Source organism: Methylophaga sp. SB9B, assembly GCF_004832235.1.
GTDB classification, from domain to species: domain Bacteria; phylum Pseudomonadota; class Gammaproteobacteria; order Nitrosococcales; family Methylophagaceae; genus Methylophaga; species Methylophaga muralis.
In genome coordinates, this window is sequence record NZ_SSXS01000004.1 from 150,172 (window position 1) to 203,654 (window position 53,483).

A 53,483-nucleotide genomic window follows, 5' to 3' on the forward strand; every position below is an offset into this window, starting at 1 on the left:
GAAATTTTTTGCATGTTCACCTCTTAATTTTTTATCGCAGGGCCTTGTGTAATGACTATTTTGTTGTTTTAGGGGTCATTTCTTATTAAATCAAGGTTGTTTAACCTGCTGTAATTCTCTTTTTATGCTGATCTTGCAAGCGATATGGGCAATATCAAAAACCTGCAAATAATACCATTGTTTGCAGTGATATATTGCTTTGCTGGCAATCTAGTGGAGTTTAACGGACTTGTTGAATTTCACTTTCAATCGCGTCATGTTGTTGAATCAACTCGTCTATAGACTGCGTAAAGTCAGCGTCTATTGAACCTTTTAGTACAACAATTTCCACACGACGGTTGGTCGCTCGATTAGCAGCGGAATCATTCGGGGCTAGAGGTTTAGTATCCGCATAACCTTCCAATACAAATCGCTCTGGCGGTATCGTATTGTAATTCAGTAGCTCATGAACCACTGAAGTAGCCCTTGAGGTGGATAACTCCCAATTAGAACGATAACGGGCCGTACTAATTGGAATATTATCGGTATGACCAGCCACGGCAATTAAACCATCGGTCTGACTTAACACTTCGTTGATTTTTTTCAGGATTGGAATAAAGTCCTGATTCAATGTGGCATCACCCGATGGAAAAGAACCGCGTTCGCGAATTCGAATGACGATACGGTTGAGCTGATTTTCAACAACGATCAAGCCCCTTTCGATTTCCGACTCCAAAGCCTGTTTAAATTCTTCTACTTCTTCTGCCACTTGCTTTGCCTGCGCTTCTGCAACCGCTTCCGCATCCATGGTTATTTTCAAGACATCTCGCGTATCGTCGGTGGTTTCTTGGCGAACAATGTTTAATGGTGTGGGCTTAGGTTCACCGGGGCTGAACTCCTGCGCGATAATGCTGGTGCCTTTAGGTATCGCTTCATCAATGACTTCACGTTGTACACCAAATGCTTTTTCCAAGGACATGACCACCATTTTATATTTGATGGCGTCAATCTCTGCAAAAGACAGCAATAACACGAAAAAACACATTAGTAGCGACATTAAATCAGCAAATGTCGCCATATAGGCGGGTAAACCTTTCTTTTGTTGCTTTTTGAAACTCTGCGTTTCAGACTCACTCATCTTTAAGTCGACTTCAGCAGATTAAGCTTCGGCTGGAGCCGGAGCTTCAGCATCCCGCTTGGAAGCCGGGAGATAATTTTTCAGTAACTCTTCCAATACTTTCGGGTTCTGCCCTTCCTGAATCCCCATAACGCTCTCAATTATAATGCTCTTATTCATCAACTCTTCGTTGCTACGAAGGGCAAGTTTATCGGCTACCGGTAGGGCAAACATATTGGCAATCATGGCACCGTAAAGTGTCGTCAATAATGCAATCGCCATAGCTGGCCCAATTGACTTTGGATCAGACATATTTGATAGCATTTGCACCAATCCCACTAACGTACCAATCATGCCCATTGCCGGTGCAGCATCACCAATTTGCTGGAAAATCTGTTGTCCGATGCTGTGACGATTAACGGTTTCATTCATTTCGGTATTCAGCGCTTTTCTTACAACAGCAGGCTCATGGCCATCAACCAGCATACGGATACCTAAAGCAAGTGCCGGATTTTTAACTTCTTGTCGTTCAAGCGCCAATAAACCCTCTTTGCGGGCGATACCGGCTAGTTGCACAACACTGGCGATAATTTCCGAAGGATCTTCTGATTTATGAAGAAAGGCTTTAGTCGCCGTTTTCATCGAACCGATAAACTGTTTGAGCGTAAAGCGCATCATCACCACAGCGAAAGTGCCGCCGACAACGATCATAAATGAGGGGGTATTGATAAAGGTACTCGCCGCTGCACCAAGTGCGATAGTGGCGATAATCAGACTCCAGGCGATTAAAAAACCCAGTAAAGTAGCCAAATCCACGTGCTGTTCTCCCTGATTAAGTCTTGCCTGAAGTCATAGAGCATTTTTTGCGTTTTAATTGTACCGGATGCTTTCCAAAATCAACAGTATCAAGAACTCACAGCCTGTTGATATTTTTTCCGTCGGTAAATAATGATTGCTGGCAACAGTGCCAGGACAATCAAAAATAATAACAAGACAAATGGCCAAATGGTTGGTTGATTCCATTTTGCTCTTAACTGGTCTCGTAATAGCGGATCAATACGGTGATACTTTAATGTATTGTTTGCCATCAAATTTGGTTTGATGTTTTTATTCCATGCATGAAATAAGGTTAATTGTTTGGGATGAAATCCCCATACCCAAGGGGCATCATGCCTGACAATCTCTACCATTTCATCGATAATTTGCTGGCGCTCATCCCCATCCGGCATAACGCGCATTTGTTCAAATAATCTATCAAATTCAGGATTCTGATAATTCGCACTATTTTCGCCATTATGAATAGCTTTAGCATTTGGGCCATATAGCAAAAATAGAAAATTTTCCGGATCGGGATAATCGGCACTCCAACCTATTCTGAAGATCTGCGTTTGACCTCGGCGCATTTTATCTTGAAAACGATTGTAATCAGTTGAGCGAACAACTAGCTGGATATTAAGTTTTTGAAATTGCTTGCGCATCCAGTCTAATTGGGCCTTAGCATCGGGGCCAACTGCTGCCACATCAAAATACAGAACTAAAGGCTGTCCTGTTTCGGCATCGCGTCCTTTTAGGTATCCCGCTTCGGCCAATAAGTTTCTCGCGTATTCGATAGGTTTAGTTCTTACTGCATCATCACGCCATTCATACACGTAAGGGTCCAGTCCCGCCCTACCTTCCCGATAGCCAAAAATTCCTGGTGGTATCGGCCCTTGGGCAGGAATACCGCGGCCGTTAAAAAAAATCGACACAAATTCTTCTTGATCAATCGCAATGGCAATGGCCTGACGCAATTTGCGAGCCCTTTCTTCGTTTCCGCCGACAACAGAATCCAACATATTGAATCCTATGTAATGGGTCGTCGTACCAACGGCAGACTGCAGGTCGATACCTTTTTTCATCATATCTTCACTTAAACCAAATGAACCGCCTGAAGATACCTGAATGGCCTGATCAAAACTGTCTGATGTCAAACCACTGACATCGTAATAACCCTGAATAAATTTCCCCCAATAGGAGGTACTTTCTTTTTCAAGGGTATAAATAATCTTATCGATAAATGGCATTGGCACACCGGCGTCATCCAATAATCCCGCTGCGGCATCACCGGGATTTCCTTCTGTGGGATAAGTTTCTCCGTGATAGTTGGGATTCTTCACCATCACCATGCGCCGATTCGGATCGTTTTCGATCATCTGATAAGCGCGGTTCCCACCGGATACCAATCCAAAGTGATATTTTTAGCTACAAGCACTGCTTGTTGATAAAACACATCGGCTTCCCAAGGAATCGGAGCAAAAAATGGCATTGCCAACCAGTATTTTAACTGTGGATACTGACCATAGACGGTAATTTGGTAACGATAATCGTCAATCACCTGAACGCCATCTATCTGCAATTTTCGCAAATCAATCGGTTCATTTTGCTGACGCATTTTGCCAAGTGTGGCAGCGAAATCACCTAAGCCGACAATATGTTCACTCATTAAACCCAATATTGGTGAATGAACTTCAGGATGGGCCAAACGTTTAATTTGATAAACGTAATCCGCAGCTTTTAATTCCCGCGTCGCTTGCTTGGGGAAATCCATAATGGTTTGTATGTTGCGGGATGATTGGTTATCTAAATCGTGATATAGAAATTGCCCGGTTTTATCTTGAACAAATGCAGGATGTGGCTGATACGCAATGCCCGGTCTGATGGTGATGGTATAACGTGAAAAAGCAACATTTTCTGTTGTTTGTTGTGTTGGCGGTAATGGCTCACCATTTATATCCAACAATTCAACCTCTGGCATATTTGCAGCCGTTAGAGGTTCTAATGTGTAAGGTCTTTTAAGGTAATGATATTGAAATGGTGGCTCATAAATCTGCGCGGTAATCAGACTTTCATTGGCAGAATAAGAACGAGCAGGATCGAGATGTTTTGGACGCAGCATAAAGGAGCTGTAACTTACCGACTTTTCACTCTCAGCAGCAGGATATGGTGAATTGAGAGCCGAAAGGTCACACCCTGCCAGTAAGGCAAATAGCAGGACCTGTACTAAAACACTAAATCGGGTCATAACCATCCATAATCGAAGCCAATCAAATGACGAGTATATCGGGAATGTAACTGGCTCGCCTCTTCCCGTCCCAGTCAAAATCAGGTAAGTTTATCGGTTTTAAAATTTCTGGAGTACTTCATGGGTTTTCTACAAGGTAAACGGGTATTGATTGTTGGCGTGGCCAGCTCACGTTCTATCGCTGCCGGTATTGCGCATGCTATGGCTCGTGAAGGCGCTGAATTAGCTTTTACCTACCAAAACGACAAACTCAAATCCCGCGTTGAAAAGATCGCTGAAGAATGTGGCTCCAATCCGGCATTAATTTTCCCTTGCGACGTCAGCAGTGACGAACAGATTACTGCCGTTTTTGATGACTTAGCCAAACAATGGGACGGCTTGGACAGTATTATTCACTCAGTAGCATTTGCCCCGCGCGAACAGTTACAAGGCAGTTTTGTTGACAGCGTGACCCGTGAAGGTTTTGCTTCAGCACATGATATCAGTGCCTATAGTTTTGCTGCCTTAGCAAAAGCAGGTAAAGAAATGATGGCTGGGCGTAATGGTTCATTATTAACGTTGAGTTACCTGGGCGCCGAACGTGCTATTGATAACTACAATGTCATGGGCGTGGCCAAAGCGGCCTTGGAAGCTACTGTTCGTTACATGGCTTACTCTTTAGGTCCAGATGGTATTCGTGTCAATGCCGTTTCAGCAGGTCCAATAAAAACCCTTGCCGCAGCAGGCATTGGTGATTTTGGCAAGATGTTAGCGTATGGAGAGCGTAATTCTCCACTGCGTCGTAACGTCACTATTGAAGAAGTCGGTAATGTCGCCGCATTCTTATGCTCAGACCTGGCGTCCGGGGTAACTGGCGAAATCACCTATGTGGATGGTGGTTACAATATCGTTGGTATTGGCGATAAGTAAGCTAAACCGATGTTCATTCAGTTATCTAAAACAGGGCTTTAAGCCTGTTTTTGTTTTAGCCTTTGTAAATTAAGGACAGTTCATGCCTCACTCACATGCCGTCATTTTATTAATCCTAATCATCTTGAGTGCCATTAGTGGTGTTTTATTTGGCTGGTTTTTTGGAGAGTTATCGCTGCAAATCGGCTGGATGGGAGATTTATTTCTCAATGCACTGAAAATGATCATTATTCCACTTATTGTAGCCTCAGTTATCAGCGGCATTGGAGCACTTGGAGATGTTCGGAAGCTGGGGCGTTTAGGTGGGTCCACCATCCTTTATTATGGATTTACAACAGCTGTCGCCGTCTTTATCGGCTTGGTAGTCGTTAATATCATCCAACCGGGTGCAGGAATTGAGCTAGGCAATGCCACTGTTCCTGAGCGCATTCTTGAAAAACAGGGAACCGGCGTATCAGATATTTTCATGTCACTGATTTCACCGAATTTGTTTGCATCAGCAACTGAAATGCAGTTATTACCGATCATCGTATTTGCCATATTGTTTGCAATGGCACTCACGACTATTGGAGATCGCTCCAAGCCGGTGTTTGCAGTTTTTGATGGCATCAATGAAGCCATGATGAAATTAGTGATATGGGTGATGTACTTTGCGCCTTTAGGCATTTTTGCGCTGATAGCAGCCCGCATAGGGCTGGCTGGTGGTGGTGATGAACTGTTCAAAGAAATTCAGGCCGTCGGCTGGCATGTTGTCACGGTATTAACCGGCTTATTTATTCATTTTTGTTTTTTGTTGTTACTACTTCAACTGATTGCCGGTAAGGGCTTTAGTTATTTGCTGGGCATGAGCCGAGCCTTATTTACCGGTTTTGGTACAGCAAGCTCGACTGCCACCCTGCCTTTAACAATGGAAAATGCCCGGGAAAACAAGGTCAGTGATAAAGCCATCAAGTTTGTCTTACCGCTCGGCAGCACAGTCAACATGGATGGCACCGCACTCTATGAGGCAGCTGCCGTGTTATTCATTGCTCAGGCCTATGGCATTGATCTGACAATGACTCAGCAGGTTATCGTATTTATTACCGCTACCCTTGCCGCAATCGGTGCAGCAGGCATACCTGAAGCCGGACTGGTTACCATGGTGATTGTATTAAGTGCTGTAGGCTTGCCGCTGGACGGTATTGCACTGTTATTAGCTGTGGATTGGTTTCTGGATAGATTCCGCACTGTCGTCAATATCTGGGGTGATAGCGTGGGTGCTAAAGTAATCGATACGTTAGTCATAAAAAAGGCGCTTTAAGCGCCTTTTTCTTTTACTGCTCTCAATACTACTAATTACTCATCTTCAGTAGAAGTTACACGAGATTCGTAAATAGTAATTTTCGCTTCACTACGCAAAGCATTAATAAATGCGGCCATTTCGGCTCTGCCGTTGAGGCGAATCAAGTTTGATACTAAACCATCGCGTACTTCAGGTTCAATGTTGTCAGTATCACCTTGTTTAACTTCGCTGACAGCAACCACTACATAGTTTCCATTGTCAGCTGTAAAGCCCGCGTATTGTGCTGAACCTGTATTTGGCAAAGTGAAAGCCTGGTTCAAAATTTGTGCACTTATTTCCTGACTATCTCGTCCGTAAAATGCAGCAGCTTGCCAAGAATCAGGAAACACTTCTTCAGCAGGTGTTCCGGCTTTCAATTCCTGTAATCTTGATTCACCTTGAATGTAGGCTAAATCACTGGCCCGCTGGTAGCGAATTTGTTCAGAAATGGCTGGCGCAACTGAATCAAACGGCAACAAGGTTGCAGCGATATGACTGTTTTTACGAACCACGACAAGTCGTGTATCAGACAATTCGATAACTTGGCTGTTCAGATCCTGATTGAGCACATCATCCGAAAACGCCGCTTGAACTACAGCGTTGTTTTCTGCGATTCCACTACCGCCACTGCGAGTGAATGCGCCAGAGGTTTTGATTTCCAAGGCCAGGGTTTCGGCAGCAACATCTAGAGTTTCCGGATTTTCATAAGTGAGATTAGCTAACTCTTCTGCTTTATCGTAGAACTGACGTTCAGCTTGTTGGCGGCTGTACTGCAGAGCAACTTCGTCTTTCACATCAGCAAATTCAACATTGCTGGATTGATCAATATCCGTCAATTGAATGATGTGATAGCCAAACTCGGTTTTAACGGGTTCAGAAATATCACCAACATTTTCCAAAGCAAATACGGCGGCTTCAAATGTTGGTTCCATCACGTCGCGTTGAATTGGGCCTAAATCACCACCTGAAGCAGCTGATCCGACATCAATGGAATAGGTCTTAGCTAATTCTGCAAAACTTTCGCCTTCATCAAGCTTGGCTTGTATTTCAGCGAGAATTTGTTCAGCTTCGTCATTATCGTTAATTAAAATGTGACTTGCAGTCCGAAGCTCTGGTCCGACAAACTGGATTTTATTATCAATAAAATATTGTTGTAACTGCTCATCACTTACTTCCATCTGCGATGTAATGGTTTCTAATGATAATTCGAGGTAATCCAGTGAAACTTGTTCTGGAGTGGTATAGCTTGATTGATTGGCGTTATAGAAATCACGCACATCACTCTCTTCAACTTCGGTTTGATCTAAGAAATCTTGAAGTTTGAGTACACCGTAAGCGATTTCACGTTGTTGGTTTTCCAGTTTCAGCAGTCTTTCAACCTCAACCTGAGACACAATTGTACTGCCTTCAACATTTTGAATAAGTTGTTGTCCTAAGAGGTCATTACGTAAGGTCGCTTCGTAGTAAGCAGGCGTAAATCCAGCACGCGCCAATACCATTTGGTATTGCTCACTATCAAATCTACCATCGCGCTGGAATGCTGGAGTCTGTTGAATAAATTGGGCAATCTGGCGGTCACTGACTCGTTGACCAAGTGTGTCTGTTGCCGAGCGAATCAGTCGTTGCTCGATAAGGTCATCAATCACTGCATAACGTATTTCAGCGTTGTCAAAAAGCTCAGGGTTAAATTCTTCCCCCATCATTTCACGCATTTGTTCGCGATAACGTTGTACGGCTTGTAACAATTCAGAACGAGTTATCTCATCACCATTAACTTTCGCAACAACAGTATCACTTGGACCGGTAACGTAAGAGTTAACACCCCAAAGAGCGAAAGGAATACTTATCAAGGCAACAATAAACCAAGCAATCCAACCTTGGGCGCGATCACGTATGAAATGTAACATAGCAGTGAACCTTCTTTACGAAATGTGGGTTAATTTAAGCAAAAAAAAAGGCGCATAGAATGCGCCCTTCTTTTGTAATGGCGGAGCGGACGGGACTCGAACCCGCGACCTCCGGCGTGACAGGCCAGCATTCTAACCAGCTGAACTACCGCTCCTGATATTCCTGGTGGGTGCTGAGGGTTCGAACCCCGACCCTCGCCTTGTAAGGGCGATGCTCTCCCAGCTGAGCTAAGCACCCCAGAAAAAAGAAACTAGTTTACAGCATCCTTAAGAGCTTTACCAGCTTTAAATGCAGGAATTTTAGCAGCTGCAATTTTAATTTCTTCGCCGGTGCGTGGGTTACGGCCGGTACGAGCAGCGCGCTCACGAACAGAGAAAGTACCGAAACCTACCAGAGTAACTTGATCGCCTTTGCTTAAAGCTTTTGTGACAGCAGATGTTACACCATCAACAGCCAAAGCCGCTTTTGCTTTTGAAATGTCTGCGGCCGCAGCAACTGCATCGATTAATTCAGATTTATTCACAGCTTAATTCCTCGTGTCATTTATATTATGTGTTCAAGTCCCAAAGGACACACAACACCTCGGCGCGTCTCATTGGTTGTGTGTATCTAACTACAGCAAAAACAGTGTGTCAAGACAGGAAAACATTAGTGTCATTCGCCATTAACATTTTTTGTGAACAGCCTCTAAACTGTTAACAATTAAGTATTTAAGCATTTACTTATATATTTAAGGCTTATTTGAAGCATTAAGCGATTGAGCCAAAGATACATATTGCTCAACTGAGAGGGTTTCAGGTCGCTGTTTTGGATCGATGCCTTGTACCTCTAACTCAGACAGGGAAACACTATTTTTCAAAGTGTTAGCGATGGTTTTTCGGCGTTGGCTAAAGGCTTGCGTCACTAAATTACTCAAGGTTTTTATACAGACAGCACCACCGACAAACTGTGTTCTTGGCTGCAGATAAATTATCGCTGACTCAACCTTTGGGGGTGGATCAAATGCAGTGGGAGGAACAATAAACAATTGTTCGACTATACATTGATACTGAATCATTACACTTAGGCGACCATAGCTTTTATTGCCAGGTGCGGCACAAATGCGCTCTACAACTTCTTTTTGTAGCATAAAGCACATGTCTTCAATCAGTGGGGCCTGCTCAAGCAAATGAAATAATAAAGGGGTTGTAATGTTGTAAGGAAGATTACCAATCACCCTCAGTTTTTCGTCTTGTTGAGGTAATACACTGAAATCAAATTCCAGGGCATCAGCTTGATGAATATATAGATTTGTAGCTGAACTGAATTGCCTTTCAAGTATCGGTACCAAATCCCGATCCAATTCAATTACATCCAGACGTCCTGCATCTTCCAATAACCATCCAGTCAGAGCTCCTCGACCAGGGCCGATTTCGACAATATGTTGGTCTTTTTGTGGAGATATTGCAGCAATAATATCGGCGATTACTGCTTCGTCATGTAAAAAGTTTTGGCACACGTTTGCGAGCTTTTGGATAGGGGCGTGACTCATTCATAGCATACTTTTATTTGAAGACATGGTTGCTGCCATATTGATTGCGGCTTGTAAACTCGTTGAATTGGCTTTGCCCGTGCCGGCAAGATCCAATGCCGTTCCGTGATCTACCGAGGTGCGAATAAATGGCAGTCCAAGTGTGATATTAACAGCGTCACCAAAACCTTGATGTTTTAATACAGGTAAACCTTGATCATGATACATCGCCAGAACAGCGTCATAATCGGCAAGGCGAGACTTTACAAAAATCGTATCGGCGGGCCAAGGTCCGGTAAAGTCATATCCTTGCTGTTGCATAGATTTTATTGCGGGCTCAATAGTCGACTGTTCTTCAGTTCCCAAATGCCCTCCCTCACCTGCATGTGGATTTAATCCACAAACGGCTATACGAGGCAGCTTTAATCCAAAATCATGCTGCAGAGAGTCAGACAGGATTTGCATAATCTTTAGCAGACTTTCCTGGGTAATGGCATCCGCAACATCGCGCAGTGGTAAATGCGTAGTGGCTAATGCCACGCGAAGCTCTGGAGTTGCAAGCATCATCACAACCTTTTCGACACCGGCGCCATCGGCAAAAAACTCAGTATGCCCGCTGAAAGCAACCTTTGCGTCGTTAATCACACCTTTATGAACTGGCGCAGTTACGACAGCATCAAATGTATTAGTGAGACAACCATCTAGTGCCGTTTGTAAAGTTTTCAGAACATAAGGCGCGTTTGCGGTGTTGAGTTGCCCGGCCACAACTTTTTCAGCTAATTCACAGGGTAAATAGACAATTCTCCCCGCGACCCCAGGTTCAGCTGGCACATTGGGATCAAACTGCATTAATGCTATTGGTAAACCTAATTCATCGGCTCGCTGCTGCAGAAGGATGGGGTCAGAAATTACAACAATTTCATTGGGTTGAACACTTTGCGCTAACTGTATGCATAAATCTGGTCCGATTCCGGCTGGCTCTCCAGCGGTCAGCGCTATCCGGCGAACATTACTCAAAGTCCACGATACTCAATATATGCTTCGTCACGCATAGCTCTTAACCAGCTTTCAAGGTCTTCTTCAATTTTACGCTGCTTGAGTTGTTCACGAGCTTTGTTCCGATTGAACTCATCCGCCATATTTTGTTCACGACGCTCTTCCACTCTGACCAGATGCCAACCAAAACGGCTTTGGAATACTTCACTCATTTCACCTTCACCCAATGAGTTCATGACTTCTTCGAACTCGGGCACCATCACACCCGGGCTTGTCCAGCCTAGGCTACCACCATCAATGGCAGAACCGGTATCTTCAGAATGCGCTCTTGCGAGCTCAGCAAAGTCTTCTCCATTGGTGATTCGCTCACGTAGTTGGTTGAGTCTGTTCTGAGCGACTTCGTCAGTCACTAATTCATTGGTATTAATTAAAATATGACGTGCTTTAGTCTGTTTAACCAAATGCGTTTCTTCACTACGTTTTTCAGCCAGTTTAACTAAATGAAAACCACTACCACTTCGAATAACGTCACTGACTTCGCCAACGGCTAAAGCAGGAACTGCACTAGCGAATAAAGTAGGTAACTCAGCTTGCTTGCGCCAGCCTAAATCCCCACCTTCTAGCGCATTTTGACCATCAGAATAACCGGCTGCAACTTCAGAAAAATCACCACCTTGATCCAGCAAACCCTGAATTTCAGCTAGTTTTTCCTCTGCTGCCTGAACTTGTTCGGGTGCTGGCGCATCAGGTAATGCGACAAGGATATGTAGCAGTCGAAAAGCTTGCTCTGAATCACCCTGCAAGTTTTGTGTCGCTAAAAAGTTATCTACTTCACGTTCGGAAACGACAATTGAATCTTCAACTTCAGCTTTGCGTAAACGATTAATGACCATTTCTTCGCGGATAGTTTCGCGAAATTCAGCAAAATCATAACCATCGCTTTCTAAGGCATCACGGAATTGGCGTAACGTTAGATTATTACTTTCAGCGATTTGTCTAATCGCAGCATTCAACGCATCATCGGTGACTCGTATACCGGACATCTCAGCCCGCTGGATTTGCAGTCGTTGCATGATAATCCGCTCAAGTACCTGACGACGCAGTATTTCTGAAGATGGAATAGTGGCATTACGTTGACGAAGTTGTTGACGAACTGTCTGCTCCATTTCGACCAGTTCACTGTCTAAAACCACTTCGTTATTGACGACAGCGACGATACGATCAAGCGGTGCGGCCCATACGCTGTTAGCCAGCAATAAGCCGACAAGCAAATATTTAATCATGAACTATACAAACTCCGTAAATTGATGGCCGACATTATAGCGGTTCAAAACAATATGACCTAACAGCCAATCAAGCATTTATCAGAATCATTGACAAAGTTAGCCATTAGAAAGTTGAGTGTTGATGGTGACTTTATTCATATCCCATAATACTGTTTTCCAACAGACTTTCTGATTTCTTACCGAAGCGGCCTAAACCTTTCAGCTCAATTTCAAAATAGATGGCTTTAGTGCGATTTTCACCATCAATACCACTATTGACGCTATTAATAAAATCAGTGTCTTTAATGTAATCCCTGTAAACGATGCGGGTAGCCCAACAACAGCTATGATATTCAACACCGGCTAATGATTCGAGTGTCGTACTGTCTCTTAATGAACGATAATAACGTCCAATAACGCTCCATTGGTCATTGATTGGCACACTGCCAGATACATCAATCTGCTCGAGTGGAAACCGATTCTCACCATCATCGCGTCGGTAACGATGGGCAATATTGAATACACCACCGTCATCGCTACGGTAGCGTAACTGCAAAGACGACATACTCGATTGGGTAGTATCAGGATCCCATTGGATTTGTCCGGCCAGCGCCCATTCTTGTGTGATACTGGCGACAGCTTCAGCAATATAATCTGAATCGGAGGTTGTTTCTCTGGCATCAGGTCTCAAATTCACTTTCCGATCAGAAAAGTACTGGATTTGTCCCAACGTCATTCGTAACTTTTCACGTCCAGTTTCTTCATTTATAAATCGACTGGTTAACCCTACTGTCACTTGATTGGCATCACCAATTCTGTCCGGGCCTGTAAATCTGTCATGACTGAACATACTGCCCATACCAAAAGTTCGAAGATTGGTATCAAATAAAGGAATGTCATCCTGATTACGATATGGAATATAAAGATAGAAAGCTCTTGGTTCTAATGTCTGGATCATTTTGTTACCAGCAAAACTCATTGGCCTTTCAAAAATCAGACCACTATCCAGACTCACTACCGGCAGGGTCCGGTTAATTGAGCTTTCATCAAATTGAGATTGCGCACGTAAGTTATCCAGTGAATAGTAGCTTTGTTTTAAGGCGACTCTTGGCGTGACAAAAAAACCTGCTGTGCCCATTGGTAAACTGACGCCAGGCTCTAAATTCAGCCGTTGTCCCTTCACTAATTCATTATGATCAAAAGCCGTAAATTCGGAATTAAACTCGTAGCTCAATCCATAAGCCTGATCAGGTAGCACCCCACTTAAAGTAAGCTGCGGTAAACGTTGATATGGATCTTCTACTTCTTGCAGAAGGCTTTGATAGCCTTGTACTCGGGCGCCAAAAACCCATATATCGCCATAGTAGTTCACATCTAATAAACGATTTAAATGGGTCGTACTACTTAAACTTAAATTACCACTGAAATCTTCCAGATAGGCACGATCAGAAACATAATTATAATCTACGGTTGTATGCCAACGGTTGGCATATCTTCCAGTTTGTTGAAACGAAAAATGTTTCCGAGCTTCGTTATAGTGAGGATTAATTTCATCATTGTTACTACGCAAATTGTCATTGGCGAGAAAACCTGCATCAATCAATCCTTCGGACTGAGAGGTCAAATAACGGTACTCACCAATTAACATTAGCCCGCGATCAGACATATATCGTGGAGTCAGTGTCGCATCCATATCTGGTGCAATATTCCAGTAGTAAGGTGTACTAACATCAAAACCGGTTTCATTTGAATTGCCCATAGATGGAATCAGGAAACCAGATTTACGCTCATCACTTATCGGAAAACTAATATACGGCGTATAAAACACTGGAACATCCATCATGCGCAGTACTACGCCATAAGCCCTGCCGACACCTTCATCGTGGTCAAGGTCGACTTCATTAGCTTTTAACTTCCAGAAATCGTCGTCTTCCATACACGTTGTGTATATGGCATTTTTCAAATGCGTTGATTGAGTGCCTTGACGATTCACGTGGGTCGCTTCGCCACGCGCATTCATCTGCTTCATTTGGTATTTAGCATCAATCAACGTGCCACGATCTTCATTCAGATCCCATTCAGCCTGATCTCCGAAAATCGACATCTCGCTATCGCGTAAACGCACATCGCCCTGTGCTGTAACTTTTCCTGTTGATTGGTTGTAGGTAGCGCGATTGGCATTTAATTGCTGACCTCCGCGTCGAACATCCACCTTACCCGTGAATACAGAAGTTCCTAAATCGACTAATTGGGCAGTATCGGCTTTAACATCAACTTCACTTTCTTCAGTAAGCGCATCTTCGGGGAGGAAAAAATTGGCATCAGGACGAGGGCAATGACTTGGCACATGATAAGGCTCTGCAGAAACAAGAGGAGCAAAACAGGAAACAATACCTGCAGATAAAATCATCAGTTTGCGCATCAACATCCCCGGGCAGCCTTGATGACCGAAAAATCGGCCATTTCCATTCGATAAATAACTGCCAATTTATCGCACAGAAAGATGCTTTCATCAAATCTCCTATCTAATTAAGTACCCTCAAAATGATATATTTACCATTCATCAATAACTTAGCTTTATTCAGCTATCACAGGCATGGGTACATATCTTCATTTCCCCGTATAACCAACCCGACTATGTGTAATTATTTTTAAATATTCTGTTGACACAGAAAATCTCAATCCCTATAGTATGCGCTTCCTTTCGGGGGCTATAGCTCAGCTGGGAGAGCGCTTGCATGGCATGCAAGAGGTCGGCGGTTCGATCCCGCCTAGCTCCACCAAGATACGAAAGAAAACAGTTTTAGGTCCCCATCGTCTAGAGGCCTAGGACACTGCCCTTTCACGGCGGTAACAGGGGTTCGAATCCCCTTGGGGACGCCATATAAGGCAACCATTAACTGAGCGTTATTGGGTGTTATAAAAAGGCGGTGAGATTTCTCACCGCCTTTTTTGTTTTTGGCGTTACGCATTAGCTTTACTTCCCTATTACGCTCACAGATAATCAGCCAGCAGTTTTTCAATGGTGAGCAACATGACAGTCAATTTTTTCTCTGGAAATTCTTTTCTTCTTTCCCTTACATCAAGACAAGCTATCAACCAGTTGGTGGGCTTATTCATCTTTTGTTTGATGTTGTCTATTCCGGTGGCGCAAGCAAATGAGGAAAACACGGAATCCTTTGTCACTGAGTTTGCAGAGCTTAACGAAGCTAATCTCCCTACTTACGTAAGCAAGTTGAGCCATCGTTATTACGAACAGGTTGAGTTACTCGGAAAATATTTTCAGCTATACCAGCAAAAGCGTGACCCACGAGGCTTTAATGTCTGGCATCTGAGAGGCTTTACACCGTCGTTTGACGCGTTAAATGATGAGAGTCAGCAGGTTGCCAAGACTAACGAGAAATTCTTGGCAAATCGTCCGGAACAAGCGTTAAGCACTATTGTTGCTGAGCTACGCGATGTATCGGTGAATTTGATGCTCGCTTTTCGGGAAAACGATCCACAAGCTTTTAAAGCTGCAAACGCCATGGTCAAAGAACATGGTGACCAAATCGCTGCACTACTTAAAACACATAATCTGAATGAAGAAATTCGCGAGATATCGCTGAAATAGGGTCTATTTATCTTTAATAGACCCTAGCGCACCCTTCGCAACATAAATATGCCGATACCGGCAAAGATGATTGTTGGAAACGATGCGGCCAGCCAGGGCAAAACACCAAATACCAATCCCATATGCTGGAAGCTTTGATTGAACAAATGAAAGCCTATACCAACCAGAACACCCACCAGAATTCGTCCACCAACCGGTGCTGATCGTAACGGGCCAAAGATAAATGGCACGGCCAAAAACACCATCACTGCTGAGCTGAGCGGCATCATGATTTTGCTCCAAAATGCCAATTGATATTGACTGACCGCCTGATGATTGGATTTCAGATAGGAAACATATTCAATCAAGCTCCATACCGGTAAAAACTCTGGCGGAACTACAACCACATTCAACATGCCGGGATTGAGCTTGGATCGCCATTTGGCACGCTCAATCGATCTGACCTCTATACCATTTTCATCTATAGTGCTTTGCACCACATCAAGCATCAGCCACTCGTTATTTTCATAGCGTGCTTCTTTAGCTTGGGTAACGATGCGTAATTGATGCTTATCGTCGAATTCATACACTTTAATGCCTTCAAACCTGCCATCACGGTGAATGCGCTGGATATGATTGAAGTGGTTGCCATCTCGTGTCCAGAAGCCATACTGCGACTGACTGCCTTCAGTGCCAGTCTGTGCTGCCGTCTGAATTTGCATGGCTTTCTGTTCGGTTATTGGTCGGATAAATTCACCAATCACCACGGCGATAATCATTAAAATACCGGCGACAATCAATACGGCCTTGTTAATATCTTTAACCGATACGCCTGCAGCTCGCATCGCCACTAATTCGCTTTGAGATGCCAGCGTACCTAGTCCGATTACGCTACCCAACAATGCAGCAACTGGCAGTAATTCATAGACCCGTTTTGGCATCGACAAAGCGAGGTAAGCCAGAATATTACTGAGCTGATAGTCGCCTTTGCCGAGATCATCCAATTCAGCGATAAAGTCCATAAAGGTATACAGCGACATCAATACCACCAGCACTAAAGCGGTACTGCCTAATATGGTTTTACTGATATAGCGTTGCAGAATCATGCTGTTTTAGGTCGCTTACGTTGTTGCCAGAGTCGTTTAAGTTTTAGCCGGTTTTGTAATATCAGCATAATGCCGATCATCAACAAATGTACCCAAATTGCGCCAAACCAGGGGGCCAGATCGCCCTTCTCTACCCAGGCTCGGGTAACGCCTAATAAATTGCTGTAAATCACATAGACCAGTACTGCCGGAAAAAAGCCTGCATAACGCCCTTGCCTTGGACCGGTATGCGCTAACGTAATCGCAATCACACTTAAGATAACAGTCATTAACGCAGTGGATACCCGCCATTGAATTTCAGCCAGATCCTGTGGTTCGCCGCGTTCCCAAAGCTCGGCTGTGGGTAAAGACTTATGCCTTTCACGAACCTGCACTGATTCACCACGTTCAATCAACATACTGTGAGTGGCATATTCGGCAATGCGAAAATCCAGATCGCCTGCATTGCCTTCATAACGATAACCGTCTTCCAGGATCAGAAATTTGTCACCACTGTCGGTTTCGATATCAAAACGTCCGCGCTCAGCACGGAAAATCAGTGGTTTCTCATCACGATGAATCTCGATGAAGATATTCTCCATGTGAATTTTATCATCGCTGAGTTTTTGAGAATAAAAGGTCCAATCGCCGCTTTGGCTCTCTTTAAAACTACCGGCCACCAAACCGGTGGTATTGGCAGCTACCTTGGCTTTCTGTTCGATTTCATAGCGACCGGACAAAACATCGGGGACAATTAATAATGCCAAAACACCCGTGATAATCGCCATCGCGCCACTGAATATGACAACATTTCGTAATATGCGGTTACCATCAATGCCGCAGGCAGCTATAACAGTTAATTCGTTATCCGAGCTCATACGTGACAAACTCAGCAACACCGCCAGAAATGTGCCAATCGGCAACAATATAGACAACGCGCCAAGTGAATTGAGCCACAGTAAATTGAAGATGACTTCAGCAGGCAAATTACCAACAGCGGCCTGAGCCAAGTAGCGGGCAAAGCGGGTCGCCACGTATATCAGCCATAACACACCGATAACCGCTGTCAGAGAAAGTAAAAACTCTCTAAGCATATATCGGTCTATCAGGCTGAAACGCTCAACAAATAATCGTTTAAGGGCGGGCATTATTCAGTGGTCTTCGTTAGAATAGGCAGTCAGTTCACTGCAATAAAAAGCGCAGTCTAAACCATCTACATCAACAGGAGAAATCCATGCAGTATTTTGTGACCAAAGATGTTTTACCAACCCAGTCGATAGACTGTATTGCTGTCGCCGTATTTGAAGATAACAAACTCAGCCCCTCAGCGGCTACCTTAAACACAGCAAGTAATGGTTTGATTCAACGCGTAATTGATCGCGGCGATATCAATGGTAAGCCAGGTCAGACAATGCTGTTACAAGATATTGATGGCATTTCCAGTCCACGAGTTCTGCTGGTTGGTTGCGGTAAATATGACAAGACCACGGAAAATGACTTCAATACAGCTTGCATAACAATGGCTAAATGGCTAAACGAAAGTGCAGCAACTCAAGCCATTAGCTGCCTGGCCGAAACACCTGTCAAAGAGCGAACAACAGCGTGGAAAATTCGTCAAACGATCATAAATACCGAAACAGCTCTATATCGCTACAGCCAAACCAAAAGCCAATTTAAACCAGTGGATAAACCGCTGACCAGATTAGGCTTTATGGCCACCGAAGCTGATATCGACTCACTGGAACAAGCCTGCAAAACTGGCGCCGCAATTGGCAGGGGCATGAATCTGGCACGTGAACTCGGTAATCTTCCGGGCAATATCTGCACACCAACTTATCTGGCAGATCAAGCCATAAAACTGGGAAAAAATTTAGACAATCTGGTCGTTGATGTACTTGAAGAAAGCGATATCGCTGAATTAGGTATGGGGTCATTCCTGTCCGTTTCACGCGGCAGCCGTGAACCAGCAAAATTGATCACCTTAAATTACGGTGGTGGTGGCACTAGTAAACCTATCGTATTGGTCGGCAAAGGCCTGACCTTTGATGCCGGTGGTATTTCCCTGAAACCAGCCCCGGGCATGGATGAGATGAAATACGATATGTGCGGTTCGGCCAGTGTATTAGGGACCATCCAAGCGGTTGCCGAATTACAGCTACCAATCAATGTCATTGGGGTTATTCCAAGCTCTGAAAACCTGCCGGATGGTGATGCCAACAAGCCGGGCGATGTGGTTACCAGCATGTCTGGTCAAACTATTGAAATTCTCAACACTGATGCCGAAGGCCGCTTACTGTTGTGTGATGCCCTAACCTACAGTGAACGTTTTAATCCCGACACCGTTATAGATATTGCCACGTTAACCGGGGCAATTATTGTTGCTTTAGGCAGCAATGCAACGGGTTTGATGGCCAATAATCAAGACCTGGCAGATGATCTGCTTAAAGCTGGCAATGACAGTTTTGACCGCGCATGGCAATTACCGTTATGGGATGACTATCAAAAACAACTCGATAGTAACTTTGCCGATATCGCCAATGTTGGCGGCAAAGAAGCTGGCAGTGTTACTGCAGCGTGCTTTCTGTCCCGTTTCACTGAGAAGTTCAAATGGGCACATCTGGATATCGCCGGTACTGCATGGAATGGCGGCAAGGAAAAAGGTGCAACTGGCCGTCCAGTGCCTTTATTAATGCAATATATTCTGAACCGCTTGGAAGACTGATAGTTAGTTCATGACCAAAGTCAGTTTTTATATTTTAGCTACAACCGATCCGCTTGACCGGCAGCAATTTGCCTGCCGGCTGGCGGAAAAAGCTTATCTACAGGGTCATCAGGTATTTATTCATACTGAGGATCAGACTCAGAGTGAAGCTATGGATCAGGCGTTATGGGCTTTTCGGCCAGACAGTTTTGTGCCGCATCAGATTTTAGCAACTGACGACGAAATTAAAGCTCCGGTATTAATCAGCCATGAAAATACTGCGCCACCTAAATTAATGGATGTATTAATCAATCTAAACCCGGTTCAGCCATTATTTTTCAGTCAGTTTGAACGGCTGGCCGAAATTATTAATGGCGATGAAGAAATCAAAAAACAGGGACGCGTTCGTTATCAGTTTTATAAAGATCGTGGATATCATCTCGATACGCATCAGATAAACAATTAACGCAATCCGGCTCACTCATGACCGGGCGTACATTAAGCGGGTATAATGCCCGCTTTTCTTTTTCCGAACAGATAAACGCAGAGAAGCATGGACAAAACCTATAATCCCGATGCAATAGAACAACGCTGGTATCAACAGTGGGAACAAAACGGCGAATTCAAACCTTCTGGTGAAGGCACGCCCTACGCCATTATGTTGCCGCCGCCTAATGTCACCGGCAGCTTGCATATGGGTCATGGGTTTAATAACACCATCATGGATTTGCTGACCCGTTACCACCGCATGAAAGGCGATAACACGTTGTGGCAACCGGGTACCGATCATGCCGGTATCGCCACGCAGATGGTGGTGGAACGTCAGCTTAATGCCGAAGGCAAAACCCGCCATGATTTAGGGCGTGATGCGTTTATCGATCGCGTCTGGGACTGGAAAGCCGAATCCGGTGGCAATATCACCCGTCAGTTGCGCCGTCTTGGATCCTCTCTGGACTGGTCCCGGGATCGTTTCACCATGGATGACAATTTGTCCGAAGCGGTAAAACATGTATTTATCAAACTTCACGAAGAAGGTTTGATTTATCGCGGCAAACGTTTGGTGAACTGGGATCCTGTGCTGCATACCGCCGTATCGGATTTGGAAGTTTTATCGGAAGAAGAAGCCGGTCATCTATGGCATTTCCGTTATCCGTTAAGCGATGGCAGCGGTCATTTAGTAGTTGCAACCACCCGTCCGGAAACCATGCTTGGTGATACGGCCGTTGCAGTCCATCCGGAAGATGAGCGTTATAAACATCTGATCGGTAAAACAATAACTCTGCCGCTGGTTGGTCGTGAAATACCGATTATCGGTGATGACTATGTCGATCCGGAATTTGGTAGTGGCTGTGTCAAAATCACTCCTGCGCATGATTTCAATGATGCTGAAGTCGGTAACCGTCATAACCTTGAACAAATTAATATTCTGACCATTGATGCCGCCATTAATGACAATGCACCGGAAAAATATCGTGGGCTGGATCGCTATGCAGCGCGAAAACAAATCGTTGCCGATTTTGAAGCGTTAGGCTTACTGGAAACCATTCAGGACCACAAACTGATGGTGCCGCGTGGCGATCGTTCCAATGCGGTTATCGAACCGTTATTAACCGATCAATGGTATGTCAAAGCCGATGTACTCGCAGCACCCGCAGTTGAAGCGGTTCAGAGCGGTAAAATCAAATTTGTCCCGGCCAACTGGGATAAAACTTTTTATAACTGGATGGATGGCATTCAGGACTGGTGTATTTCACGGCAAATCTGGTGGGGCCATCGTATCCCTGCCTGGTACGACGAACAAGGCAATATCTATGTTGGTCACGATGAAGCCGATGTACGCCAAAAACATCAATTAACGGATTCTGTTGCCCTCAGACAAGATGAAGATGTGCTGGATACCTGGTTCTCATCAGCGTTATGGCCCTTCTCAACCTTGGGCTGGCCAGCGACGATGCGGCTTTGAAAACCTGGTACCCCAGCAGTGTATTGGTCACCGGTTTTGACATTATCTTCTTCTGGGTGGCTCGGATGATGATGATGGGTATTAAATTTATGGATGATGTGCCCTTTAAAGAAGTCTATATTCATGGGCTGGTGCGTGATTCACATGGACAGAAAATGTCGAAATCCAAAGGCAATGTTTTGGATCCAATCGATATTATTGATGGTATTGATCTGGAATCTTTGGTCGCCAAACGCACCAGTGGCATGATGCAACCGCAACTGGCTGCCAAAATTGAAAAAGCCACTCGCAAAGAATTTCCAGAGGGTATCGCACCGCACGGCACCGATGCGCTGCGTTTCACTTTTGCCTCATTAGCCACCACTGGTCGTGATATCAATTTTGATATGAACCGTATCGCCGGTTATCGCAACTTCTGTAACAAACTATGGAATGCGGCGCGTTACGTATTAATGAATACCGAAGCTCAGGATACCGGTATTGATAACGCTGAAGTGGAACTCAGTCTGGCTGATCGCTGGATCATTTCTTTACTGCAACAAACTGAACAGGATGTAACTCGTGCCATCGACAGCTATCGCTTTGATTTGGCGGCACAGGCGATTTACGAGTTTATCTGGAATAACTATTGTGATTGGTATCTGGAACTGTCCAAACCGGTATTAAACAATGAGGCTGCAAGTGATGCCGCTAAACGTGGTACCCGCCGTACTTTGGTTCGGGTTTTGGAAGCCACGCTGCGTTTAGCACATCCGTTTATGCCGTTTATTACCGAAGAAATCTGGCACACCATAGCCCCGTTAGCCGGTAAAACAGGCTCAACCATTATGCGTGAGGTCTATCCGGTAGCTGACAGCAGCAACATTGATAGCACTGCTGTTGCTGATATGGAATGGGTAATGCAATTTATTAACGGTATTCGTTCTATTCGATCACAAATGAATATTGCACCGAAAAAACAATTACCAGTGCTGCTCAAGGATGCCACTGACATTGATAAACAGCGTTTACAGGATAACCACGACTTTATCAGCCGATTAGCTAACCTGGAGTCTGTAGAGTTTCTGACAGGCGAAGCGCCTGCAGCTGCTACTGCACTGGTTGGCAAAATGGAAATCCTGATTCCACTGGAAGGTCTGATTGATAAGGATGCTGAAATTGCCCGTCTGGACAAGGAAATCAGCAAACTGGATAAAATCATCAAACAATCAGCGGGCAAACTGAGTAATGAAAACTATGTTGCCAAGGCGCCAGCAGATGTTGTTGCCAAAGAACGTGAAAAACTTGCCGAACTGGAACAATCGTTAAGTCAGTTACAGCAACAGCGTACCGCTTTAGGCTAAAACCCAATAGTTCTTTTCAGGAACTTTCCTCGTCAGTTAGTCAGTCAATATCATCACAATGAGCCGGTGTTTTCACCGGCTGCTATCTGTTGTAATAGGCCTATGACTACTGAAGAATTTAATCCAAACGACGCCACCACTACGCCAATGACACGGCTAAAGTTCGATAACCGCTTTGTAAGGGAACTCCCCGCCGATCCGGATACCGAAAATGTTCGCCGTCAGGTGCTGGGTGCCTGTTATACCTTTGTTAATCCTACCCCCGTTGCAAATCCCAAGCTGGTGGCTTATTCGATGGACTTAGCCACTGACCTCGGCATTAGACCAGTAGATTGTGAGAGCAGACAATTCACTAACGTGTTTGCTGGCAATGAAGTTTTAAAAGGTATGCAACCGCATGCAATGTGCTATGGCGGACATCAGTTTGGCAACTGGGCCGGACAATTAGGCGATGGCCGAGCCATTAATCTTGGTGAAGTTCAGGATATTCACGGCCAGCTGCAAATGCTGCAACTCAAAGGTGCTGGAGAAACCCCCTACTCCCGTTCAGCTGATGGCCTAGCCGTATTACGATCCTCGGTACGTGAATTTCTCTGCAGTGAAGCCATGTTTCATCTTGGCGTACCCACAACCCGTGCATTAAGTCTGGTGACCACCGGTGAAGGCGTAGTCCGCGATATGTTTTACGATGGCCGCCCGCAAACTGAACCGGGTGCGATTGTCTGTCGAGTCGCGCCATCGTTTTTGCGGATTGGTAATTACGAATTGTTTAACTCGCGGGGCGATATCGACAATCTTCGTTTACTGGTCGATTACACCATTCGCCATCATTTTACGCATCTGGGCGAACCCTCCAAAGAAACTTATCTGGCGTGGTTTAAAGAAGTGTGTGAACGCACCGCAGATTTAGTAGTGCATTGGATGCGTGTCGGTTTTGTACATGGCGTATTAAATACTGATAACACTTCGATACTTGGTCTGACTATAGATTATGGCCCGTATGGCTGGATTGATAATTACGATCCCGACTGGACGCCTAACACCACCGATGCAACGGGTAAACGCTACCGCTTTGGGCAGCAGCCGCAAATCGCGCAGTGGAATCTGCTACAGCTCGGTAATGCGATTTATCCATTAATTGATGAAGCTGAACCGTTACAACAAATCCTTACCGATTATGTCCAGCTCTACACCAACAAATGGCAGCAGATGCGAGCCGACAAACTGGGTCTGAACGAATATCTGGGTGATGCCGATCATGAATTGAATCAGCAATTACAGAAAATTCTGTTACTGGCTGAAACCGATATGACGATTTTCTATCGTAAATTAGCGGATGTGAGCTGTGAAGAGAATGATCTCAGCGATGAAGACTTGCTAGCTCCGTTGATGGAGGCTTTTTACGCACCAGATGCTTTATCAAAAGAAGATAAAAAAGACATCTGTGACTGGCTGCGACGTTACCAACTTCGTGTGCAACAGGATGGCACCAGCGATGTGGATAGAAAAGTCAGAATGAATCAGGTTAACCCGAAGTATGTATTACGCAATTATCTGTCCCAACAGGCGATTGATAAAGCCCATGAGGGTGATTACAGCCTGATTCATGAACTTTTAGAGGTCATGCACCGTCCTTATGATGAACAACCTCAGTATCAACAATATGCAGCCAAACGTCCCGACTGGGCCAGAGATAAACCTGGCTGCTCAATGTTGTCATGTAGTTCTTAAGTTAAGGAGTTAATCAGATGAAATTGATGAGCGTGCTGCTTGCAGCATCCATATGGACAGTTGCTATTCCATCTCATGCCAATACAGAAGACGACTCACTGCAAATTGACAAGGTTGCAGAAGGTCTTGGTATTCCCTGGGGAATGGCTATTTTGCCGGACGGCAAAATGCTGGTCACTCAGCGTGAGGGCAAATTAAGCCTGGTCGAACTTGATTCTGGAGATAAAACTGACATTAGCGGCGTACCGTCGGTTAAAGCAGAAGGCCAAGGTGGTTTCCTGGATGTCGCTTTATCACCTGACTATGCCGAGAGTGGCTGGATCTATTTCACCTATAGCAAAGATGTGGACGGCCAGGGAGCAACCACACTTGCCCGCGCCAAGTTGGATGGTAATGCTTTAAGTGATTGGAACGACTTGCTGGTCACCCAATCACGCACTAGCAAAGGTCAGCATTACGGCAGCCGTATTGTTTTCGATCAGCAAGGTCATCTGTTTTTCTCTATTGGGGATCGTGGAGAGCGTGATATGGCCCAGGATCTCAAAAATCACAACGGTACCGTTTTACGATTGAACCTTGATGGCAGCGTGCCGCAGGACAACCCCTTTGTTGGTGATAACAATGTGTTGCCGGAAATCTGGAGTTACGGACATCGTAATCCACAAGGCTTGTTTTATAACGTTGAAACTCAGGAACTCTGGGGAATTGAACATGGGCCACGTGGTGGAGATGAAATCAATCTGATCGAAGCTGGTAAAAATTATGGGTGGCCAGAAGCCACACATGGCAAAGAATATTACGCACCGGTATCAATTGGTCAGGGCAAAGAAGTTGAGGGTATGGAAAACGCGATAAAGATCTTTACCCCTTCAATCGCGCCCAGTGGTTTGGTGCAATATCAAGGGGATGCTTTTCCGGAATGGCAGGGAGATCTATTTTCCGGGGCGCTGGCCCTACAGCATCTGAATCAGGTCAAGCTTGAGAATAATGAAGCGGTAGATGAACAGCGTTATTTAAAATCGTTAAATAAACGTATTCGCAACGTTATTGAAAGTCCTGAAGGCTGGTTATACGTCTCAACCGATAATGGCGAGATTTATCGAATCCAGCCTGCTTCAAATTAATATTTGATATCCAGAATCAGATATCGATGACCGCCATCCTGAACCTGAATGGTGACTTCATCATCAATCTGTTTTTTTAACAAAGCCCGCGCCAAAGGTGAATCAACACTGATATTACCTTTGGCGTGGTCAATTTCATCCGGGCCAACAATCCGGTATTGAACCTCTTCTCTATCATCTTTTAATAAAGTCACATACGCCGCAAAGAACACCGCATCCTGATTATCCGGAATACGATCTATCACCAGCAAATCAGGAATGCGTTTTTGCAAATAACGGATTCGTCGATCTATTTCCCTGAGTTCTTTTTTACGGTAAATATATTCGGCGTTTTCAGAACGATCACCTTCCGCAGCCGCTGCCGCCAGCGCCTGAACCACATGTCGGCGACGCTGCCAGCGCTCGCTCAGTTCCTGATTCATCCGAAACATGCCATCTGCGGTGATATAAGGTGATGAAGCCATTAATTGATCGTTGCTGTTTTATGTAAGGCGTCGTTTAAAACAGCTTCATTAATCGTTGCGCCTAAGCGGCTGGCAATTATTCGCATATCTGTTTCAGCATTTTCCAGACAACTGGTGCCCCCTGGTGAGGGGGTCATGTTAAAAACAATACCTGTGCCAGGATTGATCTTGGCCTCTCCCATTAACAGCTTGGCATTTTTTTTATCAATCAGCTGCGGCCTGACACCACCAAAGCCTTTGGCAAATTCAATATCTTTCAATTGCAGGCCGGGAACGATCTTGCGGGCATCTTTCAGAAATAACCAGCGACGCAGTAATGGCACTTCAAACAGGAAGTTTTTGAAAATATAGTTGCGGATGTCTTTGATGCGGAATAAATCCCAGAACACTTTCATCACCCGGCTATCCAAGCGTAAAACCCGCAGAAACTCGAAAAACGTTTTGTTGTTATAACGCTCTAATAACGGCAGCAATAAAGCCGTTGGTCCAAAGCGGGTTTTACCTTCAATCAATACATCTGGATCGCCATGTACCGCAGCAAAAGGCAACGCATCGTTTTGTACGGTGTACACCTTGCCACGCAGCACTTGCGGGGTGAAATAGAAACTACCTGCGACTGGCAGGCAAGAGAATTCCAAGCCGTAACCCATCTTCTGCGCCAGTAACAAACTGTGTCCGCCAGCCGAAACCACCACACTGCGAGCCTTGATGACCTTATCGCCAGTGACCAAAGAAAACACACCGTCTTTTTCGACAATGTCATCGACTTCACTGTTGAACAATAATTGAATTTGTTTATCCGTTTTGGCTTTGGCTTTATCAACAAAAGCTTCTGATAAGCGCTGATAGTCTACCGCGCTGTAGTCATCCAGAACAGCAAGCGCAACACAGGGCTCAGGACGCATTTCCCCATTAATCATCACCACCGCAGGTTCATGGGAGGCAATATCGGATTTCTCCAGCAATTGCATATTGGGAAACACTTCGCGGAAGGTTTGGTAGCGCTGACGAAGCTGACGACATTCTTGATCGCCAACCCCTAAAACCATTTTGGGATATTTGAAAATAACCTGATCAACATTGGGTAACGCAGCAGCAAAATTCACCAGCATCTCGGCCGCCGCCTTCACTTTGGTGGCTTTCTCCAAAGTATAGTTGGTCTCAATATCACCACAATGAATGGTCTGGCTGTTGTTACGGCCGTGCGAGTTGACCCTGGCCACCCCGGCATATTTTTCCAGCAGCACAATGTCATTGATATCAGTGTATTCAGCCAGCATATACAGCAGCGCGGTGCCACAGACACCGCCACCGATAATGGCTACCTGATGAATTTGGTCGGTCATATATTTTCCCGTGCTAAAACGACGGAAATTTTAGCAAACCGTTAGTCAGACCGTTTAAAAATATCACTTTGTTATAAACAGTAAAGCTGGATAAATTAGCTCTGTTTATTTGTATTTCGTTTTTTTACTGCCAGAGAAAGACGGTATTGTTGAAAGAATCGCTTGTAACTCACTACGTTTCTTTTTGCTCTTTACCGGTTTTTTAGCAGAGGTTAATTTATCAACTTCATTTAATAAATTATCCAATTGCGCAGGATCTGGCAGTGGTGCTTGCTGAGTTGGCGGAATTAGTGACGCAGGTTCATCTGGCTGTGAGGCCTGCAGCTGTTCGACATCTTTGAGTAATGATTCCAGCTGCTCCGGTTCAGGTAGATCTGGCTGCTCAGGAATATCAAAAACCGCTATTTCAGACAGGGTCTGTTTGCGATCCAATTCTGCCTGGGCTTTTTCTGCTTCAAGTGCAGCAGCAAAGTCCAATTCAGCCTTGGTGCTATCGATATCCTGCGGCTTAGAATCTTCCTCCGGTAAAAGTGCAACTTCGGCTTCGGCTTCGGCTTCGGCTTCGGCTTCGGCTTCGGCTTCGGCTTCGGCTTCGGCTTCGGCAGCTAGTATTTCAGTTGACTCGGGTAATGCATCTTCGACTGACAAGTCAGTCGACATCTCTTCTACCGTTTCCGTTTGCTCGGATAATGGTTCAATTTCCAGCTCATCAATTGAAACCTCAGCAATACTCTCTTCTTCATTAAGCAGTTCGGCAACCCATTCATCAGCCACTGACGAGCGTTTTTCGCCACCAGATGATATTGCTGCTTCGTTAGGCTGACTCGGCTCATCTTCAAGTTCTTGTAACGAGGTAAATTCCGCTAAGTCATTCTCATCAGAAATCAGTTCAATCTCTTCAACGACAAAATCATTTTCTTCATCACCAATCGCGATTTCTTCAACATCGACTGCATCATCGGTAGCCAGAGAATCAAACGATTCAACTGATTGAGTTTCCTCTACTAGAGGTTCTTCAATGGTTTGAGGTGTTTCAGCACTGATCGTGTCTTCATTGGGCTCCACCTGCTCAGCGTTATCATCGGTAGCGATTTCCATTTGTGCAGCGGCAAGTTTTTGTCGTAACAGGTCCTCTTCGGTTTGCGGCTCAATAACATCTTCAATAACTAGAGCATTGGTTGCTGTTTCACTATCCGTCGTAATAGCCGTTTCATCAGCTAATGGTTCAGAGAAAGCAGTTTGTTCGAAAATCGATGGTTGCTCGATAGTCTCAGTTGAATTATCTAATGGCGTTGGTGGCTCTGGAGTAGATAGTTCTGCTTGATTTTCAGCCATCCGCTGCTGTCTGGCGGCTTTTAAACGCTCCGTCCGCTCACGTAACTTGGCACGCAGTTTGTCGATTTCATTAAGCGGTTCATTTTCGGTTTGAGCCGGATTATTGACGTTGTCATCAGCCAAATCTTCAGGTGTAGGTTGCGACGCCATAATCCCGGACAGTCTTTCTGCCTCGTTATCAAATCCGGCTTCGGCTTCGGCAATATTATTTTCTGGCGAGATTATTTCATCCAGTTCGCTGATGTCATCCTCAGCGCCCTCATTGAATACTTCAATCACTTCCTCAGTGAGCATTGGTGGAGTTTCAAGGAAATCTGTTTCTTCAGCTGAAGCATCCTGCAAATTCAGTTCAAGCGCTGATTCTTGTTCTACAGATTCATCTAACTCATCCGAGGCGAAAACAGCTTCCGGTTGTTGATCCTGTTCTATTTCTTCTGCTAAATCCAGATCATCAGCAATATCATTAATTGAAGAAGAATTCCGCTCTTCAGGTGCTAATGCCTCTTCCATGGATGTTGATGCTTCAGCCTTGGTAATAATTTCTTCTAACGGATTTATCTCATCCAACTGATCAATAGCTGAGACGTCATCTTCAACATTGTCGCTAGGTTCTTCAACGACATCCTGAGTTGTCATCTCTACGGTTTCGAGAAAATCAATTGCTTCAGCAGAAGCATCTTCCAGATTCTGTTCAAGCGAGGGTTGCTGCTCTGCTGATTCAACTATTTCTTCAGATGTTAATGCCGGTTCTTCTGGTTTATCCAGTTCTGCTATTTCGGTTAAGTCCAGCTCTTCAGCAACATCATTAGTTGCAACAAAATCCAGTTCTTCAACTGCTAATACCGGTTCATCTATGATTGCTGCATTCTCAGTTTCAGCAATCTCGAAATCATTATCTTCAGCGATCAGATCGGTCTGCCAATCAGTTGCTTCTTCATCAACAATTACCTGGGGATCCGCTTCGGCTGTTGATGACGTGTTATCACTTTCTGTTTTTTCTTCTATTGAGTGCTCATAAGATTGAGTCGGTTCAGGCAAATCAGCTTCGAGGTACTGCTCTACTATTTCAGAGGTGTCGTCCGACAGATTGGACTCAGTCAGTTCAGGCGGGAAGCTACCCTCTTCATTTGTATCAGCCAATTCAACAGGCTCGATTTCAGACTCTGCCAGATTATCTTCTTCTGGAGCAGTCTCCTCATCAACTAAGGTATTTATTTCATTGAAATCAAAGTCATTTTCGAGTGCTACATGTTCATTAACAGTTTCCGCCTGTTCGTCCTCAATCGGTATATCTGCCTCGCGCATAAGATCATCGATTTCTGCTACAGAAATCATCTCTTCTACTTCGGAATCCACGTCGTTTGGTTGTAAAACATCCAATTCGATATCGACAGGCTGAACAGGTGATGATAAGGCCTGATCCGTCGTGTCGTCTGTTTCGAAAGCATGCAGTTTGAGTTCCTGATGTTCAAATGCCTCAAAATCTTCATCAATCTGATCTACTACTGGCTCTGCGGCAGATTTACCATAAATATCCGGTACCTGATTGGTCCAGGCTGTATTCAAATACGCCTTCATGCTTTTTAGCTTAGTAGAACTATCAGCATTTTCTGACTCATTTTCGATTTCAGCTGCTGGTTCAGTCTCCGCTAATGGCGTTTTACCGTACACATCCGGAATGGTTGGGTTCCAGTCATTCTTTAGAAAATCCGCCATCCGCATAGCTGTTTTTGCAGGTTCAGGTTCTAATTCTGGCTCTGCTACAGGCTCGTCTGAGGCAAGTCCATCAAAGTCAGCTAACAGATCAGGATCTATATCCAACTCAGGTTCTGCCGCAATGGCATCATCAATAAGTGCTTCTTGCTCGCTAGGAACAGGTTCTTCTATGGGTGTGTTTTGATTAAAGATGTCATCAACGTCGACTTCATCTGTTTCAACATCCGCCAACTCAATATCAAAATCCGCGGCTGGCTCATTTAACTCTTCAATAACCGCCGTTTCGTCATCCAGCACTTCAGTTTGTGCAACCACTGTGTCTGCATTGGCATCATCAAACACGCCATCAAACTCGGCTTGAGGATCTTCTTCAGTCTCTGCCGGTTGTTCAGCTAATTCAATTTCAAGCTCTGCTTCTTCTTCCTGCAATGTTTCATCAACAACGTCTAGTAGGTCGGTGACCTCAGCATCTTGTTCACTATCTGCTTGCATGATGCTCAGCGTGGCATCAGTTAATGAGGTGATTTGTTCAGGGAAATTATTCAGCGTTTTTTCGTCCTGAGCCGAATACAGATTGACGATGGATTTAAAGATTTCCTTTTCACGCAGCATCAACTCTTCGACCATCGAATCCAAGGCCGCACCGCTTAAACCATACCGACTACTCAGCTGCTCGCTTAATGAAGCAACCCGTTGTTCGTAACTGTTTTTGATAAATTTCGCCGTTTTAGCAGCGGCTGCCTGAGTACGTTTGTGCTTGCGTCGTGCGCGAATCAACACCCAGATAAACAAAACGGCAAAGATAGCGGCCAGCTCATAGGCAAGCCATTGGAAAACCGGATCAGTCAACGACATTTACAGTAAGTCTCCAGGTAACAGCTGCCGACGACGGCTGCGATGCCAAAACCAGAATCCCATCAGCAACAACAGCACAATAACCGCATTGCCAATGGCTAAAATCACGGTATCAGACAGTCGAAATGAGCTTGCATCCACTACAGAGGTTTGTTCGTCTACAACCGGATCAATAATAACTGGCTCAAAAGGCTTATCGGCTGGTTCTGCGCCAATCGGGGTTTCTGAGGTAATGGTTAGTGTTGCGCCAACTTCGTCCATTAGATGAATGGGCTTTGGTTGCAAAAACACATTTCGTCCTGTCAAAGTTTTGCCGCGGATCTGCAGTGATAATTGATAAGCGGTTTCGGGTTGTAAATCGGCAAGCGTCAGCTGCCAGGCATTATCTGATTGACGTAATACATCGTAAGGGAATTCACTGCCATCAGAAGCGCTGAGTAATGCAGTGATTTGCAAGGATTCTGGCTCAATCATACTGGCATCGGCTGTCATGGACAGTCGATGACTACGACTGTCAGCCTCCAATTGGGTGACGGTGACATCAAATGGCAAAGCTACTACGTTCACAGATTGCCGACGCTGACGCTCAAAAGTGTCACTTTTAGCGGTGATCACAATATCATTCTGTCCGCTGTCAAACAGTTTGCCTAAATTTGCCATAAACGTTGCCGTCTGGTTATTTAAGGCCATCGTGTTATTGATGGGCTCACCCTGCAATGGCTGAGTGCTTAACTCTGCCGTTACCAATTGCAAAAAATCGGTTCGTTCTACCTGTTTACCATGGTCGGTTAATTTGGCGACAATATCAAATTGCTCTCCTGCCAAAATGTTATTTGGCAGATCAATGGTTTGCAGTTTTAGATCGGTCAGCACCATGACACGATTGTCCGGATCAATATTGGCGTCAATAAACCATTCACCCGCCATGGGTTTCTCAATCGTAATTAAATCAAAATGTGTTTCCTGCATCCAGCGGATGGCAGGATCATTAGTATCGGCCAATTGCTGTTTTTGATCAGGTTGGACCAGTTGGGTGATATCGGTTTCAGTTTCACGAAACACTAAGATCGTCATTTCATTGACGCTGTTATCAATAGTGAAGCGGTTATTCACCAGAGGAACGGAATCACGTTGAGTGGCTTGCTCGAATAAATGCAGAAAAACCCGCTCAAGCTCATCAGCGTTATCTACCTTGTGATACCAGCCATCGGTCGACATTGACAATTGTTTGAGCAGTTCGTGATCGGCTTCTTCGGATAAGGCTATGGTATGAATCCGAAAGCCTTTTTGTTTTATTTGTGGCAGCAGTGTATTGATGATGTTTTGCCGAGATTGCTCGCTGGCAGCTTTACCCTTGTCTAGATCAACCAGGCCATCTGACAACAGGATAATGCTGCGTTGTTTAGTTGAATCAGCGGCGTTGACATTAGCCGTCGCCTTTTGCAACGCCTGTTCAATATCAGTAAATAAACCAAGAGAATGAATTTCAGAGGATTTTTGTTGAACTCGTTGTCGCCATTTATCGTCGACTTTTTGGATAGGCACCAACATATTGACGTAACGGGCAAAGGTCCAAACGCCACTTTCGGCATCACCCGGCATCAATCCGCCTAATAAGCGAAGTCCCGGTGCGCGAAGATTCTCTGGATCGTTGTATTTCATGCTGCCGGACACATCAATAATGATGCGGACATCCGCGCTGGATTCAGCGTTTGCCACTGCTGGCAGAGTAAACCAGATGATTGGCAGGGCCAGTATGAGCCTTAATATTTTCTGCATAAAAACAACCTGTTTGGCTGGAAAAGCGGCAGAAAACGTCCTCAATGTCTGTTTTCTGGCGCGAATTGTTTTATTTGAGTCTCAATATGCAGTTTTTATGCCGATAGTTCAGCTATTTACTTGCAAGGTTTAAAGCAGATCTAAACCACGCTGAATATCTTGTTGAATATCTTCAACATTTTCCAAACCTACCGACAAACGTATCATGCCATCACTGATACCCGATTCAGCGCGGGCTTCTACTGACAAACGGCCATGAGTCGTAGTGGCCGGATGGGTGATAGTTGTTTTGGTATCACCCAGATTGGCAGTAATCGATATAAACTGTGTGGCGTTAATTAATTTCCAGGCTGCCTGCTGCCCGCCTTCCACTTCAAACGCAATAATGCCCCCAAAGTCAGATTGTTGCTGTTTAGCCAGCTGATGTCCTGGATGCGACTCGAGCCCGGCATAAAACACCTGAGTAACCATTTTCTGCTGTTGTAACCAGTGTGCCAGATGGTTGGCATTGACTGAATGCGCTTTCATGCGTAAATCTAATGTTTCAAGACCTTTCAGAAAAGTCCAGGCATTGAAGGCACTCATGGTCGGACCCGCAGTGCGCAAGAAACCATACACATCTTCACCGACTCGTTTTGCATCACCGACAACCGCACCGCCTACACAACGCCCCTGCCCATCAATGTATTTGGTAGCTGAGTGAATGACGATATCCGCACCAAGCAATAAAGGCTGTTGTAAAGCTGGTGTACAGAAACAGTTATCAACGATTAACAAACAATCATGTTTTTTGGCTAAGGCTGATAACGCCACCAAATCGGCAATCTCATTAAGTGGATTGGAAGGTGTTTCCAGAAATAACGCTTTGGTATTGGGCTTGATAGCAGCTTCCCAGGCTGCCAAATCGGTTAACGGAACATAATCTGTTTGCAAACCGAACTTGCTGAGATATTTATCAAACAAAACTCGAGTGGTGCCAAACACACTGCGTGACGAAACAATATGATCACCAGCAGCGCACAACCCCATAAAAGTAGCCAGAATGGCAGACATGCCTGAAGCGGTTGCCACGCATGACTCACCCTGCTCCAGCGATGCTAGGCGTTGTTCAAAAGTGCGTACGGTTGGATTAGTAAAACGTGAATAGATATTGCCAGGTTCATCGCCCCCAAAACGAGCTGCCGCCTGCTCTGCACTATCAAACACAAAGCTGGAAGTAGGGAAAATCGGTTCGGAATGTTCACCCTCAGGGGTTCTTACATGTCCTGCACGAATAGCTCGGGTGGCAAAACCCTGGTCTTTGAGATCTGTCATGACAACTCTGAATATAGCTGGAAAATCCTGCCATTCTAAAAGATTAGCCTAACTGCTGACCAGCTTTATCCTTAAAGGATTTGGGCTTTTGAATAGGTATAAGTTAGAAATATCAAAAAGGAATGCTCAGTCGATAACGACTGAGCATTTTTCGTAACAAAATTAAGGTTGATAATGAACAGATAACATAACTGTTCTGCCCCAGCTATAGTATCTATCGATAGTTTGATAATCCTTGTTCAATATATTTTGTCCTGTTAAACGCACTTTCCAGTCAGTATCAATATCGTAAGCGATACGAAGATCTAATAAGCCAAAGCCACTGAGTTTAATGTCATTATCTTTATCACTATAACTTTCACCTCTTAACTTCCAGCTTGCGCCTGTAGACCATTTATTCCATTGGCGATCAGCATGAAAATTGGCAATACGTTTTGCCCTTCTTTGCAACACATTTCCAGTTTCTTCATCTTCTGGCTTAACAAAAGATGCATCAAATGACAAAAGCCATTCTGCTACTGTTGTATTCAATTCGAACTCTAGGCCTTTAATTTTAGCCTCTGACACATTAGAAGGTTGAAATAATCCTGAAGGAGTCGCTGCCCATTCTATTAAATCTCTTACTTCATTCTGATAAGCGTTAACAGCCCATTTCCCCCAGGCTGGACTCCCAGTCAAACCAACCCCATAAGATTTCGATTTTTCCGGAAGAATATCCAGATTGCCTGCACCTGGCCAATAAAGATCATTAAACGTTGGTGTTTGAAATCCTGTACCAGCATTTAATGAGATTCGTAATTCGTCATTTAACCAATATCCATAATCGGCTGTTCCAGTATTACGATGACCAAACGCCTCGTTATCATCATGGCGCACACTCAAGAGCCACTCGTGTCGACCTGCACTGGCTTGCCAGCTTACGAAGGCAGCTTTGTTATCACGAGACTTTTCCGCATACTCATTAGAGCTTTCGACCCGGTCATGATCATAATCAAAACCGATATTAAGCTGTTGAGTTTCACTAAGACTCAGAGTGTTTATCCAACTTGCAGAACGATTCCGGGTATTGAATTTCGATTCATTTACACCCACTTTGACGCTTTGAAAACGATCCCACGATTCGCCCAACATAAAACGCATAGACCACAGATCGTTAATCACCAGTGAGCTATTTACACCAAGAATTTGTTGAATGTTTTTGCTATGAATAGGGTCTTGAAGAATATTGGTGTTACGAACAAAAGAACCATTGTCGTATTCGTTATAGCTGTTTGCCCGCAATATATTTGCCCCAACAGACCAGCTATCGCTAACATTATGATCAACTTTCAACGATAAACTGCTATTTCGATACCCATCATGATCAGGTGTCGCATACGTTCTAACGGGGTTATCCAATGTGTCCTGTGCGTCAATGCCATTTGTTGTTAAGTAACTATATCCCAGGTTATAACGAGTTTTTTCATTTCCACCACTCACTCCCGCCGTGGCTTTTTGAGTGTTTTTGCTGCCTGTAGCTAATGAAAAATATGGTTTAGTTTCACCAGATCTGCCTTGCTTAGTAAAAATCTGAATAACACCGCCGATCGCTTCTGAACCATAAATTCCCGACCGTGGGCCACGAACGATCTCAATTCGTTCTATCTGTTCAACAGGGAAATCCTGTAGTGATGTTCCGCCTGAAGTAGCAGATTGCCATTTAACACCATCAACTAAAACCAAAACATGATCACTGGCGGTACCGCGCATGTATAGGCTGGTTCCTTTACCCAATCCACCATTTTGGACCATGTCGATACCGGGTGTTCTGGATAAAAGTGTAGGCAAATCCAAAATCTGCAAACGATCAATATCTGCACGGGTAATAACGGTATTGGGTGCCAACGCATTTTCCGTGGGCATACGGTTTGCTGTGATGGTTATTGCGTCAAGGGATTCCTGTTCAGCAAAAGCTGAAACAGAAAAGGTGGAAGTTGCCAGTGCAGCCAATGTCAAACGTGCACAGACACGCAAAGGCATAGCCTTTGTTGAAGGTTTCATATTGTCTCCTAGGGATACGCTCACCCGCGATCCAGGTTAATAAAGTCACACAACACGATTTGGTTGTGATGAACTTCAGGCCGGTCTCCGGACTCACGTTGTGGCTTGCGCCAGTACACCCGCCTTCCCACGATTAATCGCAGTGGCTGATTGGATGCATTTTCAACGTTTACCGTTGCGGGGGCAGTGTTGGTTTTGCACCAACTTCCCGTTTAACTCTGATGGGTATCAAAGCACCTGAAGAGGCGCGCATCTTAAATCTCCCATGGCTTATCGTCAAACCTGATAAGGGCAATAAATGATTTCCAAATTGACAATATAGCTTGCTAATCCTTATTCTGTCGGCAGTTTCAGGTGTCGCGAAAGTGATGAAACGGGAAGTCGGTGCAGCCAAACTTTGGATAAACCCGACACTGCCCCCGCAACGGTAAATAAGTTCAGGTTGAACGTTACGCCACTGTATCAATTACGGGAAGGTGTTCAGCTGGTGATAGTACCGCTTATGAGTCCGGAGACCGGCCTGAAATATCCTGGTCTGTTGACCGAAAATGCTATTAACCAAGTTGTGCGGGTGAGCACATCGGAGAATCTCAATGTCGTTATTGTCTCAACGTCAGCAACTGATCGTGGCTGCGCTTCTTGCCTTATTAATGGTGATGACTCGTGGTCATCATTTTGCCGATATCAACGTTTTACCTAGCGCATCATGGGCAGTATTTCTGCTCGCCGGATTTTATCTGGCCTCAAAATTGTGGTTTCCGGCTTTTTTAGGTCTGGCTGTAGTGCTGGATTTAATGTCGGTTTACATAGGCGGTGCCAGTAATTTCTGTGTCTCCCCCGCCTATGGCTTTATGTTACCCGCATATGGCAGTTTGTGGCTGGCAGGTCGCTGGTTTCAATCAAAATACCAATTTAACTGGACGGCTCTGTTTACGCTGGCGATGACGCTGGTGACGGTTACCGCAGTTGCCGGCCTGTTCAGTGGCGGCGGTTTTTACTGGTTTTCAGGTCGTTATGTCGATCCAACCATGGCTGAATATCTGACCCGGTTCGTCCAGTCCTATCCTGGTAACCTGAGTAAATTAAGCTTTTACATTGCTGCTGCCGCGGTAATTCATATCAGCTTCCGTTTTGCGAATTTGAGCCAGCGCAGTAATCAGCTACGTTAATGTCAAAGCAGCCGCAAACCTGCGCTGCGTTGATTATTGCTGCCCCCGCCTCAGGTCAAGGTAAAACAACTATTACCGCGACCTTGGCGTGGCATTATCGACGTCAGGGTAAACAGGTCCGAATTTTCAAAGTGGGTCCAGACTTTCTGGACCCAATGATCTTGTCATTTGCCTCCGGCCATCCGGTTTATCAAGTTGATTTATGGATGGTCGGTGAAACTCACTCCAGACAATTGATTGCCAACGCCGCCAAACAGGCAGATATTATTCTGATTGAAGGCGTGATGGGTTTGTTTGATGGTTCGCCTTCTACAGCTGATCTGGCTGCCATTCTGGGAATCCCGGTTTTAGCAGTCATAGATGCCAGTGCCATGGCACAAACATTCGCCGCTTTAGCGTTCGGCTTAGCCAACTTTCGTCAGGATGTGACTTTGGCTGGCGTTCTGGCCAATCGTGTGGGCAGTGCCAGACATACTGAAATGCTGACATCCGCTTTACCAGAAGATCTGCCCTGCCTTGCTACTATGCCTCGCCAAACTGAGAGTTTGCCCAGCCGTTATCTGGGTTTGGTTCAGGCTGATGAACTCACTGATTTGAGTGAGCGTCTGGACAAACTGGCAGATAGCATTCAGCTCAATCCCGAATTTGTTTTGCCGCAAATCAAACTAGACTGCGAACCTGTTGAAGCTTTACCCCCATTATTAAAAGATCTTCGCATCGGCGTGGCTAAGGATGCAGCATTTGCCTTTATTTACCAGGCTAATCTGGATTGTTTAACCGCAATGGGCGCTAAGCTGGTATTTTTCTCGCCATTGACTGACTCAAAACTTCCTGAAGTGGATAGTCTTTATCTGCCCGGTGGTTACCCTGAACTGCATCTGGAAACACTCAGCCAAAATATGTCGATGCGTCAGGCGATATGTGAACACATTAATGCCAATAAACCTGTTGTGGCTGAATGTGGTGGCATGCTGTATTTATGCCGTACATTAACCGATAAGCATGGCCAACAAGCTGAAATGTGTGGCGTGCTTGCCGCTGATGCCAAACTACAAACCAGACTGACAGCCTTGGCTCTGCAACAAGTCACTATTGATAACCACACTTTACGTGGTCACACCTACCACCATTCATTGTTGGAAAATCAACCCGACGCTATCGTCTATGCTGAATGCCCGAATGGCAATAAAGTCTCTGAAGCCGTGTTTCAGCAACAACGGCTGACCGCCAGCTATATCCACTTTTATTTCCAGTCTTCCCCCGGACTTATTGCTCGCTGGTTTACCTCATGAGTCAGGATAAATACCGTTTTAATGAGCAGGATCGTGAGGCGGTTTATCGCGCTATTGGTGAGCGTCGGGATATGCGCCATTTTATTGCTGATCCCATCGATCAGGATATTCTGCAGCGATTATTTCAAGCAGCCTGGCAGGCTCCCAGTGTAGGACTGATGCAGCCTTGGCGGATGATTCGGATTACCGATAACGCCATACGCAACGCTATTCATCAACTCGTTGAAAACGAGAGAGTTCTGACTGCCAAGGCGTTGGGTGAACGCGAAACGGAATTTCTGCAGCTGAAAGTCGAAGGCATCAAGGATTGCGCTGAAGTGTTGGTTGTTTCGTTGATGGATAAACGTGAGTCGCATATTTTTGGTCGCCGCACCCTGCCGGAAATGGATCTGGCCTCGGTATCGTGTGCCATTCAGAATATGTGGCTGGCTGCACGTGCCGAAGGATTGGGCATGGGCTGGGTCTCATTATTTGATCCCAAAAAATTAGCCGATTTACTGGGGATTCCTGATGGTGCCTGCCCGGTGGCGATTCTGTGTCTGGGTCATGTTGATGATTTTTACCAACAGCCCATGCTGGAGCAGGAAAACTGGCGACAACGTCAGCCCCTGGATGAGCTTATCTTTGAAAACCGCTGGGAAAACAAAACCAAAACATGACCTTTATTATCATGCTCAGTGCTTTGATCATTGACTGGTTTGCTGGCGAACCAAAACGGTTACATCCTCTGGTCGGTTTTGGCACTTTGGGGAATAAAATCGAAGCACGTCTTAATCACTCCCATCATCATCGATTTGTTCAGTTTTTTGCTGGCATGTTGGCATTGGTCATTTGTGTTGTTCCTATTACTGTTGTTACTTATTTGCTAAGCCAGATTCCTCTATGGGGAAGTCTGTTTTCAGTTGTGCTATTAACGCTGTGCCTGGGTCATCGCAGTTTATTTGATCATGCCCGACCTATCCTGCATGCCATGCAACAAGGCGATATCGAACACGCAAGAACATTGACCAGCCGCATTGTCAGTCGGGATAAAGAGCATATTGATGTGAATAAAGCCACGATTGAATCCGTGTTGGAAAATGGCAATGATGCGGTTTTTGGCACACTTTTCTGGTTTGTTATCGGTGGTGCAGCCGGAGCAGTCGCATACCGTCTGGTCAATACACTGGATGCCATGTGGGGCTATCGAACTCAACGCTTTTTCTATTTTGGCAAAACGGCAGCTCGGTTCGATGATGTATTAAATTTTGTGCCCGCCCGACTGACCGCTTTAAGTTATGCCCTGCTTGGCAATACTCGGAAGGCATTGAGCTGCTGGCGTCAGCAAGCACCATTATGGGACAGCCCAAATGCCGGCCCGGTAATGGCAAGTGGTGCGGGCGCTTTAGATGTTCAATTAGGTGGAACCGCTTGTTATCACGGTGAATGGCATCAACGTCCACAGCTTGGTACATCAAATTCGGCTGAAGCAAACGATATTGGGCGTGCTTTAAGATTGGTCTCTAACAGTGTGCTGTTATGGCTTGCCGTTACAGGGATTATTACGGGGATCATTTATGCTTAATCATGGTGGCCGAATTCACGCCTATGCCAAACAATATGGTATCACCACCAATGACTGGCTGGATCTGTCTACCGGTATAAACCCCAACGGCTGGCCGGTGCCTGATTTCATCCCGGCAGCACTTTGGACAAGGTTGCCCGAAAATGAAGATGATTTAATTGACCAGGCTAAAGCTTATTATCAATGCCAGCATATTCTGCCAGTTGCCGGTTCTCAGGCTGCTATACAGATGTTACCGACTTTAAGAGCAGCTTGTCGGGTCGCCGTTCTATCACCAGCTTATGAAGAACATCGTCATTGCTGGCAGCAGGCAGGTCATGAAGTAGTGGCGTTGGAAAGCTTTGAACTGGAACAGCAAATTGAACAGTTTGATGTCGTCGTGGTGGTTCATCCAAATAATCCCAGTGGTGAAACATTTGACACAACACGTTTGATGAACTGGCATGAACGTTTGCAAAAACGCGGTGGCTGGTTAATTGTTGATGAAGCGTTTATTGATATCACACCGGAACGCAGCTTGGCTTCACAATCAGCTCTGCAGGGACTGATTGTTTTACGTTCATTGGGGAAATTTTTTGGGCTTGCTGGTTTAAGAGTCGGCTTTGTGATGAGCCACACTGATTTATTAACTCAGCTTGCTGAAAAAGCCGGCCCATGGTCAATTGCCTCAGCCTCGAGATGGATAGCCAGTCAGGCACTGGCCGATAAAAACTGGCAACAGCAATCGCGTCAGTATCTGCCGCAACACGCCCAACGATTGACTGAGCTGCTCGGTCAATATCATTTAGCACCAAGCGGCGGCTGCGCCTTATTTCAATGGATTAAAACCGCTCATGCTGTCAGCATTCATCATCAACTGGCCCAACAAGGTATTCTTTGTCGATTATTCGATCGACCGGCAGCCTTAAGGTTTGGCTTACCAGCAACTGAACAGGACTGGTTACGTCTGGAAACCGCTTTGCAGCAGGTCATACAAACATGACGGCTAAAACATTAATGGTTCAGGGCACTACCTCTGATGCCGGTAAAAGCACACTGGTGACGGCGTTATGTCGTTGGCTGGTGAAACAGGATTATTCTGTTGCTCCATTCAAACCACAGAATATGGCGCTAAACAGTGCTGTGACTGCCGATGGCGGTGAAATTGGTCGAGCTCAGGCCGTTCAGGCTCAGGCCTGCAATCTGCCGCCGCATATCGATATGAATCCGGTTTTGCTGAAGCCTAACAGTGATACCGGTGCTCAGGTAATTATTCATGGCAAAGCTATTGCCAATATGGATGCGCGGTTTTACCACGACTATAAACAAACCGCGATGACCGCCGTGCTGGAATCGCATACCCGTCTGCTTAAACAATATGATGTGGTGATAGTAGAAGGTGCTGGCTCACCGGCAGAAATCAATCTGCGCGATCGCGATATTGCCAATATGGGCTTTGCCGAGGCAGTAGACTGTCCTGTGATCCTGGTTGCAGATATTGATCGTGGCGGTGTCTTTGCCCATCTGGTGGGTACTTTGGATCTTCTGTCAGCTTCTGAGCAACAGCGTGTTAAAGGTTTTGTGATTAACCGTTTTCGTGGTGATATAAGCCTATTGCAATCAGGTCTGGACTGGCTGGAACAACGCACTGGCAAAACGGTTCTAGGCGTTCTGCCCTATCTGCATGGACTGCATCTGGAAGCCGAAGATGCGATTAATATTTCGCAGGTGGAAAAAGCCGACAATGTGCTGAACGTTATCGTGCCGGTCCTGCCACGTATCAGTAACCATACCGACCTGGATCCATTACGCCTGCACCCAAACGTAAACTTACAATTTATCGGCCCGGATTCACCGATACCGCCAGCTGATTTGATCATTCTGCCGGGCAGTAAACATGTTAGTGCTGATCTGCAATGGCTGGAACAACAAGGCTGGCCTGCAGCGATTCAAAAACATCTGCGGTACGGGGGCAAACTGCTGGGGATTTGTGGCGGTTTTCAAATGCTGGGTCAGCAGATTGATGATCCAACCGGCTTTGAAGGTTCGCCTGGTACTTGCAAAAAAGGTCTCGGTTTACTGGATATGCACACGACCCTGCATGCCGAGAAACAATTACGGCAAAATCAGGGACATTTATTGCTCAATAATGCTGCTACCAGTGGCTACGAAATTCATGCCGGTGTCAGTGAAGGCAAAGCCTTATTGCGTCCGCTGCTACAGTTGTCGCATGGTCCAGATGGAGCGATCAGTGAAGATCAACAGATTATAGGCACCTATCTGCATGGTTTGTTTGAACAGCAAACAAGCTCTGATGCCTTGCTGCAATGGGCTGGACTGAATAACGTAAGCAGCCCGGATTATCATGCTTTGCGTGAAGCGGATATTGAACGACTGGCCGAGATGGTTGAACAACATATGGATACCACAGCACTACTGGCAATTTTAAAGGCAGCAAATGGCTAAAACCCTAATCCTCGGCGGCGTAAAATCCGGTAAAAGCCGACTGGCCGAACAACGAGCAACCAACAGCAAATTATCAGTCTGCTATGTGGCGACAGCCGCGCGGATGACAGTGAAATGCAACAACGTATTGCGTTGCATCAACAGCAACGTCCTGCTCATTGGACTACTGTCGAAGTACCACTCAATCTTGCCGCTGCATTGCAGCAACATGACGATGCAGATAAATGTATTTTGGTGGATTGCCTGACCTTATGGCTGACCAATTTGCTGCTCGCCGATGATGAGAATTTATTAACTAACGAAATCCAACTATTACTTGAGACTCTGCCAACTCTGCAGGCTGAAATCATACTGGTCAGCAATGAAACCAGTATGGGCATAGTGCCGATGGGCGAATTGACCAGACGATTTTGTGATGAGGCCGGCCGCCTGCATCAACAACTTGCTGTGCTGATGGATAATGTCATCCTCACCGTGGCAGGTTTGCCGCATGCATTGAAAGGAAACTGAATGATCGACTTCACCCAATGGTTAACATTACCCGCCAAAACGATTGACCAAAATGCTGCAGATGCAGCGTTAACGCGACAAAGCCAGCTGACCAAACCGGCAGGCTCATTAGGCCTCCTCGAACAACTAGCAGTGCAACTGGCGGCATTGCAAGGCACAAGTCCACAAGCTGACCATGTGCATATCACCGTTTATGCTGCTGATCATGGCGTGATGGCGGAAAACATTTCAGCCTATCCACAATCCGTTACCGCGGCGATGATTCGTAATTTCGCTAGTGGAGGCGCGGCTATTAGCGTTTTAGCAAAACATTTGGATGCCTCGCTGGACGTGATCAATGTTGGCACTGTCAGTGAATTGGAAGAGATTAAAGGCGTGCAGGATCAACGAATCGCAAATGGTACGGCTAACTTTCATCAGCATGCAGCAATGACCGAAGCAGAATGCCAACAAGCCATGCTGATTGGTCAACATAATGTCGAATGCAGTCTGCAGAACGGTACCCAGCTTTATATTGCCGGTGATATGGGAATTGGCAACACTACGGCAGCCAGTGCAATGGCCTGTGCGATGTTGAATCTACCGGCCAGTCAGTTGGCCGGTCCAGGTACCGGACTTAATGCTGAAGGCGTCTCGCATAAAGCAAAAATTATCGCCGAAGCATTGTTATTACATAAAAACCATTTGGATTCTCCCTTAGCCATTTTGCGTTATCTGGGCGGCTTTGAAATTGCTGCAATGGTGGGTAGTTACCTGCACTGTGCCAAATCTGGTCTGCCGGTGGTGATTGATGGCTTTATCAGTAGCGTGGCAGCTTTATGTGCTGAACAAATTTGTCCGGGCAGTCGACGATGGTTTCTATTCAGTCATCACAGCGCCGAACCGGGACATAGCGTGGTGTTACAGGGGCTTGAGGCACAGCCTTTAGTGAACTTCAATATGAGGTTAGGCGAAGCCAGTGGTGCGGCCGTTGCTATCCCATTATTGAGAATGGCCTGCGCCCTGCACAATCAAATGGCGACGTTTGAAGAAGCGGCGATTGCCGGAGCAATAAGTTGATGAGACCGCTACTGATAGTCCTGCAGTTTTTGACTATTCTGCCGGTCAGATTGCAGGGTGAATTTTCTGAACAGGATATTGGCCGTTCATTATTGTTTTATCCAGTTGTCGGCTTGTTAATCGGGATTGTGATAAGCCTTCTGGGCTGGAGCCTGACATCACAATCGCCAATGGTCTCCGCCATTTTGGTATTAACGGTGTGGGTGACCATCACCGGTGCATTGCATCTGGATGGATTGGCTGACAGTGCCGATGCCTGGTTGGGTGGCATTGGTGATAAAGCTAAAACCCTAAGCATTATGAAAGACCCGGCTGCCGGCCCTATTGCAGTGGTGACAATCGTATTAGTGCTGTTAATTAAGTTTGTCATGTTGACTGTTTTACTCAGTCAGCAGAACTGGTGGGCATTAATCTGGTCTGTGATACTGGCCCGCACCGCTTTACCATTATTATTTTTAACCACTGACTATGTGCGGCCCCATGGTTTGGGCAGTATTCTCAAACAACAGCAATCCGCGTTGCATACAAGACGCTTGATGCTTGCCGTTGCTGTATTGGCATTATTCAGTATCGGCCTGTTTGCCCTGTTGTTTGGCTTAGTTGTTTTTTTATTGCTGCGCTACCTGATGGAGCGTCGATTAAACGGTTTTACTGGTGATACTGCAGGCGCAATGGTCGAACTGCTGGAAGCGGCAATACTGATATTTTTTGTTTTATTTTAGGAAAATTATGACTGATTCTGAAAAAAGCCAACGCCATAAAGATCGCATGCAACGTCATAAAGAAGTTGTCGATAAGAAAATCCAACAAGCCACTAAGGATAAAGGTTTATTGTTGTGCATAACTGGTAATGGCAAAGGTAAAAGTTCATCTGGTTTTGGCATGATTGCTAGGGCTTTGGGTCATGATATGAAAGTCGGTATCGTGCAATTTATTAAGGGTGCAATGAGTACGGGTGAAGAAGCCTTTTATCGTCGGTTTCCTGAGCAGGTCAGTTATCACGTAGTTGGCGATGGTTTTACCTGGGACACGCAGAATCTGGAGCAGGATAAAGCTTCTGCAGAAGCAGGCTGGGATATTGTTAAATCGATGTTACAAGACGACAGTATTAACGTGATTTTGCTGGATGAACTGAATATTGTCTTGAAAATGAAATATCTGGATGCAGATAAAGTAATAGCTGACTTAGCTGCTCGCCCGGCAATGCAACATGTGATTATTACTGGTCGTGGCGCTCCAGACAGCATCATTGATGCGGCTGATACTGTCAGTAGGATTGAGGATGTTAAACATGCATTTCGTGATGGTATCCGTGCTCAGAAAGGCATAGAGCTCTAAGGAATTTTACACTGTTTTGGCTTGAATTTTGCTGTGTCATCAAACGGTAAAGTTACTCACATTTTCTGTGGATAACTCTGTGTTTAACTTTGGAGTTAGTCGCTAAGCTGTTCATATTTAAGCACTCTGCTCAAAATGGTCAAAAAACAATCAACTCCATTAACTCATTATATTTCAATAACTTATAAATACAGCCAACGTAATCAGTCAGTTAGCGAGATCTCTTATTGAGAGGTGTGAAGAAATTGTGAAATAGGTGAATAACTTGCCGGTATTAAATGGAAAAAATTATCGGGAATAACTATTTTCAGACATAAAAAAACCCGGTAGCAAATAACTACCGGGTTCATTGTTTAGCTTTATGCAGGTTCTGTTTCTTTGATGATATCCAGAACCAGTTCATCATTTTTCAGAATGACCCTGACATGACCACCATCGCTCAGTTGACCGAACAATAATTCATCTGCCAATGGACGTTTGATTTTTTCCTGTACCAGGCGTGCCATAGGCCGGGCTCCCATCTGTACATCATAGCCATGCTCTGCCAGCCATTCACGCGCATCATTCTCAATTTCAATGGTGACGTTTTTGTCTTGCAATAACATTTCCAACTCAAGCACCGCCTTGTCAGCCACACGCAAAATAGCTTCCTTGGTTAGCGGCTGGAATTGAATGATGCCATCCAGACGATTGCGGAATTCAGGTGAGAAAGCACGTTTTAATGCTTCACTACCATCCATATGATGTTCCTGTTTGGTAAAGCCAATCGAGCTACGACCCATTTCCTGTGCACCGGCATTACTAGTCATTACCAACACCACATGACGGAAATCGGCTTTACGGCCATTATTATCAGTCAATGTACCGTGATCCATGACCTGCAATAACAGGTTAAACACATCGGGATGGGCTTTTTCAATCTCATCCAGCAGTAAAACGGCATGCGGTTGTTTGATGATCGCATCGGTCAATAAACCACCTTGATCAAAGCCGACATAACCAGGAGGCGCACCAATCAAACGAGACACCGTGTGCGGTTCCATGTACTCAGACATATCAAAACGAATCAGTTCAACCCCGAGAATATGTGCTAACTGACGGGTGACTTCTGTTTTACCTACCCCAGTTGGTCCAGCAAACAGGAAAGCACCTGTTGGTTTTTCTGGATGACCCAGGCCAGAACGCGCCATTTTAATCGCTGAACTTAATGCAGAAATCGCATCATCCTGACCAAAAATAACGTGTTTCAGGTTCGGTTCAAGGTTACGCAGATTGTCTTTATCGGCATTACTGACCGTCTTGGCAGGAATACGGGCAATCTTGGCAACGATCTGCTGTACATCCGGCACACCAATCATTTTTTTGCGTTTTGATTTAGGCAAAATACGTTGAGCCGCGCCGACCTCATCCAACACATCAATGGCTTTGTCCGGCAGATAACGATCGTTGATATGACGGGCCGCTAATTCTGCTGCCTGTTCGATCGCCGCATTGGAATAACGCACATTGTGATGCAATTCCAACCCAGGCTTTAAGCCTTTAAGAATTTCGATGGTTTCCGCCACTGAAGGCTCAGGCACATCGATTTTTTGGAAACGCCGCGCCAACGCACGATCGTGTTCAAAAATATTGCGATATTCCTGGTAAGTGGTAGAGCCAATGCATTTCAACTCACCATTAGCTAATAATGGCTTAAGTAAATTAGCTGCATCCATTGCACTGTTACCGGCACTGCCAGCACCAATCATGGTGTGGATTTCATCGATAAACAAAATCGCATGTTCCTGTTGTTTGATTTCTCGTAACAGGCCTTTCAGACGTTTTTCAAAGTCACCACGGTATTTGGTACCAGCAACCAGAGCGCCCATATCCAGAGAATAAACAACCGCCTGTTCCAATACTTCTGGCACTTCACCATCAACAATGCGTTTCGCTAAACCTTCCGCCAGCGCAGTTTTACCGACGCCAGCTTCACCAACAAACAAGGGATTGTTTTTACGGCGACGGCATAACACCTGCAAAGTCCGCTCAATCTCATTGGCACGACCGATTAATGGATCGATACGACCAAGCTTGGCTTCTGCATTAAGATTGGTCGCGTACAACGCCAAAGGGCTTTTGCTTTCGGAGTTGCCGTCTTCGACTTCAATCTTTTCACTTTTAGTTTCTTCTGCCAGATTTTCGATGCTGCCATGACTAATAGCATTGACCACGTCGAGTCGACTGACATCCTGCTTCTGCAGTAAATAAACCGCTTGAGATTGCTGCTCGGAGAAGATCGAGACCAAAACATTGGCACCAGTTACCTCTTCACCACCAGAAGACTGCACATGCATCACTGCACGTTGCAGAATACGTTGGAAAGCCAAAGTTGGCTGAGTTTCACGGTCGCTGTCTTCAGCCAAAGTTGGCAGATTATCGGCTAGGAAATCGGTTAGATCCTGACGCAAGGCATTAATATCCACCTCGCAGGCCTTGAGCACCGCCAGCGCCTGTCCATTTTCCAACAGGGCTAACAATAAATGTTCTACGGTCAGAAATTCATGGGATCTTTGTCGAGCATAGTTGAATGCCTGACTCAGCGTGTGTTCAAGTTCTTTACTCAGCATATTGCTATCCGCCTATTGTCGTTGCAGCCATCTCAATCCTGTTCCATGGTGCACTGTAAGGGATGCCCATGTCTTTGGGCATAACTGTTCACTTGTTCCACTTTGGCCTCAGCGATCTCAAATGTAAAGATCCCGCACAAAGCCTGTCCTTCTGTGTGCACTTGTAACATGGTTCGTGTGGCACGTTCACGTCCCATATCAAACAAGGTCTCCAAAACTTCCACTACAAAATCCATCGGTGTGTAATCATCATTCATCATGATCACCCGATATTTGGGTGGTTGTTTTAACTCCGGTTTTGATGGCGCAACCGCGTAACCATGCTCGGCTTGCCAATCAGGATTCTGTTTTTCTGCCATGGCAAAAATCAACTCGCTGCTTCGACCATCTGTTTGAGTTCGCCGTTCTCATACAGTTCCATAATAATGTCACATCCACCCACTAATTCACCGTTGATATAGAGTTGTGGAAAAGTTGGCCAGTCAGCATAACGGTGAAGATTCTCACGGACTTCCGGGTCAGCCAGTACATTGACATAAGCAAATTCTGCGCCACAGGCAGTCAGCGCTTGGGATGAGCGACTGGAAAATCCACATTGTGGAAACTCGGGGGTTCCTTTCATAAACAGGATTACCGGGTTTGATTCAATTGCCTGCTTAATACGCTCCATAATATCCATTGTTGTTACCTCTTAATAAGTTAGTTTTAGCAGATGGGGGCATCTGCAGTTAATTCAAGATTACGCTGTTGATTAAGGTCGTTGCAATAGACCTAACAGACCATCCAGTCCAGAGAAATTCAATGCTGTGTTTGCCGCTTCCTGCACTTTAGGTTTGGCATGATAAGCCACGCTCAAACCGGCCGTAGCCATCATTAGCAAGTCATTTGCCCCGTCTCCCATAGCAATAGCTTGCTGGGGACTGATACCAAGTTCATCACAACGCGCCAGTAAAAAATCCGCTTTGGCTTGTGCACCACAAATAGCCCCGGTTACTTCCCCTGTAAGGTAACCATTTGCTTCTGACAACACATTAGCCTGAGTAAAGTCGAGATTCAGCCGTTTTTTGAGTTTATCAGTAAAAAAGGTGAAGCCACCGGAGACCAGTGCTGTTTTAATTCCAGCCTGTTGCACCGTTTTTAACATTAGCTCTGCACCAGGATTGAGCATCAACCGTTCGTTATAAACTCGATCCAGCATTTCAACCGGCAGGCCTTTTAGCAATGCTACACGTTGTTTCAGTGAAGTTTCGAAATCAATCTCGCCCCGCATAGCGGCTTCCGTGATAGCTGCCACTTGAGGTTTTATTGCCATAAAATCAGCAATTTCGTCAATGCATTCAATATTGATCAAAGTGGAATCCATATCCATCACAATCAACCGGCAATCCTCGGCCACAAATTCTGCCGGTAACACATTAATATCCACCGCATATTGCTGACGTAGCATCGTCAAATCGGCATGCTGGGTATTCTCAATCAGCGCATATCGATCTTGCCAATGGCATTGACCGGCTAATTTTTCAGCAATTTCAGCGGCCAGTTCCCGGGTTAATTGAGGTCCCTGAACAATTATCTGTGTCATGTTGTTTCCCAGTCGTAAAATGACAAACGGCGAACTGACTTACGTCAGCTCGCCGCGTGCAAAAACAGTTTTATCAATCGATTCAATAATTATTATTTCGCATCATTTTGGTAACGCGTAACGCTATCGACAATTTCCTGTTTAGCGGCATCAATGCCAGCCCAGCCTTCGATTTTGACCCATTTGTTTTTTTCGAGGTCTTTGTAATGTTCGAAGAAATGCGCAATTTGATTCAGTAAAAATTCTGGAACATCATTGATGTCTTTTACATGGTCGTACATTTTGTCATGTGGAACTGCGACGACTTTGGCATCTTCGCCTTTTTCATCGGTCATTTTCAGCATGCCAACTGGACGACAAGCAACGACACAACCATTGATCAACGGAAATGGGGTGATAACCAATACATCAACCGGATCCCCATCATCAGACAAAGTCTGTGGTACGTAGCCATAGTTGGCTGGGTAGAACATGGCTGTGTTCATAAAACGATCAACAAACAATGCGCCAGTCGCTTTATCAACTTCGTATTTGACCGGATTAGCGTTAGCGGGAATTTCGATAATGACATTGATATCTTCAGGCAGTTTGCTGCCGGGGCCGACTCGGTCGAGGTTCATAAAGCGATTGCTCCAAATTAATGTTTAGGATAGAAACGAAACCCGGCAATTATAAAAGAAACCACGCCGCCATCAAAGTTGAAGTCACTTTAGCTATCGGTTGAAAAAATAAATCGCTACGCAAATCAACAACAGAGAAAACAAGCGACGCAGCCAATGTGACGGTATTTTTTTGGCGATTCTAGCGCCGAATTGGGCAAACAATACGCTGGTGATAATAATGCCGACAAATGCCTGCCAATGCACAAAGCCAGTTTGCCAGCCTGCTTGTTGGTTTAACTCATCTGGCGCAAACACAATAAAACCGATAACCCCGGCGATGGCAATCGGCAAACCGCTACATGCGGCTGAACCAATCGCCTGCTGGATACTGAGACGAGCCATCAGTAGATAAGGGACAATCAAGGTACCGCCACCGATGCCAACCAACGCACTGATAATGCCACTGAACAAACCATAAATAGTCGCAGGTAGTCGATTCAACAATACAGGATACGATGCCTTTGAATTGGGTAGCCAGATGCGTAAAGCCATCAGCAAAGCAAAAATTGCAAAAAAGGTCTGTAACTTTGCTCCACTGATTACACTGGCCAGTAACGCACCGCTAAATCCGCCAATAATCAGTCCGGGTACTAAGCGGCGAACCGCCAGCAGCGAAATATTCCCCAGACGCCAATGAGCAAATATTGAGGACATTGACGTCACAATAATGGTCATTAGTGAGGTGGCCACGGCCATATGAATCAGATATTCGCTGGGCAAGCCCTGCTTGCTGAACAGCCAGACCAGAACTGGAACGATCACCAAACCGCCACCGATACCAAATAGTCCGGCAAGCGTGCCTGCTACCACTCCAGCAGCAGCATAGCTTAGCCATTCAATCCACATAGGCGTCTTTTTCCTCAGTCATAGTGTATTTTTCGCTAAAATCATTGTGGTTTACCTATAAGGTTTTTCAAACCTTATCTAGCATTGCCTTTGCAGGCTGAATTTACTGGACCAACTTTGTCAGATAACACTGTAACGCACCGTCAGGTTTGGCGAATTGCCGGGCCAATGATCATTGCCAATATCTCAACGCCCCTGCTGGGTATGGTGGATACCGCAATGGTTGGTCATCTCAGCGCAGCCCATTACCTTGGCGCCGTAGCCATCGGCAGTATGATTTTTACCTTTGTTTTCTGGGGATTTGGCTTTCTCAGAATGGCCACCACTGGCCTGACGTCACAGGCCTATGGCGAAAATAGTACCGCAAAAATGCAGGCGGTATTGATGCAATCTATCTGGCTGGCGCTAATCATTGCCGTGTTATTACTGCTGATACAGCTCCCCGTTCGCAATCTGGCTTTGCATCTCGTTAGTAGTAGTCAGGACGTCGAATATTTCGCTGCCGTTTATTTTGATATCCGTATATGGAGTGCCCCAGCGACGTTAATAAATTACGCCATTCTCGGTTGGCTTATCGGCCGTGAAGCATCAAAAGCTGCGTTGCTGATGGTACTGGTAATCAACATTACTAATATTCTGTTGGATGCCTTGTTTGTGATGGGGCTAGGTATGGACGTTGATGGTGTTGCATTAGCATCCGTTATCGCTGAATACAGCGGCCTGTTGATGGGACTGTTTTTACTCAAGCATTACGGGCTGAATAAAGCTGGTATTCGGTTATCACTGAGTAAAAAAGTACTGCAACAAAGCCGCCATGGCTTGCATGTGCATGGCAACGTGATGATCAGAACCTTTTTATTGATCAGCTGTTTTGCCTTGTTCACTACTCAAGGTGCCCGCCAGGGCGATACCGTATTAGCAGCCAACAGTGTTTTGTTGAACTTTATTACTTTCATGGCGTTTGTATTAGATGGTTTTGCTAATGCCACTGAAGCATTGACAGGTAAAGCCATCGGTCGTAAATCACCGACCATGCTGAAAAGAGCGCTCAGCTTAACCGCATTCTGGTCAATATTAATGGCAATGTTGTTTTCGCTGATATATCTGTTATTCGGATCATCGATTATCCGCTTGCTAACCGGTATTGATGCGGTAATCGAATTTGCTGGGATGTATCTTATCTGGGTGATTATCGCACCCATGATTGCGGTATGGTCGTATTTGCTGGATGGTCTGTTTGTCGGAGCTACACGTAGTCGGGAAATGCGTAACACTATGTTGTTTGCAGCATTTGGTTGCTATCTGCCCGCTTTTTACCTGCTACAACCTTATGGCAATCATGGTCTATGGGCAGCTTTAATTATTTTTCTGGCAGCAAGAGGGATTGCCCAAAGTTTTTATATTGGCAAGATAATGCGTCTGGCAGATCCAAATTAATGGTGGTTTTTTCTTGCATGTTGATCGCTTGTCAATAAACGGCGGTCATGGCCTGAACGCCTTAAGACATGTCTCAAATCAAAACGAATTTGCTCACGTCGAGTGAGACCCTGGCGCCGTTGATAACGGCGTCGATCATCATCACCCCACAAATGTCCATATTCAGGGTCTAGACCATACTGTTGTTCGGGTTGACTCATCACTGACATCTCCATTGAGATCGATAGGCTTATCATTGCGCCGCAAAACAGCCAATGTCAACAAACCCTAGCAGCTAAATATTTGTTTTTTATGAGTAATGGGACAATCAAAAGCTAAACGACTGGCTTTCAACTGCAAACCCTCTGCAGTCTTTTTTCCATAACGGCTATCACCAGTAACCGGATGACCAATCGATGCGCAATGGCGGCGAATTTGATGCATCCGGCCCGTCTCAATCGAGACAGCTAACTGCGTCCGGTTTTGCTCGGCATCATAAGCGCGTTTTTCGAAATGGCTGACGGCATGTTTACCATC

Annotated in this window: 43 protein-coding genes, 4 tRNA genes, 2 pseudogenes and 2 riboswitches; of the genes and pseudogenes, 21 read left to right on the plus strand and 28 right to left on the minus strand. The window is 45.3% G+C overall.

The window, feature by feature from the left end; all coding sequences use genetic code 11:
* Positions 1 to 220 precede the first annotated feature (220 nt).
* The 4 genes from E8Q33_RS06090 to E8Q33_RS16695 form a co-directional block, all read right to left on the minus strand.
* Positions 221 to 1,117: a MotB family protein gene (locus E8Q33_RS06090; RefSeq protein WP_069295104.1), complete on the minus strand. Its 897-nt coding sequence runs from the start codon at positions 1,115 to 1,117 to the stop codon at positions 221 to 223.
* A 21-nt stretch (positions 1,118 to 1,138) separates the two neighbouring features.
* Complete coding sequence (gene pomA / locus E8Q33_RS06095; protein ID WP_069295103.1) at positions 1,139 to 1,912, minus strand: flagellar motor protein PomA; 774 nt, start codon at positions 1,910 to 1,912, stop codon at positions 1,139 to 1,141.
* A gap of 89 nt (positions 1,913 to 2,001) precedes the next feature.
* Positions 2,002 to 3,288, minus strand: a complete 1,287-nt coding sequence (locus tag E8Q33_RS16690; RefSeq protein WP_371413272.1) for an ABC transporter substrate-binding protein — start codon at positions 3,286 to 3,288, stop codon at positions 2,002 to 2,004.
* On the minus strand, positions 3,285 to 4,157 hold the full coding sequence (locus E8Q33_RS16695) for a hypothetical protein (protein WP_371413273.1): 873 nt from the start codon (positions 4,155 to 4,157) through the stop codon (positions 3,285 to 3,287). The genes E8Q33_RS16690 and E8Q33_RS16695 overlap by 4 nt, the downstream gene beginning before the upstream one ends.
* Before the next feature lie 120 nt (positions 4,158 to 4,277).
* Between E8Q33_RS16695 and E8Q33_RS06105 the strand changes: the two genes are divergently transcribed.
* Both E8Q33_RS06105 and E8Q33_RS06110 read left to right on the plus strand, forming a co-directional pair.
* A complete protein-coding gene (locus E8Q33_RS06105; RefSeq protein ID WP_136553583.1) occupies positions 4,278 to 5,066 on the plus strand; it encodes an enoyl-ACP reductase in 789 nt (262 codons plus the stop codon).
* Between the two features lie 82 nt (positions 5,067 to 5,148).
* Positions 5,149 to 6,366 (plus strand): dicarboxylate/amino acid:cation symporter, encoded by a 1,218-nt coding sequence (locus E8Q33_RS06110; RefSeq protein ID WP_069295100.1) that lies wholly within the window; start codon positions 5,149 to 5,151, stop codon positions 6,364 to 6,366.
* A gap of 35 nt (positions 6,367 to 6,401) precedes the next feature.
* On the opposite strand, the gene E8Q33_RS06115 is transcribed toward E8Q33_RS06110, so the two are convergent.
* The 8 genes from E8Q33_RS06115 to E8Q33_RS06150 all read right to left on the minus strand — a co-directional run bounded on the left by E8Q33_RS06115 (position 6,402) and on the right by E8Q33_RS06150 (position 14,488).
* Entirely contained in the window at positions 6,402 to 8,294 is a 1,893-nt protein-coding gene (locus tag E8Q33_RS06115; RefSeq protein ID WP_136553585.1) for a SurA N-terminal domain-containing protein, read from the minus strand.
* A gap of 78 nt (positions 8,295 to 8,372) precedes the next feature.
* Positions 8,373 to 8,449 (minus strand) — tRNA-Asp (locus tag E8Q33_RS06120).
* Positions 8,450 to 8,458: 9 nt separating this feature from the next.
* A tRNA-Val gene (locus E8Q33_RS06125) sits at positions 8,459 to 8,532 on the minus strand.
* Positions 8,533 to 8,545: 13 nt separating this feature from the next.
* Positions 8,546 to 8,818: an HU family DNA-binding protein gene (locus E8Q33_RS06130; protein ID WP_014707392.1), complete on the minus strand. Its 273-nt coding sequence runs from the start codon at positions 8,816 to 8,818 to the stop codon at positions 8,546 to 8,548.
* Positions 8,819 to 9,025: 207 nt separating this feature from the next.
* The gene (gene rsmA / locus E8Q33_RS06135; RefSeq protein WP_136553587.1) at positions 9,026 to 9,826 is read right to left on the minus strand and encodes a 16S rRNA (adenine(1518)-N(6)/adenine(1519)-N(6))-dimethyltransferase RsmA; all 801 of its coding nucleotides are present in this window, start codon (positions 9,824 to 9,826) and stop codon (positions 9,026 to 9,028) included.
* On the minus strand, positions 9,827 to 10,822 hold the full coding sequence (gene pdxA / locus E8Q33_RS06140; RefSeq protein ID WP_136553589.1) for a 4-hydroxythreonine-4-phosphate dehydrogenase PdxA: 996 nt from the start codon (positions 10,820 to 10,822) through the stop codon (positions 9,827 to 9,829). It abuts the gene before it with no gap.
* Entirely contained in the window at positions 10,819 to 12,084 is a 1,266-nt protein-coding gene (locus E8Q33_RS06145; protein ID WP_136553591.1) for a peptidylprolyl isomerase, read from the minus strand. Before E8Q33_RS06145 ends, pdxA begins: the two co-directional genes overlap by 4 nt.
* 133 nt (positions 12,085 to 12,217) lie before the next feature.
* On the minus strand, positions 12,218 to 14,488 hold the full coding sequence (locus E8Q33_RS06150) for an LPS-assembly protein LptD (protein WP_136553593.1): 2,271 nt from the start codon (positions 14,486 to 14,488) through the stop codon (positions 12,218 to 12,220).
* 285 nt (positions 14,489 to 14,773) lie between these two features.
* Between E8Q33_RS06150 and E8Q33_RS06155 the strand changes: the two genes are divergently transcribed.
* From E8Q33_RS06155 to E8Q33_RS06165, 3 genes are all read left to right on the plus strand, one after another.
* Positions 14,774 to 14,849, plus strand: a tRNA-Ala gene (locus tag E8Q33_RS06155).
* 24 nt (positions 14,850 to 14,873) lie between these two features.
* Positions 14,874 to 14,949: transfer RNA gene (locus E8Q33_RS06160), tRNA-Glu, on the plus strand.
* 151 nt (positions 14,950 to 15,100) lie between these two features.
* On the plus strand, positions 15,101 to 15,679 hold the full coding sequence (locus E8Q33_RS06165; protein WP_136553595.1) for a hypothetical protein: 579 nt from the start codon (positions 15,101 to 15,103) through the stop codon (positions 15,677 to 15,679).
* Positions 15,680 to 15,702: 23 nt separating this feature from the next.
* Here the strand turns inward: E8Q33_RS06165 and lptG are convergent, their stop codons facing one another.
* Both lptG and lptF read right to left on the minus strand, forming a co-directional pair.
* Positions 15,703 to 16,764: an LPS export ABC transporter permease LptG gene (lptG, locus tag E8Q33_RS06170; RefSeq protein ID WP_136553597.1), complete on the minus strand. Its 1,062-nt coding sequence runs from the start codon at positions 16,762 to 16,764 to the stop codon at positions 15,703 to 15,705.
* A complete protein-coding gene (lptF, locus tag E8Q33_RS06175) occupies positions 16,761 to 17,891 on the minus strand; it encodes an LPS export ABC transporter permease LptF (protein ID WP_245652019.1) in 1,131 nt (376 codons plus the stop codon). Before lptF ends, lptG begins: the two co-directional genes overlap by 4 nt.
* An 86-nt stretch (positions 17,892 to 17,977) precedes the next feature.
* Here lptF and E8Q33_RS06180 point away from each other — a divergent pair, with 86 nt between their 5' ends.
* The 5 genes and pseudogenes from E8Q33_RS06180 to E8Q33_RS06200 all read left to right on the plus strand — a co-directional run bounded on the left by E8Q33_RS06180 (position 17,978) and on the right by E8Q33_RS06200 (position 25,605).
* Positions 17,978 to 19,465 carry a leucyl aminopeptidase gene (locus tag E8Q33_RS06180; RefSeq protein ID WP_136553599.1) on the plus strand — a complete coding sequence of 496 codons (1,488 nt, stop codon included), beginning with the start codon at positions 17,978 to 17,980 and terminating at the stop codon, positions 19,463 to 19,465.
* 10 nt (positions 19,466 to 19,475) lie between these two features.
* Entirely contained in the window at positions 19,476 to 19,910 is a 435-nt protein-coding gene (locus E8Q33_RS06185) for a DNA polymerase III subunit chi (RefSeq protein ID WP_136553601.1), read from the plus strand.
* Between the two features lie 87 nt (positions 19,911 to 19,997).
* Positions 19,998 to 22,750, plus strand: a pseudogene (locus E8Q33_RS06190) (valine--tRNA ligase).
* A 102-nt stretch (positions 22,751 to 22,852) separates the two neighbouring features.
* Entirely contained in the window at positions 22,853 to 24,481 is a 1,629-nt protein-coding gene (locus tag E8Q33_RS06195) for a YdiU family protein (protein WP_136553603.1), read from the plus strand.
* Positions 24,482 to 24,498: 17 nt separating this feature from the next.
* The gene (locus tag E8Q33_RS06200; RefSeq protein ID WP_136553605.1) at positions 24,499 to 25,605 is read left to right on the plus strand and encodes a PQQ-dependent sugar dehydrogenase; all 1,107 of its coding nucleotides are present in this window, start codon (positions 24,499 to 24,501) and stop codon (positions 25,603 to 25,605) included.
* Here E8Q33_RS06200 and greB read toward each other — a convergent pair.
* The 6 genes from greB to E8Q33_RS06230 all read right to left on the minus strand — a co-directional run bounded on the left by greB (position 25,602) and on the right by E8Q33_RS06230 (position 36,454).
* Positions 25,602 to 26,069 carry a transcription elongation factor GreB gene (greB, locus tag E8Q33_RS06205; RefSeq protein WP_069295090.1) on the minus strand — a complete coding sequence of 156 codons (468 nt, stop codon included), beginning with the start codon at positions 26,067 to 26,069 and terminating at the stop codon, positions 25,602 to 25,604. The genes E8Q33_RS06200 and greB overlap by 4 nt on opposite strands.
* Complete coding sequence (locus E8Q33_RS06210) at positions 26,069 to 27,415, minus strand: FAD-dependent oxidoreductase (RefSeq protein WP_136553607.1); 1,347 nt, start codon at positions 27,413 to 27,415, stop codon at positions 26,069 to 26,071. Before E8Q33_RS06210 ends, greB begins: the two co-directional genes overlap by 1 nt.
* 105 nt (positions 27,416 to 27,520) lie before the next feature.
* Positions 27,521 to 31,321 carry a hypothetical protein gene (locus E8Q33_RS06215; RefSeq protein ID WP_136553609.1) on the minus strand — a complete coding sequence of 1,267 codons (3,801 nt, stop codon included), beginning with the start codon at positions 31,319 to 31,321 and terminating at the stop codon, positions 27,521 to 27,523.
* Complete coding sequence (locus tag E8Q33_RS06220) at positions 31,322 to 33,100, minus strand: VWA domain-containing protein (RefSeq protein WP_136553611.1); 1,779 nt, start codon at positions 33,098 to 33,100, stop codon at positions 31,322 to 31,324. It lies immediately after the preceding gene.
* Positions 33,101 to 33,229: 129 nt separating this feature from the next.
* Positions 33,230 to 34,414 (minus strand): O-succinylhomoserine sulfhydrylase, encoded by a 1,185-nt coding sequence (locus E8Q33_RS06225; RefSeq protein ID WP_136553613.1) that lies wholly within the window; start codon positions 34,412 to 34,414, stop codon positions 33,230 to 33,232.
* A gap of 162 nt (positions 34,415 to 34,576) precedes the next feature.
* Positions 34,577 to 36,454, minus strand: coding sequence for a TonB-dependent receptor domain-containing protein (locus tag E8Q33_RS06230; protein ID WP_136553615.1), 1,878 nt, complete (start codon positions 36,452 to 36,454; stop codon positions 34,577 to 34,579).
* A gap of 60 nt (positions 36,455 to 36,514) precedes the next feature.
* A riboswitch (cobalamin riboswitch) is annotated at positions 36,515 to 36,710 on the minus strand.
* A gap of 79 nt (positions 36,711 to 36,789) precedes the next feature.
* A riboswitch (cobalamin riboswitch) is annotated at positions 36,790 to 36,993 on the plus strand.
* A 54-nt stretch (positions 36,994 to 37,047) separates the two neighbouring features.
* On the opposite strand from E8Q33_RS06230, the gene E8Q33_RS06235 reads away from it, so the two are divergent.
* The 10 genes and pseudogenes from E8Q33_RS06235 (at position 37,048) to cobO (ending at position 45,831) form a co-directional block, all read left to right on the plus strand.
* Positions 37,048 to 37,623 carry a hypothetical protein gene (locus E8Q33_RS06235; RefSeq protein WP_136553617.1) on the plus strand — a complete coding sequence of 192 codons (576 nt, stop codon included), beginning with the start codon at positions 37,048 to 37,050 and terminating at the stop codon, positions 37,621 to 37,623.
* The gene (locus E8Q33_RS06240; RefSeq protein WP_136553619.1) at positions 37,623 to 38,915 is read left to right on the plus strand and encodes a cobyrinate a,c-diamide synthase; all 1,293 of its coding nucleotides are present in this window, start codon (positions 37,623 to 37,625) and stop codon (positions 38,913 to 38,915) included. Before E8Q33_RS06235 ends, E8Q33_RS06240 begins: the two co-directional genes overlap by 1 nt.
* On the plus strand, positions 38,912 to 39,574 hold the full coding sequence (gene bluB / locus E8Q33_RS06245; RefSeq protein ID WP_136553621.1) for a 5,6-dimethylbenzimidazole synthase: 663 nt from the start codon (positions 38,912 to 38,914) through the stop codon (positions 39,572 to 39,574). The genes E8Q33_RS06240 and bluB overlap by 4 nt, the downstream gene beginning before the upstream one ends.
* Entirely contained in the window at positions 39,571 to 40,479 is a 909-nt protein-coding gene (gene cbiB / locus E8Q33_RS06250; protein WP_136553623.1) for an adenosylcobinamide-phosphate synthase CbiB, read from the plus strand. The genes bluB and cbiB overlap by 4 nt, the downstream gene beginning before the upstream one ends.
* On the plus strand, positions 40,472 to 41,461 hold the full coding sequence (gene cobD, locus E8Q33_RS06255; RefSeq protein WP_136553625.1) for a threonine-phosphate decarboxylase CobD: 990 nt from the start codon (positions 40,472 to 40,474) through the stop codon (positions 41,459 to 41,461). Before cbiB ends, cobD begins: the two co-directional genes overlap by 8 nt.
* The gene (locus E8Q33_RS06260; RefSeq protein ID WP_136553627.1) at positions 41,458 to 42,924 is read left to right on the plus strand and encodes a cobyric acid synthase; all 1,467 of its coding nucleotides are present in this window, start codon (positions 41,458 to 41,460) and stop codon (positions 42,922 to 42,924) included. The genes cobD and E8Q33_RS06260 overlap by 4 nt, the downstream gene beginning before the upstream one ends.
* Positions 42,917 to 43,434: pseudogene (gene cobU, locus E8Q33_RS06265) on the plus strand (bifunctional adenosylcobinamide kinase/adenosylcobinamide-phosphate guanylyltransferase). The gene E8Q33_RS06260 and the pseudogene cobU overlap by 8 nt, the downstream one beginning before the upstream one ends.
* A complete protein-coding gene (gene cobT / locus E8Q33_RS06270; protein ID WP_136553629.1) occupies positions 43,435 to 44,493 on the plus strand; it encodes a nicotinate-nucleotide--dimethylbenzimidazole phosphoribosyltransferase in 1,059 nt (352 codons plus the stop codon).
* Positions 44,493 to 45,215 (plus strand): adenosylcobinamide-GDP ribazoletransferase, encoded by a 723-nt coding sequence (locus E8Q33_RS06275; protein WP_136553631.1) that lies wholly within the window; start codon positions 44,493 to 44,495, stop codon positions 45,213 to 45,215. Before cobT ends, E8Q33_RS06275 begins: the two co-directional genes overlap by 1 nt.
* A 7-nt stretch (positions 45,216 to 45,222) precedes the next feature.
* Positions 45,223 to 45,831, plus strand: a complete 609-nt coding sequence (cobO, locus tag E8Q33_RS06280; protein WP_136553633.1) for a cob(I)yrinic acid a,c-diamide adenosyltransferase — start codon at positions 45,223 to 45,225, stop codon at positions 45,829 to 45,831.
* Positions 45,832 to 46,190: 359 nt separating this feature from the next.
* Here cobO and clpA read toward each other — a convergent pair whose 3' ends face one another.
* The 6 genes from clpA to E8Q33_RS06310 all read right to left on the minus strand — a co-directional run bounded on the left by clpA (position 46,191) and on the right by E8Q33_RS06310 (position 51,530).
* Positions 46,191 to 48,440 (minus strand): ATP-dependent Clp protease ATP-binding subunit ClpA, encoded by a 2,250-nt coding sequence (gene clpA / locus E8Q33_RS06285; RefSeq protein ID WP_136553635.1) that lies wholly within the window; start codon positions 48,438 to 48,440, stop codon positions 46,191 to 46,193.
* A 32-nt stretch (positions 48,441 to 48,472) separates the two neighbouring features.
* Positions 48,473 to 48,799, minus strand: a complete 327-nt coding sequence (clpS, locus tag E8Q33_RS06290) for an ATP-dependent Clp protease adapter ClpS (protein ID WP_084002995.1) — start codon at positions 48,797 to 48,799, stop codon at positions 48,473 to 48,475.
* Positions 48,800 to 48,807: 8 nt separating this feature from the next.
* Positions 48,808 to 49,119: a Grx4 family monothiol glutaredoxin gene (gene grxD, locus E8Q33_RS06295; RefSeq protein WP_069296039.1), complete on the minus strand. Its 312-nt coding sequence runs from the start codon at positions 49,117 to 49,119 to the stop codon at positions 48,808 to 48,810.
* A gap of 72 nt (positions 49,120 to 49,191) precedes the next feature.
* Positions 49,192 to 50,022 (minus strand): phosphoserine phosphatase SerB, encoded by an 831-nt coding sequence (gene serB / locus E8Q33_RS06300; RefSeq protein ID WP_136553637.1) that lies wholly within the window; start codon positions 50,020 to 50,022, stop codon positions 49,192 to 49,194.
* A 92-nt stretch (positions 50,023 to 50,114) separates the two neighbouring features.
* Positions 50,115 to 50,642, minus strand: a complete 528-nt coding sequence (ppa, locus tag E8Q33_RS06305) for an inorganic diphosphatase (RefSeq protein WP_069296037.1) — start codon at positions 50,640 to 50,642, stop codon at positions 50,115 to 50,117.
* Positions 50,643 to 50,735: 93 nt separating this feature from the next.
* A complete protein-coding gene (locus E8Q33_RS06310) occupies positions 50,736 to 51,530 on the minus strand; it encodes a sulfite exporter TauE/SafE family protein (protein WP_136553639.1) in 795 nt (264 codons plus the stop codon).
* Between the two features lie 117 nt (positions 51,531 to 51,647).
* Here E8Q33_RS06310 and E8Q33_RS06315 point away from each other — a divergent pair, with 117 nt between their 5' ends.
* A complete protein-coding gene (locus E8Q33_RS06315) occupies positions 51,648 to 52,967 on the plus strand; it encodes an MATE family efflux transporter (protein WP_247869953.1) in 1,320 nt (439 codons plus the stop codon).
* Here the strand turns inward: E8Q33_RS06315 and E8Q33_RS06320 are convergent.
* Together E8Q33_RS06320 and E8Q33_RS06325 are read right to left on the minus strand one after the other, a co-directional pair.
* Positions 52,964 to 53,167: a hypothetical protein gene (locus E8Q33_RS06320; RefSeq protein ID WP_136553641.1), complete on the minus strand. Its 204-nt coding sequence runs from the start codon at positions 53,165 to 53,167 to the stop codon at positions 52,964 to 52,966. The genes E8Q33_RS06315 and E8Q33_RS06320 overlap by 4 nt on opposite strands.
* 67 nt (positions 53,168 to 53,234) lie before the next feature.
* A partial coding sequence (locus tag E8Q33_RS06325) for a pseudouridine synthase (RefSeq protein ID WP_247869954.1) occupies positions 53,235 to 53,483 on the minus strand: 249 nt, incomplete at its 5' end.

What these genes read in the sequence shown, in the direction of transcription:
- E8Q33_RS06105 (WP_136553583.1), top strand. Translation starts at nt 4,278, where the DNA reads ATGGGTTTTCTACAAGGTAAACGGGTATTGATTGTTGGCGTGGCCAGC.
- E8Q33_RS06150 (WP_136553593.1), bottom strand. Translation starts at nt 14,488, where the DNA reads ATGCGCAAACTGATGATTTTATCTGCAGGTATTGTTTCCTGTTTTGCT.
- E8Q33_RS16695 (WP_371413273.1), bottom strand. Translation starts at nt 4,157, where the DNA reads ATGACCCGATTTAGTGTTTTAGTACAGGTCCTGCTATTTGCCTTACTG.
- E8Q33_RS06320 (WP_136553641.1), bottom strand. Translation starts at nt 53,167, where the DNA reads ATGAGTCAACCCGAACAACAGTATGGTCTAGACCCTGAATATGGACAT.
- cobD (WP_136553625.1), top strand. Translation starts at nt 40,472, where the DNA reads ATGCTTAATCATGGTGGCCGAATTCACGCCTATGCCAAACAATATGGT.
- cobO (WP_136553633.1), top strand. Translation starts at nt 45,223, where the DNA reads ATGACTGATTCTGAAAAAAGCCAACGCCATAAAGATCGCATGCAACGT.
- E8Q33_RS06145 (WP_136553591.1), bottom strand. Translation starts at nt 12,084, where the DNA reads ATGATTAAATATTTGCTTGTCGGCTTATTGCTGGCTAACAGCGTATGG.
- E8Q33_RS06220 (WP_136553611.1), bottom strand. Translation starts at nt 33,100, where the DNA reads ATGCAGAAAATATTAAGGCTCATACTGGCCCTGCCAATCATCTGGTTT.
- E8Q33_RS06230 (WP_136553615.1), bottom strand. Translation starts at nt 36,454, where the DNA reads ATGAAACCTTCAACAAAGGCTATGCCTTTGCGTGTCTGTGCACGTTTG.
- E8Q33_RS06195 (WP_136553603.1), top strand. Translation starts at nt 22,853, where the DNA reads ATGACTACTGAAGAATTTAATCCAAACGACGCCACCACTACGCCAATG.
- cbiB (WP_136553623.1), top strand. Translation starts at nt 39,571, where the DNA reads ATGACCTTTATTATCATGCTCAGTGCTTTGATCATTGACTGGTTTGCT.
- rsmA (WP_136553587.1), bottom strand. Translation starts at nt 9,826, where the DNA reads ATGAGTCACGCCCCTATCCAAAAGCTCGCAAACGTGTGCCAAAACTTT.
- E8Q33_RS06210 (WP_136553607.1), bottom strand. Translation starts at nt 27,415, where the DNA reads ATGACCGACCAAATTCATCAGGTAGCCATTATCGGTGGCGGTGTCTGT.
- cobT (WP_136553629.1), top strand. Translation starts at nt 43,435, where the DNA reads ATGATCGACTTCACCCAATGGTTAACATTACCCGCCAAAACGATTGAC.
- lptG (WP_136553597.1), bottom strand. Translation starts at nt 16,764, where the DNA reads ATGATTCTGCAACGCTATATCAGTAAAACCATATTAGGCAGTACCGCT.
- bluB (WP_136553621.1), top strand. Translation starts at nt 38,912, where the DNA reads ATGAGTCAGGATAAATACCGTTTTAATGAGCAGGATCGTGAGGCGGTT.
- E8Q33_RS06275 (WP_136553631.1), top strand. Translation starts at nt 44,493, where the DNA reads ATGAGACCGCTACTGATAGTCCTGCAGTTTTTGACTATTCTGCCGGTC.
- E8Q33_RS06165 (WP_136553595.1), top strand. Translation starts at nt 15,101, where the DNA reads ATGACAGTCAATTTTTTCTCTGGAAATTCTTTTCTTCTTTCCCTTACA.
- E8Q33_RS06200 (WP_136553605.1), top strand. Translation starts at nt 24,499, where the DNA reads ATGAAATTGATGAGCGTGCTGCTTGCAGCATCCATATGGACAGTTGCT.
- E8Q33_RS06310 (WP_136553639.1), bottom strand. Translation starts at nt 51,530, where the DNA reads ATGTGGATTGAATGGCTAAGCTATGCTGCTGCTGGAGTGGTAGCAGGC.
- grxD (WP_069296039.1), bottom strand. Translation starts at nt 49,119, where the DNA reads ATGGATATTATGGAGCGTATTAAGCAGGCAATTGAATCAAACCCGGTA.
- serB (WP_136553637.1), bottom strand. Translation starts at nt 50,022, where the DNA reads ATGACACAGATAATTGTTCAGGGACCTCAATTAACCCGGGAACTGGCC.
- E8Q33_RS06180 (WP_136553599.1), top strand. Translation starts at nt 17,978, where the DNA reads ATGCAGTATTTTGTGACCAAAGATGTTTTACCAACCCAGTCGATAGAC.
- E8Q33_RS06260 (WP_136553627.1), top strand. Translation starts at nt 41,458, where the DNA reads ATGACGGCTAAAACATTAATGGTTCAGGGCACTACCTCTGATGCCGGT.
- E8Q33_RS06185 (WP_136553601.1), top strand. Translation starts at nt 19,476, where the DNA reads ATGACCAAAGTCAGTTTTTATATTTTAGCTACAACCGATCCGCTTGAC.
- ppa (WP_069296037.1), bottom strand. Translation starts at nt 50,642, where the DNA reads ATGAACCTCGACCGAGTCGGCCCCGGCAGCAAACTGCCTGAAGATATC.
- E8Q33_RS06235 (WP_136553617.1), top strand. Translation starts at nt 37,048, where the DNA reads ATGTCGTTATTGTCTCAACGTCAGCAACTGATCGTGGCTGCGCTTCTT.
- E8Q33_RS06115 (WP_136553585.1), bottom strand. Translation starts at nt 8,294, where the DNA reads ATGTTACATTTCATACGTGATCGCGCCCAAGGTTGGATTGCTTGGTTT.
- lptF (WP_245652019.1), bottom strand. Translation starts at nt 17,891, where the DNA reads ATGCCCGCCCTTAAACGATTATTTGTTGAGCGTTTCAGCCTGATAGAC.
- E8Q33_RS06225 (WP_136553613.1), bottom strand. Translation starts at nt 34,414, where the DNA reads ATGACAGATCTCAAAGACCAGGGTTTTGCCACCCGAGCTATTCGTGCA.
- E8Q33_RS06090 (WP_069295104.1), bottom strand. Translation starts at nt 1,117, where the DNA reads ATGAGTGAGTCTGAAACGCAGAGTTTCAAAAAGCAACAAAAGAAAGGT.
- clpS (WP_084002995.1), bottom strand. Translation starts at nt 48,799, where the DNA reads ATGGCAGAAAAACAGAATCCTGATTGGCAAGCCGAGCATGGTTACGCG.
- E8Q33_RS06215 (WP_136553609.1), bottom strand. Translation starts at nt 31,321, where the DNA reads ATGTCGTTGACTGATCCGGTTTTCCAATGGCTTGCCTATGAGCTGGCC.
- clpA (WP_136553635.1), bottom strand. Translation starts at nt 48,440, where the DNA reads ATGCTGAGTAAAGAACTTGAACACACGCTGAGTCAGGCATTCAACTAT.
- E8Q33_RS06240 (WP_136553619.1), top strand. Translation starts at nt 37,623, where the DNA reads ATGTCAAAGCAGCCGCAAACCTGCGCTGCGTTGATTATTGCTGCCCCC.
- E8Q33_RS16690 (WP_371413272.1), bottom strand. Translation starts at nt 3,288, where the DNA reads ATGATCGAAAACGATCCGAATCGGCGCATGGTGATGGTGAAGAATCCC.
- E8Q33_RS06110 (WP_069295100.1), top strand. Translation starts at nt 5,149, where the DNA reads ATGCCTCACTCACATGCCGTCATTTTATTAATCCTAATCATCTTGAGT.
- greB (WP_069295090.1), bottom strand. Translation starts at nt 26,069, where the DNA reads ATGGCTTCATCACCTTATATCACCGCAGATGGCATGTTTCGGATGAAT.